Genomic DNA, 56,497 nt, shown 5'->3' with positions numbered 1-56,497 from the left:
ACTGGAAAGTTTCCTAACAGTTCGCTTCGAGCCCACCCGGTGATCACCGTGACGTGTCAGGAGAGGAGGATCCGCGTCGTGAGCAGACCATCCGCCAAGGCCCCCCTCGCCGGCACCCCCAGCCTGCTGCGCGCCATCAACGACCGCGCGGCCCTCGAACTGCTACTGGAGAACGGCCCGCTCTCGCGGACCCAGATCGGCACCCTGACCGGCCTCTCCAAGCCCACCGCGTCCCAGCTGCTGGCCCGCCTGGAGGCGGCCGGGCTCGTCCTGCCGGTGGGCACCACCGCCGGCGGGCCGGGCCCCAACGCGCAGCTGTACCAGGTGAACCCGGCCGCCGGTCACGTCGCCGGCCTGGACGTCACCAACAGCCACGCCCGGATCGCGGTCGCCGACATCACCGGCGTCACGCTGGCCGAGCACGTCGTACCGACCAAGGGCTGGACCGCCGCCGAGACGGTCACCCGGGTCGCCGCGGCCGTCGCCGGGACGGTCCGGGCCGCCGGGCTCGCCGAGGGCGCCCTGCGCACGGTGGCGATCGGCGTCGGCGGCGCGCCCGACCCCGTCACCGGCAAGCTCCGCTACGCCTCCCACCTGCCCGGCTGGCACTCCCCGCGACTGGTGCAGGACCTCTCCGAGGCGATCGGCGCACCGGTGTCGATCGAGAACGACGTGAACCTCGCCGCCGTCGCCGAGCAGGCCTCCGGTGCGGCGCGCGGGTTCGAGGACTTCGTCCTGCTCTGGGCCGGCGAGGGCATCGGTGCGGCGATCGTGATCGCCGGCCGGCTGCACCGCGGCTTCACCGGGGGCGCCGGGGAGGTCGGCTACATGCCCGTCCCCGGCTCGCCGGTGGTGCGGGACGTCCGCCGCCGCAACTCCGGCGGGTTCCAGGAGCTGGCCGGCGCACCCGCCGTCCGGGCCCTGGCCCGGGAGTACGGGCTCGGCGCGCCCAGCGCGGAGGAGTCGCTCGCCAAGGCCCTGGCGACCCCGGGGGCCGGCGACGAGTTCCTCGCCGCGCTGGCCGGCCGGCTCGCCGTCGGACTGGCCGCGATCGTCGCCGTCGTGGACCCCGAGCTCGTGGTGGTCTCCGGCGGCGTGCCGAACGCGGGCGGCGAGCGGCTGCGCGCCCTCGTCGAGGAGGAGCTGGCCCGGATCTCGATCGCCCGGCCGGAGGTCCGCAGCAGCGCCCTGCCCGGCTCACCCGTCCTGCTCGGCGCACTGCAACGCGCCCTGGCAGCCGCTCGCGAGGCGGTCTTCTCCACGCACTGAAGGCCGCCCCACCGCGGCCCCCGCCGCACCGCCCACCGCCGGTTCCCACCGCACCGAAGCCCTGCACCAAAGCCCCTGCACACCTCTCCCCAACCCCCTTACGCGGGACCAGAGGCAATGACGCCTGCCCGCGCGCCCCCAGGAGGATCTCGAAGTGCACTCCACCACCTCTCGCAGAAGCCGCCGGACGATCGCCGCCGTGACCGGCAGCGCCGTACTGGCCCTGCTCGCCACCGCCTGCACCGGGTCCAGCGACGGCGGCGGCAGCGACGACTCCGCCTCCGGCAAGGACGTCACCATCAGCTTCTGGCACGGCTGGAGCCAGGACTCCGAGGTGAAGGCGATCAACGACAACATCGCCGCCTTCGAGAAGGCCCACCCGAACATCCACGTCAAGACGACCGGCAACATCGCCGACGACAAGGTCAACCAGGCGCTGCGGGCCGGCGGCGACGCGGCCCCGGACGTGGTCTCCTCCTTCACCACCAACAACGTCGGCATGTTCTGCTCGACCAAGGCCTTCGCCGACCTCAAGCCCTTCCTCGCCAAGGACAACATCGACGCGGCCAAGACCTTCCCGGCCGCGATGCTCAACTACACGCAGTACCAGGGCAACCAGTGTTCGCTGCCGCTGCTCGGCGACGCCTTCGGCCTGTACTACAACAAGGCCGCCTTCGCCGCCGCCGGCATCACCGCCGCGCCGAAGACCTTCAGCGAGTTCGCCGCCGCCGCGGCCGCGCTGACCGTCCCCGAGGGCGACGGCTACAAGCAGCTCGGCTTCATGCCGCTCTACCACGGCTACGAGTCGACCACCGAGCACTTCCTCGGCCAGTGGGGCCCCAGCTACTTCGACGGCTCCGGCAAGTCGAACCTCGCCACCGACCCCAAGATCGCCTCGATGCTGACCTGGCAGAAGGGCCTGGTCGACAAGCTCGGCGGCTACGACAAGCTGGACAAGTTCCGCGCCACCTTCGGCGAGGAGTTCAGCGCCAAGAACCCCTTCCACACCGGCCAGGTCGCGATGGCCATCGACGGTGAGTGGCGGACCGCCTCGCTCGCCGAGAACAAGCCCGACTTCGAGTGGGCCACCGCGCCGTTCCCGGTGCCGGACGACCAGCTCGACACCTACGGCCGCGGCTACCAGACCGGCACCATCGTCGGCATCGCCAGCACCAGCAAGAAGCAGGCCGCCGCCTGGGAGCTGGTCAAGTTCCTGACCACCGACACCGACGCGGTGGTCAGCTTCGCCAACGCGATCCACAACGTGCCGAGCACCTTCGACGCGCTCAACTCGCCGAAGCTGATCAGCGACGCGAACTTCAAGACCTTCCTGGACATCGCCAAGAACCAGCACTCCGGCACCACGCCGGCGAGCGTCAACGGCGGCGCGTACATCGTGTCGCTGCAGAACCTCGGCTACGCCTACGAGTCCGGTCAGCAGAAGGACCTCCCGGCCGGCCTGACGGCCACCGCCAAGGAGATCGACGCCGCCATCGCCCAGGCCAAGTAGCCAGCGGCCCACGGAGCTCCCATGTCACTCGCGTTCGGCACCCGCAAGGGCACCGGACCGACCGACCCGGCGGCGCCCTCCACGCAGCACCTGCTGCGCCGGAAGCGCCGCCGGGAGGCGGCCCGCACCCTCGCCTTCCTCTCCCCCTGGCTGATCGGCTTCGGCGTCTTCTTCCTGTACCCGCTGATCTCGACGGTCTACTTCTCCTTCACCAAGTACAACGGCTTCGGCTCGCCGGCCTTCACCGGCCTGCAGAACTGGGACTACGTCTTCAACGACCTCCCGGCGTTCTGGCAGGGCCTGCGCAACACCGTCTGGCTGGTCTTCATCATGGTCGGCCTGCGGGTGGCCTTCGGCCTCGGCATCGGCCTGCTGATCACCAAGGTCAAGACCGGCGCCGGCTTCTTCCGCACCGCGTTCTACCTGCCGTACCTGGCACCGCCGGTGGCCGCGACCGTCGCCTTCGCCTTCCTGCTCAACCCCGGCACCGGCCCGGTCAACCACTTCCTCGGCGAGATCGGACTGCCGCAGCCCGGCTGGTTCTCCGACCCGTCCTGGTCCAAGCCCTCGCTCACCATGCTCGCCATGTGGGGGATCGGCGACCTGATGGTCATCTTCATGGCGTCCCTGCTGGACGTCCCGAAGGAGCAGTACGAGGCCGCCGAACTGGACGGCGCCGGCCCGCTCCAGCGGTTCCGGTTCGTCACCCTGCCGAACATCTCGCCGATCATCATGTTCGCGGTGGTCACCGGCGTCATCCAGACCATGCAGTACTACACGCAGGCGATCGTCGCCGGGAAGGTCGCCGGCGGCAACGCGGGCAACTCCGGGCAGCAGTTCGAACCCGGCTACCCGCAGGGCTCCACCTGGACCCTGCCGCAGATGGTCTACAACCTCGGCTTCCAGCGCTTCAACTACGGCGCGGCGTGCGTCGTCGCCCTGGTGCTGTTCGCCATCTCGATGGCGGTCACCTCGATCCTGCTCCGCCGCAAGTCCGGCTTCATGTCGAACGACGACTAGGGCCCAGTGAGGACACGATCATGACTCTCAGCTCCACCCTCACGGCGCAGGCCCCCGCGAAGGGGCCCGCCCGGCGCGGCGCCCCCACCGCCGCCGCCCGCGCCGCCCGCCGCCGCGCGCTGCTCAACTGGGTGGCCGTGCACTCGCTCGCCATCGCCGCCACGCTGTTCTTCCTGCTGCCGTTCGTCTTCGCCTTCCTCACCTCCGTCATGACGGACAACCAGGCGCTCACCACGGACTACTGGCCGACCTCCTGGGAGTGGGGCAACTACGCCAAGGTCTGGAACACGCCCGGCTTCCTCACCTGGTGGCGCAACACCCTGCTGTACGCCGGCCTCGGCACCGCGCTGACCATCGTCTCCAGCCTGCCGGTGGCCTACGCGCTCGCCAAGTTCCGCTTCCGGGGCCGCAATCTGGCGCTGATGGCCGTCATCTCGATGATGATGCTGCCGCCGCAGGTCACCATCATCCCGATGTACCTGTTCTGGGCGAAGGAGCTCGGGCTGAGCGGCTCGCTCTGGCCGCTGATCATCCCGATGGCCTTCGGGGACGCCTTCTCCATCTTCCTGCTGCGGCAGTTCCTGATGACCATCCCCAAGGAGTACATCGAGGCGGCCCGGATCGACGGCTGCGGCGACCTGCGCACCCTGCTCAAGGTCGTGCTGCCGATGGCCAAGCCGGCCATCGCCGCCGTCGCCCTGTTCCAGTTCTTCTACTGCTGGAACGACTACTTCGGCCCGCAGATCTACGCCAGCAACAAGCCCGGCGCCTGGACCCTCTCCTACGGCCTGGAGTCGTTCAAGGGCGCCCACCACACCAACTGGAACCTCACCATGGCCGCCACCCTGCTGGTGATGGCGCCGGTGATCGTCCTCTTCTTCTTCGCACAGAAGGCCTTCATCGAAGGCGTGACACTGACAGGGGTCAAGGGCTGATGTCCGCACTGAAGTTGGCCATCGTGGGTGGCGGTTCGACGTACACCCCCGAACTCATCGACGGTTTCGCCCGGCTGCGCGACACCCTGCCGATCGCCGAACTCGTCCTGATCGACCCGGCCGCCGACCGGCTGGAGCTGATCGGCGGGCTGGCCCGGCGGATCTTCGCCAAGCAGGGGCACGGCGCCGTGGTCACCACGACGACCGACGTCGAGGCGGGCGTCGCCGACGCCGACGCGGTGCTGCTGCAGCTGCGGGTCGGCGGACAGGCGGCCCGCAACCAGGACGAGACCTGGCCGCTGGAGTGCGGCTGCGTCGGCCAGGAGACCACCGGCGCGGGCGGCCTGGCCAAGGCCCTGCGCACGGTGCCGGTGGTGCTGGACATCGCCGAGAAGGTCCGCCGGACCAACCCCGACGCGTGGATCATCGACTTCACCAACCCGGTCGGCATCGTCACCCGGGCGCTGCAGCGCGCCGGGCACAAGGCCGTCGGCCTGTGCAACGTCGCGATCGGCTTCCAGCGGCGGTTCGCCGGGCACCTCGGCGTCGACCCCGAGCTGATCCGCCTCGACCACGTCGGCCTCAACCACCTCACCTGGGAGCGCGGCGTCACCCTGCTCGACGCCCCGGGCGCGACCACCGGGCGCGAGGTGCTGCCGGAACTACTCACCGGCTTCGGCAAGGAGATCGCGGACGACATCCGGCTGCCGCGGCGCGTCGTCGAGCGCCTCGGCGTGGTGCCCTCCTACTACCTGCGGTACTTCTACCAGCACGACCTGGTCGTGGAGGAGCTGAAGGTCAAGGGCTCCCGGGCCGCCGAGGTCGCCGAGATCGAGCGGCAGCTGCTGGAGATGTACGCCGACCCGGCCCTGGACACCAAGCCGGAGCTGCTCGGGCAGCGCGGCGGCGCGTTCTACTCCGAGGCCGCCGTCCAGCTGATCGCCGCCCTGCTGGGCACCGGCGGCGGGACGTCCGTGCAGGTGGTGAACGCCCGCAACGACGGCGTGCTGCCGTTCCTGCCCGACGACGCCGTGATCGAGGTGCCCGCCGAGGTGGACGCCGCCGGGGTGCGCCCGCTGCCGCAGCGCCCGGTCGAGCCGCTGTACGCCGGCCTCATCGCCGCGGTGACCTCGTACGAGCGGCTCGCCCTCGACGCCGCCCTGCACGGCGGCCGCGACCGGGTCTTCGACGCCCTGCTCGCCCACCCGCTGGTCGGCCAGATCGAACTCGCCGACCAGCTGACGGACCGGCTGCTCGCCCACAACCGCGAGCACCTCGCCTGGGCCTGACGTGCCCGTTCCGTCCGGCCCGCGCCCCCGGCCGCCGTCGCCGCCGACCGCGGCGACGGCCCGCCGGGCCGCGAGGAGACCGACCACCCCCGGCCGGGGACAACGGCCGGGCCACGTACGAGCCGCGGGGACCTCATGACCCACCAGCCCGAACCACTACTGCCCGGCGTTCTCGCCATCGACGCGGGCAACTCCAAGACCGACGTCGCCCTGATCGGCGCCGACGGCACCGTGCTCGGCGCCGCCCGGGGCGGCGGCTTCGCACCGCAGAAGATCGGTGGCGCGGCGGCCGTCGCCGGCCTCGCGCCGCTGGTCGAGGAGGCGGCCACCGCTGCCGGGCTGACCTTCCGCAGCGGTGTGCTGACCACCCACGTCAGCGCCTGCCTCGCCAACGCCGACCTCCCGGTGGAGGAGGCCGCCCTGCGCACCGCCCTGGAATCGCACCCCTGGGGCCTCAGCAACACCGTCGTCAACGACACCTTCGGCCTGCTGCGGGCCGGCACCGACGGCCCGCGCGGCGTGGCCGTCGTCTGCGGGGCCGGCATCAACTGCGTCGGCCTGCTGCCCGACGGCCGCACCGCCCGGTTCCCCGCCCTCGGCGAGCTGACCGGCGACTGGGGCGGCGGCAGCGGCCTCGCCGTCAGCAGCATGTGGCACGCCGTCCGCGCCGAGGACGGCCGCGGCGGCCCGACCGGGCTCGCCCGCGCCATCGCCGAGCACTTCGGCCTGCCGGACACCGGCGCCGTCGCCGAGGCGATCCACCTCGGGCACCTGCCCTTCGGGCGGCTGCACGAGATCGTCCGGGTGCTGTTCGCGGTGGCGGAGACCGGCGACCCGGTCGCCCTGGAGCTGATCGACCGGCAGGCCGACGAGATCACCCGGCTCGCCGTCGTCGCGCTGCGCCGCCTGGACCTGCTGGACGAGCCCACCCCGCTGGTGCTCGGCGGCGGGGTGCTCTCCTCCCGGCAGCCGCTGCTGCTCGACAACCTGACGGCGCGCCTGGCCGTGGCGGCGCCGCTGGCCGAGCCGCGGGTCGTCGTGGCGCCGCCGGTGCTGGGCGCCGCGCTGCTCGGCCTCGACCACCTCGCGGCCGGGCCGGCGGCCCAGGCCCGGGTGCGCGAGGCGTACGACCCGGCCCACCCGGTCGCCGCCTGACCCACCGCAGGCCGGCCCCCCGAGACTCCGCCCCCGACAGGTCCGCACACCCGTCGGGGGCGGTCCCCGTGCGGCGGGCGCCGGGGGCGGCGGCGCGGGTGCCGGGCCTTCGCCCGGCGATCGCGGCCGCGCCGCCGTGCCGTCGCCGCCGCGGCCTTTCCGCCACCGTGACCGCGGCCGCGCGAGAAGTCGGACCGGCCGACTTCTCGCGCCGTACGGCCTTGACCTCAACCGCACTTCATGGTGTGGGATGGGCATCGACGGCGGCGCACGCCGCCGGGGATCGTGGCCGGTCGAACGACGCGGTCGATGCCCCGTCCGTAGGGTGACGACCGGCCTCGGGCCAGTGGGCCGCCTCCGCACCCGATCGTGCCGGAGGCGGCCCCGGGCCCCGTCCGGCCGGGTCGGCTCGCCCGATCCGGTCGACAGGGCGGCCGCCGATGGCGCAGAGTCGCGGCATGCCCCGACTCCCGCTGCCGTCCCTCCCGGCCCACTACCGGAGCCGGGCCGCCACCCCGGCCGACGCACCGGCGATCCACCGGCTGGTCGCCGCCCGCGAACGCGAGTTGCCCGGCGGCGCCGGCGAGAACGCGGTCGACGGCGTGGCCGCCGACCTGGCCCTGCCCGGTCTGGACCCGGCCCGCGACACGCTGCTGGTGCTGGACGCGGCGGGCACCGTGGTCGCCCGGGCCTGGGTGCACGGCGGCCGGCGGAGCAAGGTGGACGTCCACCCGGCGCACCGGGGCCAGGGGTTGGGCGGCGCGCTGCTCGACTGGGTCGAGGCGCGGGCCCGGGAGCTGGGCAGCGAGCGGCTCTCGCAGACCGTCCGGGACGGTGACCGCGCCGCCGACGCGCTGCTGCGTTCGCGCGGGTACGGGCCGTTCGTCACGCAGTGGCTGCTGGAGATCGGGCTGCCCGCCGGGCCGGCGGCGCCCGTACCACCGGACGGGATCACCGTCCGGCCGTTCCGCGCCGGCGACGAGCGGGCCGCGTACCGGCTCACCGAGGACGCGTTCGACGAGTGGCAGGTGCGGCGCAAGCCCTACGAGGAGTGGGCGCGGCACACCGTCGAGCGGGACACCTTCGCGCCCGCGCTCTCGCCGGTCGCGTTCGCGGCCGGGGAGATGGTCGGCGCGGTGCTGTCGCTGGACCTGCCGGACACCGGCGAGGGCTACATCGAGCGGGTCGCGGTCCGACGGGACCACCGCGGCCGGGGCGTCGCCCGGGCGCTGCTGCGGGAGGCGTTCGCCGCGTTCCACCGGCGCGGCCGGCGGGCCTGCACGCTGTGGACGCACTCGGAGACCGGCGCGCTCGCGCTGTACCAGCGGGTGGGGATGACCGTCCGGCTCGGCTCGACGGTGTACGGCAAGCCGCTCCACCCGGGCGGGGCCGGCGGGCCGGCCCGATCGGGCGCGTGAGCCGGCCGTTCGGACCCGCCGGGAAGTTACCGTTCGGTAGGCTCCGGACCGGAGTCGTCGATCGACGCAGGAGCAGGGGGCGCACACGATGGAGCAGCGACGGACCGCGGTGGTGTCGGGCGGCGGGACGGGGATCGGCCGGGCGGTCGCCGCCGAACTCGCCGGACGCGGTTACCGGGTGGCGATCGTCGGACGGCGGGCCGAGGTGCTGGCGAAGGCCGCCGCGGAGATCGGGGGCGACGTGGTGCCGGTCGCGGCCGACCTCACGGTGGCCGCCGAGGTCGCGGCGGCGGCCGAGGCGATCGCGGCACTCGGCCCGGTGGACGTGCTGGTCAACAACGCGGGCGCGGTGATCACCCCGCCCGCCGACGCCTCCCTCGAAGCCCTGGCCGAGGCCTGGCGGCGGGACCTGGACACCAACCTCCTGTCCGCCGTCCTGCTCACCGGCGCGCTCGCCGACCGGCTGCGCCGCCCGGGCGGCCGGGTGATCCTGATCAGCTCCGCCGCCGCCCAGCGCGGCGGGGCCGGCCCGCACTCGGCCGGTTCCTACGCCGCCGCCAAGGCCGCCCTGCACGGCTGGGGCTTCGGCCTCGCCCGGCAGTTCGGCCCGGAGGGCATCACCGTCAACATCCTCGCCCCCGGCTACGTCGAGTCCACCGAGATCTTCGGCAGCGGCTGGACGCCGGAGTTCCACGCCGACAAGATCGCCGCCACCCTGGTCGGCCGGGCCGGCACCCCGGAGGACGTGGCGGCGGCCGTCGCCTACCTGGCCTCCCCGGAGGCCGGCTACGTCACCGGCCAGGTCATCGGGGTCAACGGCGGCGCCGTCCTGGGGCGTTGAGGCCGAGCAGCGGACCCGCACCGGGCGGGCCGGTCCCGCCCCGGTGCGGACCCATCGGCGGGCCGGCGGCTCCCGGGCCGGGCGCCTCACCACCGGCTTGCTACGCCAACCTGCGCCAGCTGCGGCCGGGCCAGCGAACCCGCGCGCGGCCGGGCGCCCTCGCGCGGGACCGGGCGACGACTGGCCGGGGCCCGGGCGGGCCCGGGGGTCAGCGGCGGCCGGCCGCCAGGAGGGCGGGGAGGGTGGCGAACTTGACCCGGGGGCGGCCGGCGGCCTCACCGAGGGCGCGTTCGGCGCGGTCGATGGCCCGCAGCTGCTTCAGCCCGACGGCGTCCGGCCGCCGGCTGCGGACCAGCCGGGCCAACTCCCTTCGGGTGCCGGACGAATCGGGCAGCGCACCGGCCGCGGCATCGTCCAGCAGGGCGTCCACGGTCTCCTGCGCGCAGGCCCGGTTGGCCCCGATCCCGCCGGACGGCCCGCGCTTGGCCCAGCCCACGACGTAGGTGCCGGGCAGCGGCCGGCCGGTCTCCGGGTCGATCACGCGGCCGCCCCGGTGCGGCACGGCCGCGGCGGCGGCGTCGAAGGGCAGACCGGGCACGGGGACGCCCCGGTAGCCGATGGACCGCACCACCAGTCCGGCCCGGAGGGTGCCGTGCTCACCGGTGGGTTCGGCACGCGGACCGTCGGGGCCGGCCACGAGCGCCGTCCCGCCGAGCCGGACGCCCTCGACGCGGCTCGTGCCCAGGAGTTCGGTGGGCGCGGCGAAGAAGCGCAGCACGATCCGGCGGCCGGGGCGCGGCGGCTCGCCGCCGTCGACGTGCTCCAGCGGCAGCCCGGCGAGCAGCGCGGCCTTCGAGCCCTCCGGCGCGGCGGCGATCGCGGCGCGGACCTCGGGGTGGTCCTCGACGACGAGTTCGACGCCGGGCAGGTGCTGGAGCGCGAGGAACTCGGACCGCGTCCAGGCCGCCTGCTCGGGCCCCCGGCGGGCGAGCAGCACCACCTCCCGCACCCGGCTGTCCCGCAGGGCGGCGAGGGCGTGGTCGGCGATGTCGGTCGCGGCGAGCCGGTCCGGGTCGAGCAGCAGGATCCGGGCGACGTCCACGGCGACGTTGCCGTTGCCGACGACGACCGCCCGCTCGGCGGAGAGGTCGACGGCCTCGGCCGGGACGGTCGGGTCGGCGTTGTACCAGCCGACGAAGGTGGTGGCGGGCAGGCTGCCGGGGAGGTCCTCACCGGGCAGGCCGAGCCGGCGGTCGGTGGCGGCGCCGACCGCGTACACGACCGCGTGGTGGTGGGCGGCCAGTTCGGCATGGCTGAGGTCCTTGCCGATCTCGACGTTGAGGTGGACCCGCAGCCGGGGGTGGTGGAACACGCTCGCGAAGCTCTCGGCGATCCGCTTGGTCGACTGGTGGTCGGGGGCGACGCCGTGCCGCAGCAGGCCGCCGGCGACCGGCAGCCGGTCGATCATGGTGATCTCCGCGCCGGTGGTGCGCAGCAGCGACTGGGCGGTGTAGCTCGCGGACGGGCCGGTGCCGACGATCGCTATCCGCAGCGGCCCGAGGTCGTCCGGCAGGCTCCGGGGGAAGGTCGGCGCTCCCCAGCTGTGGTCGGCCGGGTGGTCCCGGTAGTAGTCGCGGTTGAGCTCCCCGAAGACGGTGTCGGGGCCGGCGAGCCGGTCGACGGGGTAGACGGCGTCGACCGGGCAGGCGTCCGCGCAGGCGCCGCAGTCGATGCAGGCGACCGGGTCGATGAAGAGCATGTCGGTACGGCCGAACTCCGGCTCGTCCGGGGTGGGGTGGATGCAGTTGACCGGGCAGACGGACACGCACGAGGCGTCGTTGCAGCAGGTCTGGGTGATCGCGTAGGCCATGGCCGGGTGGGGTCCTCGCTGCGTGGGGGAGGCGGTCGGGTCACGCCGGGTCGGGTCGGGCGCAGGCGTCGAGCCGGTCGGCGCGGGCGTCGGCCGGCTCTCGGGGTCGGGACGGGTCGGAGACGGGGCGGGGTTGCGGTCGCGTCGGCGAGCGCCGGCTCGGGTCGGGTCGGGTCAGAGCATGTCGACGCGGCGGTAGACCGCGGCCGCGGAGCTGTTGAGCAGCCCGGCCTCGCCGAGGAAGGCCATCAGGTGGCTGGAGCTGGTGCGCATCATCGCCTTGCGGTGCTGGTTGGCCCGCACCTCGGCCAGCGCCCGTTCGGTGTCCAGCCCGGCGGCCCGGTACACGCCCGGGTGGACCATGCTGCTGACGATGACGTAGGCCGCCACCGCGATGCCGGTCCCGGCGGCCCGCCGACGGGCGCGGCCGGCGCCGCGCAGCCGCTCGCGGATCTCCTGGCGGGCGAACTTCATGTGCCGCGATTCCTCGACGACATGGATCCGGGACGTCCCGCGGACGATGTCCAGGACGTTCTCGCCGCGCATCCAGTCGCGCTGCATGACGTCGAGCACCTCTTCGGCCACCAGGATCCCGCCGTAGGCGAGTTCACCCTTGGCGGTGGCCTTGAAGAGGCGGCCGGCCTGGGCGATCACCCCGGCCGGCCGGTACTGCGGGACGCCCATCTTCTCGCAGGCGCGCGCGAACATGATCGAGTGCCGGCACTCGTCGGCTATCTCGGTGAGGGCGAAGCGGAACTCCGCGCTGGCCGGGTTCTTCAGGTACTGGTCGCGCAGCACCATCTGCTGCAGGATCATCTCGAACCAGATGCCGGTGGTCATGATCGAGCAGACCTCGTGCCGGGTGAGGGTGACCCGCTGCCGCTCGGTCATCTCGTCCCACAGCCGGGTGCCGTAGAGCGTGCTCCACTCGGGGTTGAGCCCGTAGCCGTCCTCGGGGAGCGGCGCGTCCCAGTCGATCTCGGTCGCCGGGTCGTAGGAGAGGGTCGCGGCCGAGTCGAGCAGTCGCTTCGAGACGTCGTCGTCGGCCGAGGTGTGAGCGTGGATCCCTGCTGCCGTGCCGGGGTGAGCCATGGCTGCCTCCAGGTGCGTGCCCTGCGCGGGGTTCCCGCCCGCCCCGCTTATTAGACGGAGAGTACAATAAGAGGCCGGGCGCGAGAAGCCCTCGCGCACCGGCCTCCGGCGGAACCCGGATGGCACGTCAGCGTTCCGGCACGTCAGGCATCGCGAGCCGTCAAGGATGCGGACCGCCAGACACTGCGGCCCGTCAGGCGTCGTGGTCCCTCAGGCATCGCGGCCCGTCACGCCGCCGGGGGTTTCACGCGTTCGGGCTGAGCGCCAGCCGGAGTGCCCCGGCGGCCTCCGCCGTGGCCTCGCGGAACCGCCGGCCTATCCCCAGGTAGTTGATGTAGCCGTGGATCAGGTCGGGCTGGCGGCTGAGCGCGACCACCACGCCCGCCTCGCGCAGCCGCTCGGCGTACGCCTCCCCCTCGTCGCGCAGCGGGTCGAAGCCCGCGGTGGCGATGTACGCGGGCGGCAGGCCGGTCAGGTCGGGGGTGAGCAGCGGGGAGAGCCGGGGGTCCGAGCGGTCCACGCCCTCGGGTGCGTAGTGGTCGGCGAACCAGTCCATGTGCGCGCTGGTGAGGAGGAACCCGTCGGCGAACAGCTCCCGGGACGGCCGGTGCCGGGAGGCGTCGACCGCCGGGTAGAAGAGCAGCTGGAACGCGGGCGCGGGCCCGCCGCGCCGGACCGCCAGCTGGGCGGTGACGGCCGCCAGGTTGCCGCCGGCGCTGTCGCCGCCGACCGCGATCCGGTCCGGGTCCACACCGAGGTCGGCCGCCTCGGCATGGGCGTGGTCGAAGGCGGCCAGCGCGTCGTCCACGGCGGCCGGGAAGACGTGCTCCGGGGCCAGCCGGTACTCGACCGAGAGCACCCGGACACCCGCGTGCCGGGCGAGGAAGCGCGCGGTGTTGTCGTGGCTGGTCCGGGTGCCGAGCACCCAGCCGCCGCCGTGGAAGAAGACCAGCAGCCCGGACGGGGCGGCCAGGCCGTCCGGCGTGTACAGGGTGGCCGGCAGTTCGCCGTACTCGACCGGGATCCGGATCTCGCGGGTGGCCACCGGCTCGATCACCGGGCCGCTCACCAGGTGGCGGCCGTGGTCCAGCCCGACCCGCGACGCGGCCACTCCGGCGGGCCTGACCAGGTGGTTCCCGGAGATCCGCTGGAGGCTCAGCAGCAGTTGGGCGTCGAGGGCCAGCCGCTGGCCGTCCCGTCGGACGGGCGCGCCGGCGATCAGCCGGCGCAGCGGCCGCGGCAGCGCGTAGGCCGCGCGGACGGCGGCGGCCTGGGCACGGACCTGGACCGGGATCGGGGCCGGTGCCGGTGCCCGGGTCGGGATCGTCATGGTGCCTCCTGCGTGGTCGGGGCCCGGGCCGGCCGCTCGCGGTGGACCGGCACGACGGCTCGGGATCGAGGCGGCTCAGCGTAGTGTTACTCGCCGGTTCGGCCCAGCGTGCCCCTTCGCTTGACCGGTCGGTGACGGCCCGGGCCTCGCGCGATGTCCGCGCGGCGGATGCCGGGCGCCCGGCGGTCCTCGACCGGACGGACGCGGGCCGGGCCCCGACCCGGCGCACCGACCACACCCCGAGCCCGTGGGACACCCCGGCAACGCCTGACGGGACACCCCGGCCCGGGCCCCGCGCAGGTCCCGGCCCGGCCGCCGCCGGTAGCCCGCCGTGACTGGCGGCGACGCGCGCCGGAGGGATGATGGAGAAGCCCCGGCCCAGGCAGCGGGGGGTACGGACCGGCGCGCTCGCGGCCGGAGGAGAGGAGCGGATCGGATGAGCACGGTGGGCCTCCTCCCCCTCGGCCCCCGGTCACCGGTGGGCCGCGCACGGCACCCGGTCCCCCCGGCGGACGCCGGCTCTGCCGCCGCCCCTGCCGCTGCCCCTGCCCGGCGGGCGGTGACCCGGCGGCCCGGCGACGGCGGGGCAGCACATCACCCGGATGGGGGCCTGCGGCGGCACGCGGCCCGACGGCCGGACGGAGGGTGACCATCGGACGGACGGACGAACCGCAGACGGCCGAGACCGCACGACACATCCGAGGTGCGCATCATGGACAGCCGACGACCCCCCTTCGTCGACAGCGCGGCCGGTGCCCTGCTGGACGCGGACGGCAGGATCGTCCGCTGGACCCGGGAGGCCGAGCAGCTGCTGTCCCTGCCCGCCTCCGAGGTCTGCGGCCGCCCGGTCCGTGAGCTGCTGGCCGACCCGGCCACCTGGACCGCCCTGCTGGCCGAACGCCGGGCCGAGCGCGCGGCGGCAGCGGAGCGCGCGGCGGCAGCTGAACGGGCGGCCTCCGCCGAGCCGGCGGCGCCGCAGTCCCCGGAGCAGTCCTCCGACACCTGGTCCGGCACCGCGCTGGTGCGCTCCGGCCGGGGCGAGGAGCTGGGGATCGTCTTCCAGGTGCTCCCGCTGGAGGACAGCGACGGCCGGAAGCCGTCCGGCGCGGCCCGGTACTTCCTGCTCGGCGCCCCCGCCGAACTCGTCACCCAGTGGCGGCAGGACCAGGCGTTCACCCGGGAGCTGTTCCTCCAGGACCGGGTCGGCCTCGCCGTGTTCGACACCCAGCTGCGACTGGTCAGGACCAACACCCACCTGCTCCCCTACTCCGGCCTCCCGCCGGACCTGACCGGACGGCGCCTCGGGGACTTCCTGGAGCCCGAGGGCGCCGAGGCGGTAGAAAAGCAACTGCACGAGGTGCTGCGGACGGGCCGGCCGCTGGTGATCTCCGGAGAGCTGGTGCGGACGATCGAGGAGCCGGGCGGCGGGGCGGCGATGGCGATCTCGGCCTTCCGGCTGCAGGCCGCCGACGGTCAGGTGATCGGGGTGACGGCGCTGTTCACCGACGTCACCGCGCTCCACCGCTCCGGCGAGCGGCTCGCCGTGCTGCACCGCGCGACGGCGGCGGTCGGCGGATCGCTCTCGGTCACCGGCACCGCCGGGGACCTCGCCGCCGTCCTGGCGCCCGGGCTGGCCGATCTGGCCGTGGTCGAGATCGCCGAGGCGGTGTTCACCGGCGAGGAGCCGGCGCCCGGCCGGGACGGCCGGCTGCTGCTCCGCCGGACCGCCGTCACCGGGGACGCGGACCTGCTGGAGGACGCGGGGCTCGACCGGGTGGCGGAGACGACTGCGGTCGAGTTCGACACCGAGGGCTCACCGATCGCCCCCGTCGGCCATCCCACCCTGACCACCGCGGACGCCTCCCCGAGCACGGCCGGCACGATGACCGCGCCGCTGCGTGCCCGGGGCAGCCTCCTCGGCCGGGTGACCGTCCACCGCGCCGCCGGCCGCCTCGCCTACGAACCGGCCGATCTGGACCTGCTGCGCGAGATCGCCGCCCGCACCGCCCTCGCGCTGGACAACGCCCGCCGCTACACCCGCGAGCACCGCGCCGCCGTCAGCCTCCAGCGCAGCCTGCTGCCGCCCGCGCACTTCGAGACCGCCGCCGTGACCACCGCCAGCGTCTACCTGCCCACGGACACCGCCAGCGGCGTCGGCGGCGACTGGTTCGACGTGATCCCGCTCTCCTCGGCCCGGGTCGCGCTGGTCGCCGGGGACGTGGTCGGCCACGGGCTGGAGGCCAGCGCCACCATGGGCCGGCTGCGCACCGCCGTCCGGACCCTCGCCGACCTCGACCTGGAACCCGACGAGCTGCTGGTCCATCTCGACGACCTGGTCTGCCAGTTGCTGATCGAGGGCGCGAGGCCGGAGGAGGACGGCGAGTGGCCCGCCGGTCAGCGGACCGGCCCGTTCGGCGCCACCTGCGTCTACGCCGTCTACGACCCGGTCTCGCGGCGGTGCGCGATGGCCTCCGCCGGACACCCGCCGCCCGCCGTCGCGGCGCCGGACGGCACCGTCGAGTACGTGCCGGTGCGCCCGGGCCCGCCGCTGGGCGTCAGCGGTCTGCCGTTCGAGGTGGCGGAGGTCGAGCTGGCGCCGGGCAGCGTACTGGCGCTCTACACCGACGGGCTGATCGTGGGGTACGGGGGCGACCTCGACGAGGGGCTGGCCGAGCTGCGCAGCCGGATGGCCCGCCCCGGCGCCGCCGCCGCACCGCTGCGGGAGCTCGGCCGCGCCATCGTCGACGGTCAGCCGGCGCACCGGCTGGCCGACGACGTCACCCTGCTGCTCGCCCGCACCCGGGCGGTGCCGACCGACGCCACCGCCACCTGGTCGGTGGAGGCCGACCCGGCGGCCGTCGCCCGGGTGCGCGGGAGTGCGACGGCGCGGCTGCGCGCGTGGGGCCTGGAGGAGCTGGTCTTCACCACCGAGCTGGTGCTGAGCGAGCTGGTCACCAACGCCATCCGCTACGCCGGCGGCCCGGTCGAGGTGCGGCTGATCCTGGCGGAGCGGCTGACCTGCGAGGTCTCCGACCCCAGCGCCACCCAGCCGCGGATGCGCCGGGCCCGGCTCACCGACGAGGGCGGCCGGGGCCTGTACCTGGTCGCCCAGCTCACCAGCCGCTGGGGCAGCCGCTACACCCGCAACGGCAAGACCATCTGGGCCGAGCAGGAGCTGCCGTAGCCACCCCGTCCCGGGCCCGGGCCCGCCCAGGACGGCGAAGGGCCGGGACGGCGAAGGGCCGGCACGGGCGCCCTCGCCGTCCCGGGTGTCCAGCAGCCGCACCAGCCGGGCCGCCCGAGACGCGGGTCACATCCGTGCGTGTCACAACCCGGCCGCCCGGTCCGTCTCAAGGGGTGCAGGGACGGACGACAACGGAGGAGCACCCCATGGACGCGCGACTGAGCCTGTTCGCCACCCCGGTTGCCGGGAAGGCCTTCAAGCACCTGATGGCGCTGGGCAGGACGCTCAAGGACGGACCGCTGCCGGCGGCGACGCAGGAGCTGGTGGCGCTGCGGGTGAGCCAGATCAACGGCTGCGCGGTCTGCATCGACATGCACGGCAAGGAGGCCGCGGCCGCCGGCGAGACCGCGGCGCGGCTCAACCTGGTGGCGGCGTGGCGGGAGGCGACGGTCTTCACCGAGGCCGAACGGGCCGCGCTGGAGCTGGCGGAGCAGGGGACGCGGGTCGCGGACGCGGCCGGCGGGGTCGACGACGAGGTGTGGGCGCGGGCCGCCGCGCACTACGACGAGGAGCAGTTGACCGCCCTGACCATGCTGGTCTCGCTCATGAACATGGTGAACCGGCTCAACGTCATCACCCGACAGCCCGCCGGGGACTACGAGGTCGGCCAGTTCCACTGAGTACGCGACGGGCGGGGGCGAGGGGCTCCCGCCCGCGAATGGTTCGGACGATCAGGAGAGGGGATCCGGCGTGAGCAAGGTCGAGGAGTTCGAGGAGTTGCGGTCGCTGCTGTTCTCGATCGCCTACCGCATCCTGGGCAGCGTGAGCGAGGCCGAGGACGCGGTGCAGGAGACGTGGCTGCGCTACGACGGCTCGGCGACCCGGCCCGCGTCGGTCAGGGCCTTCCTGTCGGCGACGGTGACGCGGATCTCGATCGACGTCCTGCGCTCGGCCCGGGTGCGGCGGGAGGCGTACGTGGGCGCGTGGTTCCCCGAGCCGCTGCTGGACGACCCCTACCAGGACCCGGCGCGGTCGGCGGAGCTGGCCGACTCGGTGTCGATGGCGGCGCTGCTGCTGCTGGAGCGGCTCAGCCCGCTGGAGCGGGCGGCGTTCGTGCTGCGGGAGGTGTTCGGCTTCGGGTACGACGAGGTGGCGGCGACGGTCGGCCGGTCCGAGGCCGCCTGCCGGCAGCTGGTGGTGCGGGCCCGCCGGCACATGGAGGCCGGGCGCCCGCGCTTCGAGGCGGTCCGCACGGAGCAGGAGGAGCTGTCGGCGCGGTTCTTCGAGGCCCTGCGCGAGGGTGATGTGGCCGGTCTGCAGGAGCTGCTGGCCGCCGACGTGACGATGGTCGGCGACGGCGGCGGCAAGACCCCGCAGCTGGCCAGGGCCATCGCGGGGGCCGGGAACGTGGCCCGGCTGCTGGCCGCCTTCTTCCCCCGGCTGGCGCTGGTCGACGTGACCTGCGAGCCGCACGAGGTCAACCGCCAGCCGGGCGCGATCCTCCGCGACCGGGACGGCAGGGTGCTCCAGGCGCTGTCGCTCGACGTGCTCGACGGCCGGATCCAGGCCATCCGCCTGGTCCTCAACCCCGACAAGCTCGGCCACCTCGGCCCGGTCGCCGACGCCTGGGCCGTCCACGACGAGGTCCGGAAGGCCCGCCGCCCGAGGCGGTGAACGGGCTGGCTCCCCGGGACAACGAGAAGGCCGGTCGGTCCGACGTGAGTCGGGCCGACCGGCCTTCTGCTGGTCTGACGACCAAGTGTGCGCGAGGGGGGAGTTGAACCCCCACGCCCTTTCGGGCACTGGAACCTGAATCCAGCGCGTCTGCCTATTCCGCCACCCGCGCATCTGGGTGATGAGGTAAATCGTAGCCCATCCGCGCGGGTGCTCCGAACCAGGTCAGTGGGGCCGCCGGGATCAGCCCGCGAGGCGCTCCACGATCCAGTCCAGCAGCACGGGGGACCCGTTGCTGTGCACGGTGTTGTCGTCGTCGAAGGCGACCTCATCCAGGTGGCCCCGGTCGAGGTCCGCGTCGGTGATGGAGAGGTTCACGTCGACGTTCCACCGCACCGGGTCGAAGTCCAGCGCCGCCGCGCTGACGGACGGGACGAAGGCGCCACTGCGGAAGTCCTCGGAGATCTTCGCCTTCAGCGCGTCCGCGACCTTGCCGAAGGAGTCCAGGGTGCCGCCGGGCGCCCCGTCCAGCGCCGGGACCTCGGTGGTGGTGCTGCGACGCACCGCCAGGCCGAGGTGCATGCCGCCGATCGGCTGCTCCTCGCCCCGCTCCGGCTGGAAGCGGGCCGTGGCGCTGGCGATCAGCGCTTGCCAGTCGAAGGCGACCTCGCCCGCCGGCAGCGGGCGGCCGACGCCGTCGCGGCGGCCGTTGGAGACGCCCAGCTTGCGCGGGATCGACGGGAACTCGTCGAAGCGCTTGAGGTCCGCCAGGAACTCCGCACGCAGCGGGCTGGAGGTGGCGACCGGCCCGGAGTACTTGGAGTTCTCCACCCAGGCCCAGAGCAGCTGCTGGGCGGCGGGGCTGCGGATCAGGTCGGCCTGCTTGGCGCCGTCCGGGCCCGCCGGGGTGTAGTCCTCGAAGAAGTAGGCCATCTGCTGAAGCACCAGCGGGATCCACGCGCCGTTGTGGGGCGAGTCGTAGGAGAGGTACGTCTCCGTCTGGTGGTCCATCTTCTGCGTCTCCAGCTTGGCGAGCGCGAAGCGGGTGACGATCCCGCCCATGCTCACCCCGCCGACGGTCAGCCGCTCGTCGCCCACCCGCTCGTCGATCAGCTTCTGGATCGCCGCGATCGCGACCTCGGCGTTGGCCTGGATGTGGGTGTGTCGCTCCTCGAAGCCGAGCAGGACGATGTCGAAGCCCCGGGCGAGCAGCTGGTCGAAGAGCCCCTGCTTGTCGCCGTAGGGCTGGTTGAAGTACGCGAACAGCTCGGGGAGCTTGCTCGGGCCGTAGCTGAAGCCGTCCGCGAAGAGGAAGGGCTTGCGCAGGCCGAGCTTCGGGTTGGCGTAGTAGACGGCCGCCTTGCCCTTCGCGGCCTGCCCCTTGTACTCGGCACCGGTCAGCTCCCAGACCACGTCGGCCTGGCGCCCGCCCGGGGCCGAGCGCTCCAGCGCGGAGGCGAACCACACGTCGGTCGTCAGCGAGGCGGCGAGCTCCGCCACCTCCGCCTGACTGGGCTCCGCCTGGCCCCCCTTGAGGGTCAGGGCTACGTCGATCCGGGGTTCCTGTGTCATGACTACCGCCTCGGTCCAGTCGAACGGGGATCACGTGCGCACAGTCGATGACCGTAATGGTTTGATCACGCACCGCACCAGCGAAACACGCAGAGTGATCGAGATTGTTCGGCCACAGTTGGCGGATGACCGGAGTTGTCCGACCGGTCAGACGGGAAAGTCGCCGGCCCGGACGGCGGCGAGGAAGGAGTCCCAGGCGGAGGCGGGGAAGAGGAGGGCGGGCCCGTCGGGGTCCTTCGAGTCACGCACCGGCACGAGGCCGGGGAATCCGGGGGCCACCTCGACGCACTCGCCGCCGTTGGACGCGCTGTAGCTGCTCTTCAGCCAAGCGGCCGCGCTGAGATCAGTCATGAGCCTCTCCAACGGACGCGTTACACGGAAAAGTCGCCGGCCCGGACTGCGGCGAGGAAGGAGTCCCAGGCGGAGGCGGGGAAGAGGAGCGCGGGCCCGTCGGGGTCCTTCGAGTCACGCACCGGCACGAGGCCGGGGAATCCGGGGGCCACCTCGACGCAGTCGCCGCCGTTGCTTCCGCTGTGGCTGCTCTTGCGCCAGGCGGCTGCGGCGAGCTCGTTCGTCGTCATCTCTGAACCCTTCCAGCGCGTCGGCGATCAGCGCGAGCGAGTCCCCCACTGAAAACGCGTCCCCACGGAGGCGATCATAGCTTTGCTGGTGACCGGACACGATTGCCGCGACGTCGCACGGATGCCCTCGATCAAGGCTCTCCGAGTAAACCCAGTGCTGCCCGCCAGGCATCTCCAACATCACCATGGACTTGTCGACTACGGTCCGGCACTGAGCGAACGGCACGACCTGGATGACGATGTTGGGCAACTCGGCAACGGCCAGCAAGTGCTCCATCTGGCGCCTCATCACACCGGGGCCGCCGACCACGTTCCGGATGGCACTCTCGTCCAGGAGTGCAAGCAAGAGGGGTCCACCGTCGGCGAGAAACCGTCGTTGCCTCCCCAATCGCGCGGCAGTCCGCTCTTCGACCAACTCGGGACTTCCCGCGGCATCCCCCGTCGCGAACAGAGCCCGCGCATACTCCCTGCACTGCAGCAGCCCGTGCATGAAGTTGAATTGGAAGACCCTGATGGCAACTGCCTCGGCCTCCATGTCCGCGTGCTCCTGGAACCAGTCCGGGTGCTCGATCTCCGCGTTCCAGTCCACCCGGTCCCAGAGCCGCTTCAGCAAGCCACCGGTGCTCATCAACTGGTCGGCTTCCTCCACCGACTCAGGAGGCATCCGGCGCTTGCCACTCTCATATCGGGTGATGTTCGTCCGATTGCAGTGCAGGAGCTTGCCAAGCTCCTCCTGGGTGTAGCCGCCCAACTCACGGTAGAACCGCAGCTCTTCGCCGAACATCACGGCGGAGCTGGCCGTCGGCCCCTGCTTCGCCCTCCGGTGTGACATGCCGTCCCCCCTCACGTGCCGCATGTGACCGGTACTCCGGATTGGTCGTCACCGTACCTCCGTCCCCTCGATCATTGATGCCGGAACGCAATCTTCTGCTTGCACCGCGTGACCACGCGCCGTCCCGCGAGCCGCTTCCACTCCCCCATCGCCCCAGGAGGTAGCCACGCCATGTCCAAGAACTGCGTAGACCGCCGGCTGTTCGGCCCCCAGCACCGTCGACCGCGTGAATTCGCGGCGTGGCTGGACTCCCGGCCCGCGTGCACCCCGCTGGCCCGGCTGATGCTGCGGGCCTATCTCGCCGGGATGCCGCAGGGCGAACGCTACTCGGACGTCGGCGAGTTGCTGCTCGGCGAACTCTTCGCCAACGCCGTCCAGCACAGTGACGCGCCGCCGGACCGCATGATCGAGGTCCGGTTCGCGCTGATCACCGACCGGCTCCGGATCGAGGTGCACGACGCGGGCACCGGCCGCCCGACCGCCCGGCTCTCCGCCACCGACGACGAGCACGGGCGGGGCCTCTTCCTCGTCAACGAGCTCGCGGACCGGTGGGGTTGCCGCCCGCGTGCGGGCGGGGTGGGCAAGTTCGTCTGGGCCCTGGTCGCCCCCGGGCCCGAGTACACCGGTCCCGCCTTCGGTCGTGCTCCCGGCGTCATCGCCGTCTGACGGCAGCGCCGCCCCGGCGCATTCACCGTGCGCCCCGCAACGGTTTCCCCCCAACGTGGGGTTTGGCTCAACCCATCGGCCCGTGCGTACCGATGCCCCATGCGGCGCAAGTCCCGGGCGGGGTGGCGGCGCTGAGGGCTGCCACCCCGTTCGCCGCTCCTCCCCCGGTCGACGACTACCGCTGGCCGTTACTTCGCGGCGTCGAGGGTGGCGCGCCAGAGCGGGCTGTCGACGTAGTGGTTGTCGTACTGCTCGGAGGAGTCCTTGATCTCCTGCGGGCTCGCCTCGCCGCGCATCACCCGGCCGAGCAGGCGCAGGTAGTCGAAGCGGGGCATGCCCGGGGTGAAGACGAAGAGCACGTCGGCCTCGGAGCCGGGCGCCGCCGCGAAGGCGTGCGGGGTGTGCGGCGGGACGAGCAGCAGGTCGCCGGCGCCGAGGACCTTGATCTCGTTCTCGACCAGCACCTGCAGCGAGCCGTCGATCACGAAGAACAGCTCCGAGGCCCGGGTGTGGAAGTGGGCCGGGGCGCCGACCGCGCCCTTGGCGAAGGTCGAGCGGTAGCTGGTGATCGAGCTGCCGTCGGTGCCGCAGTCGGCCAGCAGGGTCATCACGCTGCTCGGGTCACTGGTGGTCTCGGCCTCGGCCGCGCGGGTCAGCACGGGCTTGAGGTCGGCGGCGGCCGGGATGAGGTTCGCAGCGGTGTTCACAGTCGTTCTCCGTGTTTCGGGTGGTGGGCCCCGGTCTCTCGCCGTGGCCTTGTGTCTACGACTCTACGCAGTCGAGAGACCCGAGCAAGGGTGCATTTCCAACCCACTTCCGTGGGTCAATTCTCGGACGGTGCCGGACGTGACCCAGCGTCATCCGAGGCCCCGGCACCAGCCTTTCAGACGTCCCGGCGCCGCACGACGACCACCGCGAGCACGACGGCGACCAGCGGCCAGAGCAGGTACACGGCCCACGAGCCGGGGACCGTCGCGGTGTACGCGAGGGAGTCGGGATCCGCCGGCCAGTTCTGGACCAGGCGCCGCCAGGCGGTGGACGGCATCAGGTGGTTGACGTCCGCCGACCAGCGCGTCCCCTCCGAGAACATCGGGGGCAGCAGCACCAGCGTGAAGACCCCGGTGACCACGGTGGTGGCGGTGTGCCGGATCAGCACCCCGAGACCCAGCCCGACCAGGGCGCAGATCGGGGCCACCAGGGTGCACGCCACCAGGGCCCGGGCCAGCCCGTGCTGGGTGGCGGGGGCTCCCCCGCCCAGCACGGCCTGGGAGGCCAGGAAGGAGCCGACGGAGGTCACCGCGCCGACCGCGGTCCACAGCGCGGCGGTGACGGCCGCCTTGGCCAGGACCACCTGGCCACGGGCGGGGACGGCCACCGTGGTGGTGCGGATCAGCCCGCTGCTGTACTCGCTCACCACGGTGATGGCGCCCATCGTGGCGGCGACCAGCATCAGGGTCCAGTACCCGGCCGCCGGAAAGGCGTTGAAGGGGAGGAACTCGCGGGGCGCGCCCGGGACCGCGTCGCCGTCGTGCGCCGCCATCGTCGCCGCGACGGCGGAGCCGATGACGAACACCGTGGTGACCGCGATCGCCCACGGGGTGGAGCGCAGCGACCGCATCTTGATCCACTCGGAGGCGAGCAGATCGCCGAAGCGCACGGGCGAGGCAGCCGCCGGGACGACTGAGGGGGTGACTGCGGGGGCTGCCGCCGGGGCGGCCGTGGACGTCGTCATCGGGGCTCTCCTGCCAGGTATTCGACGCTGTCGGCGGTGAGTTCCATGAAGGCCTCCTCCAAGGAGGCGTTCCGGGTGGTCAGTTCGTCCAGCGGGATCCGGTGCTCCAGGGCGAGCGCGCCGATCCGGTCCGCCGGCAGTCCGGTCACGGTGAGCCTCCCGGTACCGGCCGGGTCCGCCGGTGCGACCGAGCCGCCCGCGGCGGCCAGCACCGCCGCCAGTTCGGCGGCCTGCCGGGTGCCCACCACGACGCCCCGGCCGGTGCTGCGGGCCGCGAACTCCCCGACCGGCTCGGCGGCGATGAGCCGGCCCCGGCCGATCACCACGAGGTCGTCGGCGGTGTGCTCCATCTCCGACATCAGGTGGCTCGACAGCAGCACCGTGCGCCCCTCAGCGGCCAGGCGCCGGAACAGCCGGCGCATCCAGAGCACGCCCTCCGGGTCCATGCCGTTGACCGGTTCGTCGAAGACCAGCACGGGCGGGTCGCCGAGCAGGGCGGTGGCGATCCCGAGCCGCTGCTTCATGCCCAGCGAGAACCCGCCGATCCGGCGGGCCGCCGCCTCGGCCAGCCCCACCTCCCGCAGCACCTCGTCGACCCGGCGCAGCGGGATGCCGTTGCTGCGGGCCAGGGCGGACAGCTGGGCCGCGGCGCTGCGTCCGCCGTGCACCTGGTTGGCGTCGAGGAGCGCGCCGACGTGCCGCAGGCCGCGCGGGTGGGTGCGGAAGGGGAGGCCGCCGACGGTGGCGGTGCCGGCCGTCGGGGCGTCCAGGCCGAGGATCATCCGCAGGGTGGTGGTCTTGCCCGCTCCGTTGGGGCCGAGGAATCCGGTGACCCGGCCCGGCCGCACGGTGAAGGTGAGACGGTCGACGGCGGTCCTGCCGCCGTAGTGCTTGGTGAGTTCCTTGACTTCGATCACGAGGACGACTCTGCCCGGGCGGCCCTCGTCCGGGCATCGGGCCCGGGGCGACACCTCCCCCGGCGGGATCCGCCCACGGGCGTACGCCCCCGGGCCGATGCCGCGCGGGCGGCCGCTGGCTAACCTCGCCGCATGAACGTCGGAACGATCACCCCGCGCACCGCCACGCCCCCGCCCCGGCCCTCGCGGAGAGGCGCCGTGCCGGTGACCGGCACGCGCGTCGCGGCCTGGGTGGGCGGCTCCGTCTACGTGCTCGCGACGGCCCTGCTGGCGGGGGCCACGCCGCGGGCTCCGCACGCGCTGCACGCCGTCGGGTCGCTGCTGGCCGTGAGCCTGCTGGTCGGTGTGGTGCGGAGGATGCCGCTGCTGGCGCTGGCGATGGCCCTCCTCGGCTCCGCCGTCGTGGTGGTGGGCACGGGGAACTCCGGCGATCCGCACCTGGCGTTGACCTACCAGAGCCAGTTCCTGCCCTTCCTGGCGGTGGACGCCCTCCTGGGCTTCGTCGTCGCCACCGGTGCGCGCCGGGCCTGGATCGGCGCCGTGACCGTGTCCACCCTCGTCCAACTGCTGCTGGTCGGCGGCTTCGCCCACGGGGACAACCTGACCGCCAACGCCGTGATCGCCGTCCTGGCGACGGCCGCGGCCTGCACCGTCGGCCTGCTGGTCCGCGAGCGCCGCGAGCACGCGGTGGCGCTGCGCTCGCAGGAGGTGGCCGAGGCGGTGACCGCCGAACGGCTGCGGATCGCCCGGGAGTTGCACGACATGGTCGCGCACAGCATCGGCATCATCGCCATCCAGGCCGGGGTCGGGAGCCGGGTGATCGAGACCCAGCCCGCGGAGGCCCGGGAGGCACTGCGCGCCATCGAGGCCACCAGCCGCGAGACGCTGGCGGGTCTGCGCCGCACGCTGGTGGCGCTGCGGCGGAGCGACCCGGGCCCCGCGGAGTCGAGGCGGGCGCCGCTCGCGCCCTCGCCCGGACTGGCGGACATCGACGGGCTGGTGGCGGCGACGGCCGACGCGGGGGTGCGGGTCGACCTGCGCCAGCGGGGGGAGCGGCGCCCGCTGCCGGCCGAGATCGAGCTGTCCGCCTACCGTATCGTCCAGGAGGCGCTGACCAACGTGGTCCGCCACGCGGCCACCGGGCACTGCCGGGTGACCATCGATCACGGGGACGGGGAGCTGTCGGTGGAGATCGTCGACGACGGGCGCGGCGCCGCCACGAGCGGGCCGGACCACGGCTTCGGGCTGGTGGGCATGCGGGAGCGGGTCGCCCTGCTGCACGGCCGGCTGAGCGCCGGGCCGCGCCCCGGGGGCGGCTTCCGGGTGGCCGCCCGGCTGCCGCTGCCCGCCGGAGTCACGGCGGTGGCCCGATGAGCGTCCGCGTCCTGCTCGTCGACGACCAGCCGCTGGTGCGATCCGGACTGCGCGTGATCATGGCCGACCACCCCGACCTGCTGGTGGTCGGCGAGGCCGCCGACGGCGCCGAGGCCGTCCGACTGGTCGGCGAGCTGGGTCCCGACGTCGTGGTGATGGACATCCGGATGCCCGGCATGGACGGGATCGAGGCCACCCGACTGATCACGGCCGGACCGGCGACGGCCCGCGTCCTCGTGCTGACCACTTTCGACGAGGACGACCACGTCTACGACGCGCTGCGGGCCGGGGCGAGCGGCTTCGTGGTCAAGGACATGGCGCTGGACGACATCCTCGCGGCGGTCCGGGTGGTCGCCGACGGCGACGCGCTGATCGCGCCGGGCGTGACGCGCCGGCTGATCGCGGACTTCGTCGGGCGCCCGGGGGCCGCCCGCCCCGGGGCCGCCCCGGAGGGCCCGCCCCCGACGGTCGAGGGCATCACCGAGCGGGAGCGGGAGGTGCTGACCCTGGTCGGGCGCGGCCGGTCGAACGCCGAGATCGCCGAGGACCTCTTCATCACGGTGGCCACCGCCAAGTCGCACGTGTCGCGGCTGCTCGCCAAGCTGGGCGCCCGGGACCGGGTCCAGCTCGTGATCACCGCCTACGAGGCCGGGCTGGTCACGCCGTCCCGGTGACCGCCCGGCCCAGCCCCGGCAGACCGGCCCGCCGTGGTGTACTGGGTCAAGTCGGCCCGTGCAGCACACACTTGGGGGAGCCGTGTTCCACAGCGACGACCGGCGCCCGCCCGGCATCCGGACGCCCGACCGGGAGACCGCCGAGGAGTTCGGCGAGCCGGTCGCCGTGCTCCGCGACGCCCCGGCCGGGTGGTTCACCCTGCTGGGGCGGCAGAGCTCGGACGGGTTCCTCCACTGCCTCGACGTCGGCTACCACCGCGGCACCGACCTGATGGCGACCGTCCAGACCTCCCGGCCGCTGCCGGTGAGCCACCGGGTCCGGCCGTTCAGCACGCCCGAGTCCGAGCTCTGGGTCTTCCTCGCCGACTCCGGGCGGATCGACCACGGGACGTTCCCGGAGGACCTCGGGCCCGTCCGCCACGAGGTCGTCCTCCGCCTGGACGGGGTCGCCACCCGGGTGGCGGGGTCCCGGTCCCACGGCTGCACCAGCGCCTCGCTGCCGTGCGGCGCCGGGCACCTCGTGGTGACCGCGCCGGACGCCCACTGGGAGGCCGTCGCCGACCTCGTCCTGCGCCGGGCGGGCGACTTCTAGGGGCGCCCTCGGCCCTAAGCCCCTGCCCCTGCCCCTGCGTCTGCGTCTGCGTCTGCCCCCTGCCCCCGCCCCTGCGCCGGCTCGGCGCCTGAGCCGCTCAGCGGTCGAGGGCGATGGCGTGCTTGGCCCGCTCGACCGACTCCTCGGCCGGCGGGCCGCCGGGGTTCTCGGTGGCCAGCGCCTGGTTGAGGGCCACGAAGGGGCGCATCCGCTCCTCGTAGCGGGTGAAGGCGGCCCGGTGGTCCCCGCCCGCCGCCCTTTCCCGCCCGAGCTCGTCGGCGAGCACATGGGCGCCGACCAGCGCCAGGCTGGTGCCCTGACCGGAGAGCAGCGAGGCGCAGTACCCGGCGTCGCCGACCAGGGCGGTCCGGCCGACGGACCAGCGGTCGAGGTGCACCTGCGCCATCACGTCGGCGTAGAAGTCGGGCGCCCGCTCCAGCGCGGCCAGCAGCCGGGGCGTCTCCCAGCGCAGCGCGCCCATCCGCTCGGCGACCTGCCGCCTGGCCAGCACCATGTCGCGCACGGCCGGTTCGTCGCTCCCGTAGCCGAAGGTGATCCGCAGCTCGCGGTTGCCGCGCACCGGGTAGATGCCGTAGCCGGCGTGGCCGTCGCGCTGCCAGACCTGCCAGTCCTCCAGGCCGAGGAAGTTGTCCGCGCCGAAGATGGCGACGTGGGAGCCGAGGTGGCGCAGGAACCGCTCCTCGGGGCCGAAGGCCAGCCTGCGGACCCCGGAGTGCAGGCCGTCCGCACCGACCACCAGGTCGAAGGTGCGGGGCGCGCCGTGCGCGAAGGTGACGTGCACGCCGTGCTCGTCCTCCCGGAGCCCGGTGATGCTGTCGCCGCCCACGAACTCGACGCCGTCGGAGGCGTGTTCGTGCAGCAGGGCGACGAGGTCCTCGCGCAGCAGCTCGACGTCGTCGCTGTCGAGCCGGCCGCTGCTGTAGGTGGCCTCGGTGGAGCGGTGCACCTCGTTGCCGTCGGCGTCGAGGACGGACATGCCGCGCATCCGGGTCCGGGCGGCCCGGATCGGCCCGGTCAGACCCATCCGGTCGACGACGTCGAGTGCGACGCCCCGGATGTCGACGGCCTGGCCGCCACGGCGCGGGGCGGCGGCGAGCTCCACCACCGTCGGGGCGAAGCCGTTGCGGCGCAGCCAGTGGGCGAGGGTGAGGCCGGCGATGCCGCCACCGGAGACGAGGACGGTCTGCATGAGGAACTCCCCCTGTTCGCGGCCGGTTACCCGGACGCCTGTGTCTGTACGCTGTAAGCGAGCTGCTCGTGCGCAGCTCGCGCTCTGAATGTACGACGTAAATTCAGAGGCACGCAAGGAGCTGACCAGCAGGTTCGGGCGCATCTGTGCTAGTACAGCGGGCCTTTCGGTGGGCATCTCGGCCGGTCGGCCCTGAGCTAGTACAGGGCGGACGACCGCGAAAAGATCTTCCGAGGAGTCGACAGCATGGCCACGGACCCGGACCCGCCCTACCGGCGCATCGCCGCCGACCTCCGACGGCGGATCGCCACCGGCGCGCTCGCCCCGGGCGAGCGGGTGCCCTCGAACCGCCGGCTCGCCCAGGAGTGGGGCGTCGCCCTCGCCACCGCCACCAAGGCGCTGACCGTGCTGCGGCTGGAGGGGCTGGTGGAGGCCCGGGCCCGGGTCGGCACCGTGGTGGCCGGCGGCCCGACCCGCCCGACCGGACCGGGCGTGGCGGTTCCGGCGGTCGCACCGGCCGCAGCTGCCGTCGCGCCCGTGCCCGCGCCGCCCACCGCAGCCGACGCCCACCCCGCACCGGACCGCGCGCCCGCCGGGGACGGCGAGCTGAGCCGGGAGCGGATCGTCCGGGCCGCGCTGGAGCTGGCCGACGCCGAAGGGCTCGGCTCGCTCTCGATGCGCGCCGTCGCCGGGCGGCTCGGGGTGTCCGCGATGTCGCCGTACCGCTACGTCACCAGCAAGGAGGAGCTGGTCATGCTGGCCGCCGACGCGGCCTTCGGCGAGGCCCGCTACCCGGCCGACCCGCCCGCCGGCTGGCGGCCCCGCCTGGAGCTGGGCGCCCGCACCCTCTGGGCCCTGTTCCGCCGCCACCCCTGGCTCGCGCAGCTCAGCCCGGTCACCCGGCCGCTGCTGCTGCCCAACCTGCTGGTGCACGCCGAATGGGCGCTCGCCGCGCTCGACGGCCACGGCCTCTCCGCGCCGGCCATGCTCGACATCCACGTGCTGCTGTACAGCTACATCGAGGGCATCGCCGTCAACCTGGAGCGCGAGGACCAGGCCCGGGCCGCCACCGGCGTCACCGAGGACCAGTGGATGGACCGCCAGCTCCCCGTCATCGGCGCGCTCGCCGACTCCGGCCGCTTCCCGGTGTTCGGCCGGCTGATGGCCGACCTCCCGAACGGCTACGACCTGGACCTGGACACCCTGTTCGAGTTCGGCCTGGCCAACCTGCTGGACGGACTGGCCTCCCGCGTCGGCCCGACGGCGCCCGCCGGTCCCTGATCCCCCTCGCGCCCCCGGAAGGCCCGGCGGTACTCGCGCGGGGCGACCCCGACCCGGGCGACGAAGACGGGCCGCAGCGAGACCGCCGCACCGAAGCCGCAGCGGACCGCGACGGCGTCCACCGGCAGGTCCGTCTCCTCCAGCAACCGCTGGGCCAGGAGCACGCGTTGCTCCAGCAGCCAGCGCAGCGGCGTGGTGCCCGTCGCGCCGACGAAGCGGCGGGCGAACGAGCGCTCCGACATCAGCGCCAGCCCGGCCATGCCGCGGACCGTCCACGGGGTGTCGAGGGCGGCCAGGACCTCGGCGCGGACCCGGGCCAGGACGTCGTCACCGCCGGCGTCCTCGGGGACCGGCGACGGGATGAACTGCGCCTGCCCACCAGCCCGGAAGGGCGCGGTGACCATCGTCCGGGCGATCGTGGCGGCGGCCTGCTGGCCGTGCGCGGCGCGCACCAGGTGCAGACACAGGTCGATGCCGGCCGCCACCCCGGCGGAGGTCCAGAGCCCGCCCTCACCGGTGAAGAGCACCTCCGGGCGGACGTCCACCGCCGGGAAGCGCCGGGCCAGTTCGCCGGCGAGCGCCCAGTGGGTGGTGGCGGTCCGGCCGTCCAGCAGCCCGGCCTCGGCGAGGACGAAGGCGCCCGCGCAGAGCGAGGCGATGGCGACACCGCCCTCGTGGGCGGCGCGCAGGGCGGCCAGCACGGCCGGGTCGCGCGGCTCGTTCAGCCGCTCCATCCCCGGGACGACGACCAGATCGCACTCCCGCAGCGTCTCCAGGCCGAAGTCCGGCACCCGCTCCAGCCCGCCGCCGAGCCGCACCCGGGCGCCCTGCGGCCCGCAGACCCGCAGGTCGAAGGCGGGCAGCCCGGGCCGGGTCAGCCGGTTCGACCACACCTCGCCGATCACCGCGTAGTCGAACGCCCGCACGCCCTCGAAGATCAGGCAACCCACAGTCCGCATGGCAGAAATCTAGCGACGAAGGGCGCCCGGGCGCCCGGGGCACGGTGGCAGGAATCGATCGATGGGTGGCGCCGGCGCCCCTCACCCGGGGTGCCCGGGCGCCGACACGATGGACGCATGACGAACACCGACGCATTCGACGCCCCGCTCACCATCGACTCCGACGCCGTACTCGTCGTCATCGACGTCCAGAAGGGCTTCGACGACCACGCGTTCTGGGGCGAGCGGGACAACCCGGAGGCCGAGCAGCGGATCGGCGAACTGATCGGCACCTGGCAGGAGACCGGGCGCCCGGTCGTGGTGGTGCAGCACGCCTCGCAGACCGGGCCGCTGGCCCCGGGCACCCCGGGGTACGAGCTGAAGGACGTGGTGGCGGACGTCAAGGCGGACCTGCACATCACCAAGCCGGTGAACAGCGCCTTCTACGGCACCCCGGACCTGCACGCCTGGCTCCGGCAGCGGGGCGCCCGCCAGGTCGTCATCGTCGGGATCATGACGAACGTGTGCAACGAGACCACGGCGCGGATGGCGGGCAACCTCGGGTACGACACGGTCTTCCCGACCGACGCCATGCACACCTTCGACATGGCCGGGCCGGATGGCGTGACCGTGCCGGCCGCCGAACTCGCCCGGGCCACCGCGACGGTGCTGCACGCGATGCGCTTCGCCAAGGTGGTCACCACCGGCGCCGTCCTGGCGGCGGCGGTCAGCTGACTGACTGACCAGCAGTCAGCTGATCAGCGCCTCATAGGCCGCCCCCGCACACCGGGGTGCGGGGGCGGCCGCCGGGGGCTCAGCCCTTCTTGGAGAGGAAGTCGTACGCCCCCGCGGCGACGTCGTCCAGGTACGGGCCGGCCTGGTACATCGGGTCGCCGGTGTGCTTCCCGACCGAGACGTTGCTGACCAGCGCCGGCTTGCCGTCCTTGACCGCCAGCCAGCCGCCCCCGCTGGAGCCGCCGGTCATGGTGCAGCCGATGACCAGCATCGGCGGGCGGGTCGGCTCGTAGGACAGCCGGCCCGGCTTGCCGCTCTCGCAGCGGTTCAGCTCCATGCCGTCGAACGGCGGGGCGGCCGGGTAGCCGTACTCGGTGACGCTCAGCTGGTCGCGCGGCGCGTTGAACCAGACCGGCACCGCACCGCCGACCGTCTCCTCCAGCGACTTCGCGCCGTCCGCGGGCTTCACCCGGATGACCGCGAAGTCGTAGTGGGTGGCCGCGTCACCGGTCTTGCCGCCCTCGGCCTTCCACTGCGGGGACGTCACCGCCTGGGTCGCGCCCCAGATGCCGAACGGCGCGTACTGGGACTCGTCCGCCTGCTTGCCACCGCTCATCGCGGCATTGCTGTTGAAGGCCGGGATGAAGGAGATGTTGCTGTAGAACGAACCGCCCTTGCCCTGGTGGACGCAGTGGCCCGCCGTCCAGACCAGGTTGCTCTTGCCGGGGTGGGCCGGGTCGGCCACCACGGTCGCCGAGCACTGCGAACGGCCCAGACCGCCGCCGGCCGCGCCGGCGCCCGGCTCGTCCGCGAACAGCTTCCCGTGCACGGCGAGCTTGGTGTACGGGTGCTGCAGGGGCTGGGCGTTGACGGTCTTCGGCAGCGGGTCGTTGCCGTTGTCGGCGGGCTGCGCGGGCGGCTGCCCGGGCTGGGCCGGCGGCTGCGCGGGCTGGGAAGGCTGGGCCGGGGCCTGGGTCGGCTGGGCCGGGGCCTGGGAGGGCTGCTGCGCCGGCTGCTTGGGCGGCGCCGGGGCCTGCGAGGCCGGCTGCTGGGTGTTGGACGGCTTCGGCGCCGCCGGGGTGGTCGCGGCGGCCGGCGTGGTCGGGTGCCCCGGCTGGGTGGGCTGGCCGGCCGGCGGCTTGCTGCCCGCCGCCGGGGTGCTCGGTCCCGGGGCCGACGGCTGGGCGGGCGCCTGGGTGCCCGCGGGCTGCGGCGCCGGCGGCTCGATCGGCTCGTTCGGCTTGGCCTGGAGCAGCTTCTCCAGGGTCCAGAACCCCTTGGTGGCGGCCGGGAGGGCGTAGTCCTTCGCCCACTTCTCCCAGTCCTCGAACTTCCACTTCTTCAGGTCGTCGAGGTTGGCGGGGAGGCCGAGGGCCGGCGCGCCCGCCGCGGCGGCGGTGTCCGCCGAGCTGTTGTCCGGCCCGCACGCCGAGGTGCCGAGCAGGGTGAGTGCGAGGACCGACGCCCCGAGGACGGCCCGGGCGGAACGCGTGGATCTGACTGACGATGACATGAACTTCCGAATCCCCCATGTGTGAAAGCGCGCGGCGCCGTCGAGACGGCGCCGCGGTGCGCGGGGGAGTATTCCACTGACCGTCAGATGCGGGCCAACCCGCCCCCGGCGTCGCGCCGCGGGCGGGTGCCCGGCAACGGGGTCCGGGGGCGGGGCGGGGTCCGGGCAGGGCCCTACCGGCCGACCGAACCGTCCAGTTGCTCGCGAATGATGTCGGCGTGGCCGGCGTGCCGACCGGTCTCCTCGATCATGTGGACCAGCAGCCAGCGCATCGACGGCGCTTCGGCGCCGGGCCGCAGCGACCGGACCCCGGGGCGGTCGAGCCGGTCGGAGGCGGCGGCGATCACCTCGTTGGCGCGGGCGATCGCGGCCCGGTAGGCGGCGACCGACCCGGCCACCGTCTCGTCGCCGGGCGAGGCGGCCTCGTCGTCCCACGGTTCGTCGCCCTCGCCCCGGTAGGCCCAGAGGAACCAGTTGAGCTCGACGGCGGTGAGGTGCCGGACCAGCCAGAGCAGGCTGGTGCCGGAGCCGACGCCGGGGCGCCGGGCGTCCTCGTCGGTGAGGCCGTCGGTCTTGCCGATGACGGCCTCGCGCAGGTAGTCCAGGAAGGTCAGCAGGGTGGTCGGTTCGTCGGCGTCGAGGCCCGGCGGGCGGACGTCACGGTGCTCGTTCGCGGCGGTGTTGTCGGTCACGCCCACCAGGCTAACGAGCCCTCCCGTCACCAGCCCTGGTGGTGGACCCAGTCCCCGAGGTGGCGGGCGCAGTCGTCGACGGACTCCCGCCAGGAGTGGACGGCGCCCTCGCCGGCCTCGTCGCTGACGTGCTTCACCAGCCGCACGGGGAGCCCGGCCCGGTGGGCGACGGTGGCGACGGCGTAGCCCTCCATGTCGACGAGGTCCGCGTGCTCGGCGAGCCGGTCACGGGCGGCCGCGCCGGAGACGAACTGGTCGCCGGTGGCCAGCACCGGGCCGTCCCCCTTGCCGACCATCAGCGGAGCGCCGTAGGTACGGCCGGTCAGCTCCAGCAGCGCGGGGCTGTCGAGGTCGTGCTGGATCACCTGGACGACCGTGTGGGTGCCCGCCCAGCCGGAGCGCAGCGCGCCCGCGGTACCGAGGTTGACCACCTCGGAGGGGTGCTCGCCACGGGCGAGGACGGTCGCCAGTGCGGCGGTCGCGTTGACCTTGCCGATGCCCGTCAGCAGGACCGGGAGCCGGTCACCCAGGTACGCGGCCTCCTCCCGGACGGCGACGACGAGCAGCGGACGGTCGGCGGAGATCGTTCCCAGAAGTCGCATGCCGCCATGGTACGGACGGCCCTTCCGGAGACCGGGGCGGCACAACCGGACCCCTCCCCTCCGACTGTCCGGGGAACCGCATAGGGTGCATCCCGCGTCGACCCGATCACCGACCCGCCCCGCGCACCGGGGCGACGGACCCCGGCGAGCCCTGGCGGCCGCCGGCAGGGCTCGACCCCGTGGTCGGCCGCACTCGTACCAGTGATCGCAGCAGTGCCCGCGGAGCGGGGCCCGGGACCGGGCCCCCGCGATGCTCAAGATCGGCGCAAGTCGGGTGTGGCCGCGGGGAGTGACGGCCATACTGCTGGCAACGGCCGGGCCCCGGATGACGGAGCCGGCCACAGGGGAGGGTGAGGCCGGTGGCGACACCAGTACGTACGGAGCGGCCCCGCACGGTGGCGCCGGCGCGGCCCGGCGGCACGGCCGCGGCCCGGGAGACCGGCCCGCTCGGCCGGCTGCGCCGCGCCACCCGGACGGCACCGGGCCGGCTGCGGCTGGCCGGAGCGCTGCTGGCGGTGCTCACCGTGGCCTTCGGCGCGCTCACCGCCTGGCAGGTCAACTCCCGCGCACAGGCGGCGGAACGGGTGGTCTCGTACAGCCAGCCGCTGAGCCAGGCGGCCGCCGACATCCACCGTTCACTGGCCGACGCGGACACCACGGCGGCCACCGGCTTCCTGCTGGCCGGCGCCGAGCCGAAGGCCGTCCGGGACCGCTACGAACAGGACCTCGCGACGGCGTCCCGGCTGATCGCCGAGGCCGCGGCGCGCACCACCACCTCCTCCCCCGCCCAGGGCTGGCTCGCCACGCTCAACCAGCAGGTCCCGGTGTACGCCGGCCTGGTGGAGACGGCGCGGGCCGACAACCGCCAGGGCTTCCCGCTCGGCGGCGCCTACCTGCGCCACGCCTCGGACCAGATGCGCACCGTGCTGCTGCCCGCCGCGGCCCAGCTCAGCGCCGCCGAGAACCAGGCGCTGGCGGACGACTACGCCGAGGCGCAGTCCATCCCCTGGGCCGCGTACGGGCTGGGCGTGGTGACGCTCACCGCGCTGGTCTGGGTGCAGACGACGCTGTACCGGCGGACCAACCGGGTCTTCAACATCGGGCTGCTCGGCTCGACCGCCGCCGTACTGGCCGCGGTGCTCTGGCTGACGGTGGCCGGGACGGGCGCCAACTCCACGCTGCGCAAGAGCCAGATCGACGGCGCCAACCCGCTGAAGGCCCTCAACGCCGCCCGGGTCGACGTGCTGACCGCCCGGCTGGCGGAGAACCTCCACCTGGTGGCCCGCGGCTCCAGCACGCAGTACGCGGACCTCTGGACGAAGACCACCGAGCACCTCTTCAGCTCCGGCACCGGTCGCCCCGGGACGGCCGGCACCCTGGCCGAGGCCCGGCGGCTGGCGCCCGAGGACGCCGGCGCGGCCATCCTCGACGCCATGCGGCAGTACGACCAGTGGCGCGAGCGGCACCAGGCGGCGAGCAACCTGGAGAACGTCGAGGCGGACTACCAGGGCGCGCTGGACGCCACGGTGACCGTCAAGGAGGCGGACGTGCCGAAGACCTCCGACGCCGCGTTCAACGCCACCGACCAGCGGCTGGCGCAGGCCGCCGCGACCGAGCTCCAGGAGTTCAAGCGGGCCGCCGAGGGCACCGACGAGGACTTGCGCACCGCCGCCGCGGCGGTCGCGGTGCTGGCCCTGGTGGCCGCCGCCGCGGCCCTGCGCGGCCTCGGCCGGCGACTGGCCGAGTACCGGTAGAAGGGGGACGGACACGATGGGCAGGACAACGGTACGGGCCGGATCGGCCACCGCGGTGGCGCTGCTCGCCTGCTGCGCGGCGGTGCTCGGCGCGGGCGGCCCGCAGGGCGCGGTGCTGTCGGCGGGCGCCGCCGCGCCGGCCACGGCGCCCCGGCAGGAGCAGGCCGGCAACGACTGCGACGTCTACCAGAGCGTGCCGCCGAGCAGCGAGGACGGCCCGGCGGTGAAGGCCGTCAAGGCCAAGCGCAGCCTGGTGATCGGCGTCGACCAGAACAGCTTCCGCTGGGGCTCCCGCAACCCCAACACGGGCCAGATCGAGGGCTTCGACATCGACCTCGCCCGGGCGATCGGCGCCGCGATCATGGGTGATCCGGACAAGGTGACCCTCAAGGCCGTCCCGACCGCCGAGCGGGTCAAGTTCGTCCAGGAGGGCCGGGTCGACCTGATCGTCCGGACCATGACCATCACCTGCGACCGGCTCCAGCAGATCGCCTTCTCCAAGCCGTACTTCAACACCAGCCAGCGCGTGGTGGTCCCCAAGGCGTCCGCCGCGAGGACGATCGACGAGGCGGTGGACGGCAAGACCGTCTGCGCGGCGACCAGTTCCTCCGCCGAGGACGAGCTGAAGTCCCGTCCGAAGGTCGCGAAGATCGTCTCGGTGGAGAACCACCTGGACTGCCTGGTGCTGATGCAGCTCGGCAAGGTCGACGCGACCATGACCGACGACGGCCTCGCGGCCAGCCAGGCCGCCCAGGACCAGACCGTCCGGCTGGTCGACGGCGAGGTCCGGCCGGCCGTGATGGGCGTCGCGATGCTCAAGACCAGCACCGACCTGACCGCCCGGGTGAACCAGGTGCTCGCCGACTACCACGCGAGCGGCGCGTGGCGGGCGGCGTACGACCGCTGGCTCAAGCCGTACATGCTGAACGACGCCGAGCACTACTGGCCGGCGCAGCGTTGACCGGCCCGGCACGACCCCGGCACCCCCTGAGGAACCGATGACGGCCCGGTGACGGCCCGTCGGCGCCCGGCCCCGGTCCGGCCCCGCGGCCACAGGCTAGGGTCGGGGCGGATCGGTCCGGGGCAGCGAGAACGATCCAGGACAGAGAAGGAGAGAGGGCGTTGGCAGCTTCCGCTGGCCCGGTACTGAGCCGGGAGGAGGTCGACCGTGCGCTGGCACGCCTCGGCGCGGACCGCGACGCGGTCGAGTCGGCGCTGCTCTCGCTCCAGGACCACGCGGGCCTGCGGCTGCTCGACGGCGCCGCGCTGACCGGGCGGACGCAGGAGCGCTGGTCCGTCGCCGGGCAGGGCCTGCCGCTGCTCTGGTCGCTGTTCGACCGCTACTCGGAGGCGCTGGCCTCGGCCCGCGCGGTGCGCGCCCGCCGGTCGAGACCGGGCGCGGCCGAACTCGCCGAGCTGAGCGAACTGCTCACCGGCGAGGCGGTCACCGTACCCGGCGGCGCGGTGCCGGACGGCCCGCAGCTGCTCGGCGCACCCGCCAAGCTGGTCGAGCGGGTCAGCCTGGACTCCCTGATGACCAGGATGAACTCCTGGTACGCCACCGTGCTGGAGGTGGTGAGCGCCGCCGACGCCGTCTGGTCGGCGCTGCCCGCCCGGATCGACCTGCTGCTGGCCGAACTGCGCCGGGTGCAGACGCTGGCGGCCTCGCTCGGCGTGCACACCGGCAACCACCCGCTCGGCGACGACCTGGCCGGGCTCGAAGCCGATCTGACGGAGCTGCGCACCGAGGTGCGCGGCGACCCGCTGGCGCTCTGGCGCCCGGCCCGGGTACCGGCCCAGCGCGGCACCCGCCCGGACGGCACCGCGCTCGCCACGCCGTCCGGCGTGGTGGACACCGAGCGCTTCGACCGGGCCGGCCGGGCGCTGGACGGCGTCCGGGTCGAGCTGGAGGACCTGCTGCGGCTGCGCGACGACGCGGAGGAACGGCTGCAGGGCGTCGGCGACCTGCTGCAACGGGCCGACGCCACGCTGGCGCAGGCCCGCCGGGCGCGCGGCGAGGTGCTGGCGAAGATAGCCGCCACCGAGGTGCCGGCCGTGCCGGGACCGGCCTCGGCGCTGCGCGAACAGATCGTGCTGGCCCTGGAGTTGCGCCAGAGCGGCCAGTGGCACCGGCTGGCGCCGCTGCTGGACGCGCTGGAGGACGCGGCCGCCAAGGAGCTGGGCCGGGCCCGGCAGTCGCTGACCGAGGTGACCCAGCCGCTGGCCGTCCGCTCCGAGCTGCGGGGGCGCCTGGACGCGTACAAGGCGATGGCGGCCCGGCTGCGGGTGGCCGAGGACCCGGTCGTGATCGAGCGCTACGAGAAGGCCCGCTGGCTGCTCTGGAGCGCGCCCTGCGACCTGCGGGCGGCGGCCGGCGCGGTGGCCCGCTTCCAGCAGTCGCTGCGGCCGGCGCAGGCCGAGCCGCCCGGGGCCGGGCCGGTCGACGGACAGACACAGCAACACGGACTGGGGGGCTGAGGTTCATGGCGCAGGCGTGCGTACGGCCGGAGTGCACCGGCGACGGGACGATCGACGCGGACGGCTACTGCGACGAGTGCGGGCTCGCCCCGGCGGGCGCCGCCCCGACGGGCTCCCCCTCGACGGGCTCCGCCGCCCCGGTGGGCACCGCCGCGGCGGGCCCCGGCTCGCCCTGCCCCCGGGAGTGCGCCGGCACCATCGACGACGACGGGTACTGCGACGAGTGCGGCCTGACCGCCCCCGGCGGTGACACCGGACTGACCCAGCCGTACGTGCCGTCCGCGCGGGTCGACCCCGACTCGGCGCGCTCCTCCCGGACCGGCTCGTCCCGCTCGCTGTCCGGCCGCTCCCGCTCGCACCGCTCCACCCGGACCGGCAGCGGCCGTTCGGTCTCGGTGCGCAGCAGCCGGGGCAGCGTCAGCGCGGGCACCCGCCACCGGCTCGGCGCCGGTCTGGTGACGGTGCCGACCGTGCCGGCGGCCGATCCGACGGCGGCGGTGCTGGCCGACCCGGAGGTGCCGGAGCGCAAGCGGTTCTGCTCCAAGTGCGAGACCCCGGTGGGCCGGGAGAAGAACGGCCGGCCGGGGCGCCCCGACGGCTTCTGCACCAAGTGCGGCACGCCGTACTCGTTCACGCCCAAGCTCCGCCGGGGGGACCTGGTCGGCGGGCAGTACGAGGTGGTCGGCTGCCTGGCGCACGGCGGGCTCGGCTGGATCTACCTCGCCATCGACCGGCGGGTCAACGACAAGTGGGTGGTCCTCAAGGGCCTGCTGGACACCGGGGACGAGGACGCGCTCGCGGTGGCCGTGGCCGAGCGGCGCTTCCTCGCCGAGGTGGACCACCCCAACATCGTCCGCATCATCAACTTCGCCGAGCACCCGGACCTGCGCACCGGCTCCACCGACGGCTACATCGTGATGGAGTACGTCGGCGGCAAGTCGCTCAAGGACATCGCCAACGAGCGCCGGGCGCCGGACGGCCGGCGGCTGCCGCTGCCGGTGGAACAGGGCATCGCGTACGCGCTGGAGGCGCTGCCGGCGCTCGGGTACCTGCACAGCCGGGGCCTGGTCTACTGCGACTTCAAGATCGACAACGTGATCCAGAGCGGCGACGCGCTCAAGATCATCGACATGGGCGCCGTCCGCCGCCTCGACGACGACGGCCCGATCTACGGCACCATCGGCTACCAGGCCCCGGAGATCGCCACCGACGGCCCCTCCCCCGCCTCCGACCTCTACACGGTGGCCCGCACGCTGGCCGTGCTCACCTTCGACTTCCAGGGCTACAGCACCACCTACCGGGAGAGCCTGCCCGGGCCGGAGTCGGTGCCGGCCTTCGCCGAGTACGAGTCCTACTACCGCTTCCTGGTCCGCGCCACCGACCCGGACCCGGCCCGCCGCTTCGGCTCCGCCGAGGAGATGGCCGACCAGCTCACCGGCGTGCTCCGCGAGGTGCTGGCGCTCCAGGACCAGCGGCCCCGCCCCGCCCTCTCCACCCTCTTCGGCCCGGAACTGCGGGTGGTCGACACCGATCTGGTGCTCCCCGCGGTGCGCCGCGGCGAGCTGCGGGTGACCGCGCTGGACCCGGCCGCCGCCGCCCTGGCGCTGCCCGTCCCCCGGGTCGACCCGAACGACCCGAACGCGGGCTTCCTGGCCGCCCTGCTGGCCGCCGACCCGGCGGAGGCGCTCGCCGCGCTGGCCGGCGCCCCCGCCGTCTCCACCGAGCGCCGGCTGCGCGAACTGCGCGCCCACCTGGAACTGCGCAGCCGCGCCGACGCCGACCGGATGCTCGCCGCCCTGGAGAAGGACCACCCGGACGACTGGCGGGTGGTCTGGTACCGCGGCCTCGTCGCCCTGGTCGACTCCGTCAGCGGCTCCTCCGGTCCCGGGTCCCCCGGCGAACCCGACGAGGCGAGGCTGCGGGCCGCCGCCGAGGCCTTCGACGCCGTCTACGACGCCTTCCCCGGCGAGTCCGCCCCGAAGCTCGCCCTCGCCATCTGCGCCGAACTGCTCGGCGACGGCGGCGACGCGGCCGAGTTCTACCGCCTGGTGTGGACGACCGACCAGGCCTACCTCAGCGCCGCCTTCGGCCTGGCCCGGGTCCGCCTCGCCGACGGGGACCGCCCCGGCGCCGTCCGGGCGCTGGAGTCGGTACCGGCCACCTCCAGCCAGTTCACCGCCGCCCGGATCGCCGCCGTCCGGGCCCGGCTGCGCGGACGGCCCGCCACCGACCCGCTCGGCGCCGACCTCGGCGCGTGCTCCGAGCAGTTGACCGCCCTGCGGCTCGACGACCGGACCCGCGAGGAGCTCTCCGTCGAGGTGCTCGACAGCGCGCTCGGCTGGGTGTCCGCCGGCTCGCCCGGCGGCGCCGGGCAGGCGGGCGTGACGGCCGGGGCGAGCGGGGCGGACGGGACCGGTGGGACCGCGACGACCGGCGAGGTCACCGTCCTCGGACGGCCGGCCGCCGACCGGGAACTGCGGCTCGCACTGGAACAGTCCTACCGGGTACTCGCCCGGTTGGCCGACCGGGCCGAGATCAGGATCGAGATGGTGGAGCGGGCCAACCGCGCCCGCCCCAGAACGTGGGTGTAGCAATGCCGCAGCAGACCGTGTGCCAGAGCTGTTCCGAGCCGCTGGACCAGGAGGACGCGTACTGCGGCTCCTGCGGGGCGAGCCGGAACGGCCGTCCGGCTCCGGGCGCGATGCCCGCGAGCTGGTCCGCCGCCCAGGGCGCCGGCGGGGCGGACCACGCGCCGACCGTGCCGGTGCCGGTGGTCCCCGCCGCCGCGCCCGGAGCGGCGGTGCCCGCCCAGGGCGGCCCCGGCTGCGTGCACTGCGGCCTGCCGCAGGTCACCTCCGACGGCTACTGCGAGGCCTGCGGGGGCGCCCAGCCGCGCCCGCGCGACCACATGGAGAAGGCTCTCGGGGGCGTCGCCGGGGTCAGCGACCGCGGTCTGCGCCACCACCGCAACGAGGACTCCTTCACCGTCGCCGCCACCTCGCTGCCCGGTGGCGAGCCGGTCGTGGTGGCCGTGGTCTGCGACGGGGTCTCCTCCTCCGACCGGCCCGACCAGGCCTCCGAGACCGCCGTCGACGCGGCGTCGGAATCCCTGCTGACCGCGCTGGAGGCCGGCCGCGACCCCGAGGCCGCGATGCGCGACGCGATCGCCGACGCGGCCGCCGCCGTCGCCGCGCTCGCCGAGGACGGCGGCGCACCCGCCCGGCCCGACGTCAACGCACCGGCCTGCACCTACGTCAGCGCCATAGCCTCCGGCGGCCGGGTCACCATCGGCTGGGTCGGCGACACCCGGGCGTACTGGATCCCGGACGACCGGGTCGCCGCCGAGCCGTTCCGGCTCACCCAGGACGACTCCTGGGCCGCCCGGATGGTCGAGGCCGGGCTGATGGGCGAGGCCGAGGCCTACGCGGACCCGCGCGCCCACGCCATCACCGGCTGGCTCGGCGCGGACGCCGAGGAGGTCGTCCCGCACACCCTGGACTTCACCCCGCACGTCCCCGGCGTGCTGCTGATCTGCACCGACGGCCTCTGGAACTACGCCGAGGCCGCCACCGACCTCGCGTTCTACGTGCGCCAGGACGCCCGGACCGAGCCGCTCGCCGCCGCCCGGACGCTGGTGAAGTTCGCGGTCGCGGCCGGCGGGCACGACAACATCACCGTCGCCGTGCTGCCGATCGACCCGCCGACCGGTCTGGCCGGTGCGGCGTGGCCGGACGCCGAGGACGAGCGCACCGCCACCGCCCTGGACCTGCCGGTGCTCCGCCCGGCCGCCGCCCCCGTCGGCGGACCGGCGGACGACGAGGAGGACCACGACCCGACGCTGCCGGACCTGCCGGTGATCGGCTCGCCCGCCGCGCCCCTGCCGCCGGCCCCGCCGGCTCCCCCCGCGCGGCCCGGCGTCCCGCCGCAGCCGCCGCTGGGCTGACGCCCTGCCGCGGCCCACCCCACCGACCGTTCGCACCATCCAACCACCCGACGGGAGCCACCGGCCCATGGCAACACTGGCTAAGCCGAACCTGCCCAGGTTCGACGTGGAGATCTTCCAGAACGCGTTCCTCGCCGACGGCGCCCGCGAGGTGAACGCCATCGTCACCGTCACCGCGACCGGCGGCGGCACCTCCGGCGGCCGGCCGCTCGGGGTGACCGACAGCGGGCCGCTGGACGCGGGAGCGCACTCCGCCGCCGTGGTGATCATGGTGGACTGCTCCGGCTCGATGGACTACCCGGCCAGCAAGATGCGCGGCGCCCGGGAGGCCACCGCCGCCGCCATCGACACCGTCCGCGACGGCGTCGCCTTCGCCGTGGTGGCCGGCACCCACGAGGCCCGGGAGATCTTCCCCGGCGACGGCGGCCTCGCGACCGCCTCGCCGGCCACCCGGGCCCAGGCCAAGGAGGCGCTGCGCCGGCTCAGCGCGGCCGGGGGCACCGCCATGAGCACCTGGCTCGCCAAGGCCGACGCGCTCTTCCTGACCCGCCGTGACATCGCCATCCGGCACGCCATCCTGCTCACCGACGGCAAGAACGAGCACGAGTCGGCGGCCGACCTGGAGCGCGTGATCGAGCGCGTCACCGGCCACTTCACCGCCGACTGCCGCGGCGTCGGCACCGACTGGCGGGTGGACGAACTGCGCCGGATCTCCTCCGCGCTGCTCGGCACCGTCGACATCGTCGCCGAACCGTCCGGCCTCGCCGAGGACTTCCGCTCCATGATGGAGGGCGCCATGGGCAAGCAGGTCGCCGACGTCGCGCTGCGGATCTGGACGCCGGCCAACGCCGTGGTGACCTTCGTCAAGCAGGTCGCCCCCACCGTGGAGGACCTCACCGGCCGCCGCACCGAGGCCGGGCCGCGGGCCGGCGACTACCCGACCGGCTCCTGGGGGGACGAGAGCCGCGACTACCACGTCTGCGTGGAGGTCCCGGCCGCCGCCGTCGGCAACGAGATGCTCGCCGCCCGGATCAGCCTCGTCCTGCCGCCGCAGACCGGGAGCACCCCCGAGGTGCTGTCGCAGGGCCTGGTCAAGGCGGTCTGGACGGACGACCTGGCCTCGTCCACCCGGATCAGCCCGCAGGTCGCCCACTACACCGGGCAGGCCGAGCTGGCCTCCTCGATCCAGGAGGGCCTGGAGGCGCACCGCGCCGGGGACGTCGACCGCGCCACCGCCAAGCTCGGCGCCGCCGTCCGGATCGCCCACGCGACCGGGAACGAGGGCACCTTCAAGCTGCTGCAGAAGGTGGTGGACGTGGTCGACCCGAAGGAGGGTACGGTTCGGTTCCGTAAGAATGTGAGTGAGGCCGACTCGATGACCCTTGAGACCCGGTCGACCAAAACCGTCCGTGTGAAGAAATGACCGCTGAAGTACCGGTGGGGCCGCGGCCCGGCCGGACGCTGCCCCAGCTGGCTGGAAATCGAGGGGGGACCTGATGCCGATCTGCCCGAGGGGGCACGAGTCGCAGGCCGAGGACTGGTGCGACTTCTGCGGCTTTCCGATGACACCGCCACCGCCGATCCCGCCGCCGCCCGGCACCCACCCGGGCGCGCCCGGGGCACCGGCGGCGCACGGTGGTCACGGCGGGCACGACGGTTTCGGCGGGCAGGGGGCGCACGGCGGGCAGGGGTACCCCGGCCACGGCGGCGCGCCGTTCGGCGGGCCGGTGCAGCCGCGCCCCGAGCAGCCGGGCCCGGGCGCCGTCCCGCCGGGCGCGCAGGGCTTCCCGGACCTCACCGAGGGCCTGGTGGTCTGCCCGATCTGCCGCAGCCCGCAGACCGGCCGGTTCTGCGAGGAGTGCGGGTACGACTACGACCTCTCCTCGCCCTCGCGGCGCCAGCCCCCGCCGACCGGCGGGGCACCGGCGGGCGGGCCCGGACCCGACCCGCTGAACATCCCGGCGGCGTACGGCGGCCCCCAGCCGCCGGCCCAGCAACCGCAGCCGCCGCACGCCCAGCAGCAGCGGCCCGCCTACGGCTACCCGCAGCTCGGCGGCGAGCCGTACCAGGAGGCACGGCACCAGGAGCCGGCGTACCAGGAGCAGCCCTACCAGGAGGCCGCGCACCAGGAGCAGCCCTACCAGGAGGCCCCGTACCAGGAGTCCGGCTACCAGGAGCAGCAGCCCTACCAGGAGCGGCCGCGCGAGGACTCCGGTCCGGTCTACGCCCAGCCCGGTCCGAACGGGCGCGGCGCCGAGTTCGGCACCTCGTTCAACCTGGCCCCGCCGGTCCTGCCGCAGCCGCCGCAGGCCCCGCAGCCGCAGCAGGTCCAGCAGCAGGCTCCGCAGCAGCACCCGCACGGCCAGCAGGTCCCGCAGCCGCCCCAGCCCGCCCCGCAGCCGGAGCAGGCCCAGCAGCAGGCGCACCAGCCGCCGTACCAGGGCGCGCAGCCCGAGCCGGTCCGGACCAACTGGATCGCCGTGGTCTCGGCCGACCGCGACTACTTCACCGACATGATGGCCCGCAGCGGTCCGGAGGCCGCGGGTCTCTTCTTCCCCCCGTACTGCCCCGAGCGGCGCATCCCGCTGACCGGCCGCGGCCAGCTGCGGATCGGCCGGCGCAGCCAGCACCGCGGCACCGTGCCGGAGATCGACCTCTCCGTCCCGCCGGAGGACCCGGGCGCCTCGCACCAGCACGCGCTGCTCGCCGAACAGTCGGACGGCAGCTGGGTGCTGGTCGACCAGGACTCCACCAACGGCACCACGATGAACGGCGGCACCGAGTCGCTCACCCCGCACACCGCCGTCCCGCTGAACGACGGCGACCGGATCCACATCGGGGCGTGGACCACCATCACCCTGCACCGCGCCTGACCCCGGGGTCGGGTCCCTGACGCCCGGGCCCGGGCGGGAGTCTGCTCCCGCCCGGGCCCCTCGGCGTCCGCCACCGCGCGCAGTGGCCCGTCACCCCGTACACGCACGGTCCGAACCCCTGGTCGGGGGTCCGGCGGCCCGGCAAAATGATCTTCAAATCACGTCCGCCCGGTCTCCCCAGCACCCCCCGTGTACCCCTACGCTCAGGCCACATGACTGCAGCTATATCCGCCGACGGAATCCGTCAGCGGTACGGGGATGTGCAGGCCGTCGACGGGGTGTCCCTCACCGTCGAGGTCGGCGAGTTCTACGGGATCCTTGGCCCGAACGGCGCCGGGAAGACGACCACACTGGAGATTCTGGAGGGAATCCGGAAGCCCGACGAGGGCCGGATCGAACTGCTGGGGATGGCGCCCTGGCCGCGCAACGCGAAACTGCTGCCGCGGATCGGCGTGCAGTTCCAGGCCTCGGCCTTCTTCAACAAACTGACGGCGCGGGAGACGATCCGCACCTTCGCCTCGTTCTACGGCGTCGGCCCCAAGCGGGCCGACGCGATGCTGGAGCGGGTGGGCCTCACCGAGTCGGCCGGGGTGATGACCGACAAGATGTCCGGCGGCCAGGCCCAGCGCCTCTCGATCGCCTGCGCGCTGGCCCACGACCCGGAGCTGGTCTTCCTGGACGAGCCGACCACCGGTCTCGACCCGCAGGCCCGCCGCAACCTCTGGGACCTCCTGCGGGACATCAACGCCGAGGGCCGCACGGTCGTGCTGACCACCCACTACCTGGACGAGGCCGAGGTGCTCTGCGACCGCGTCTCGGTGATGGACCACGGCAAGGTCCTGCGCACCGGCGCCCCGGCCGCGCTGGTCCGCGAGATCGACGACACCGTGCGGATCAGCGTGGAGTCGGGGCTGCTGACCGTCGAGCGGGTGCGTGACCTGCTCGACGCGACCGGCGCCGAGATCGCCTCGGTCGAGGACGACGGCGTCTCGCTCTCGGTCTCGACCCGCCTCCCGGCCCCGGTGCTCGCCGTGCTGGCCGAGCAGAACGCGCTGCGCGGACTCGAAGTCCGCGGCGCCACCCTGGAGGACGTCTTCCTCCAGCTCACCGGACGGGAGTACCGCGCATGAGCGCCGAACGCACGCGGGACGCGGCCGTTCCGGCCCAGCGCACGCCCGAACCCGCCGGCGCGCCCGCCGGGCAGCCGGAGCGCGAGCGGGTGAGCGCGTTCGCCAGCCTCTCGCGGGTGATGGTGGTCGCCTTCCTCCGGGACCGCACCGCCGTCTTCTTCGTGATCCTCTTCCCCCTGATGTTCCTGCTGCTGTTCGGCACCCTGCTCAAGGGCGCGACCAGCCCGCACGCCAAGGTGGCGCAGGTCGGCGCGGTCCAGGTGCTGGACTCGGTGCAGGGCGACGGCCGGGCCGCGCTGGAGAAGGTCCTCACGATCAGCCGCGGCGACGACGAGGCCGCCGCGCTGGAGAAGGTCCGCAAGGGCGACCTGGACGCGATGATCAAGGAGGGCCCGGACGGCAAGGTGGTGCTGCGCTTCAGCGCCGCCGACCAGGTCCGCGCCGGCTCCGTCCAGGGCATCGTCAACTCGGTCGTCCAGCAGGCCAACCAGGCCGCCAGCGGCAAGCCCGCCGCCTTCGTCCTGGACTCCGGCCAGGTCGAGGACAACTCGCTGAAGCCGATCCAGTTCCTCACCCCCGGCCTGCTCGGCTGGGCGGTGGCCACCGGCGCGGTGTTCGGAGCCTCGCTGACCCTGGTGTCCTGGCGGAAGAAGCAGGTGCTGCGGCGGCTGCGGCTGGCCCCGGTGAGCGCCGGGTCGATCGTGGCCTCCCGGATCGCCGTCTCGGTGCTGACGGCCCTGGTCCAGACCGCCGTCTTCCTGGTCGTCGCCACCATGCCGTTCTTCGGGCTGAAGCTCACCGGCGACTGGTGGCTGATCATCCCGCTGGTGGTCTGCGCCACGATCGCCTTCATGTCGATCGGCCTGCTGGCCGGGTCGCTGGCGAAGACCGAGGAGGCGGCCAACGGCATCTCGCAGATCATCGTGCTGCCGATGTCGTTCCTGTCCGGCTCGTTCTTCCCGACCGATGACATGCCGACCTGGCTGACGGCCGTCTCCGAGGCGCTGCCGCTCAAGCACCTGGTCACCGCGGCGCAGTCGGTGCTCTCCCGGGGCGGCGGCGTGATGGACGCGCTGCCGACCATGGGCGGGCTGCTGGCGTTCGCCGCCGTGCTCACCGCGATCGCCTGGCGGTTCTTCCGCTGGGAGGACGCCTGAGCCGAACGCTGACGGCGGCGGGGTCGTACGCCCCCGGTCCTGGTCCCCAGGTCCCGGTGTACGGCCCCGCCGCCGTCTGCGACCATGGTCGGGTGAAAGAGATCCGGCGTGGCACGCTCAGCGAGGAGACCTTCTTCGAACAGGTCGGCGGCGAGCCGACCTTCCGGCGACTGGTGCACCGGTTCTACCAGGGCGTCGCGGGGGACGAGTTGCTGCGGCCGATGTACCCCGAGGAGGACCTCGGCCCGGCCGAGGAGCGCCTCACGCTCTTCCTGATGCAGTACTGGGGCGGTCCGCGCACCTACAGCGAGCAGCGCGGGCACCCGCGGCTGCGGATGCGGCACGTGCCCTTCCGGGTCGACCGCGCGGCGCACGACACCTGGCTGAAGCACATGCGGGCCGCGGTGGACGAGCTGGCGCTGCCGGCCGACGCCGAGCGGCAGCTGTGGGACTACCTCACCTACGCCGCCGCCTCGATGGTCAACACCGAGGGCTGACCCGGGCCCCTTCGCCCGGGGCCCCGCGCCCTGGGCCCCGCACATCGGGGTCTAGCGCATCGGGGTCTAGCGCATCGGGCTGAGCCCGAGCCCGGCCCCGGGCGCCGCCGCGGTCCGCACCGCCACCGACCCCGCCGGGGCGCTCAACCGCAGCCAGCCACCGGCGCGGTGCACGGTCAGCGGCGCACCCGGCTTGAGGAACCCGATCACATAGGCCGCGTGCGCGGCGCGCAGCGGAAGTTCGGGCAGGGCGCCCACCGGCCGGGACCAGATCTCGTCGGCCAGCCCGTCCAGCACCGCACGGGTCCGGTGGTGCGCCGGGACGGCCTCGCTGCGCTCACGGAACTCCCGCACCCCGGCCATCAGTTCGGGGTACACCTCGGCCACCGGCGGCTCGCCGACCAGGCGCCAGCCGGAGCGCGGCGGCAACAGGCCGGCCCAGGCCGGACCGGTCACGGGCGCGGGCAGCTCCACGGTGTTCCCGGCACTGTCCAGGCCGTCCAGCAACTGCCCCGCCGAGACCGTGCGGTCGGCCGGCCCGACCGGCCCGGCGAGCCGCGCGGTCCGGACCGCCAGCGCGCCGGAGCTCCCCAGCGGCAGCCGGCCGAAGACGGCCAGCACGCCGTCGCCGCCGGCCTGCTTCGCCACCGCCTGCAGGCGCACCGCCGCCGCCCGGTCGAAGCGCAGCAGACGGACCAGGAAGGCGCCCAGGTCGGCGGCCTCCCCGGCGTCGGCGAGGGCGAGGGCGGCGGTGGGGGTCAACGCGCTTCAGCTCGAATCCGTGTATCGGTGATGGGTGGTGGTCCGGGCCGGGGGCTCAGGCCGCCGCGGCGTCCAGGCTGCGTCCGTCCCGGCTGTGCCCGTCCGCGCCGCGGTCGTCGTCCGTGAAGCGGCCCAGGAACTCCCGCTCCACCGGGCTGATCCGGCGCGGGCGGCCCTCGGCCAGGTCGTAGGGGACGACCACGGTGGACGCCCGGACGTACACCGTCTCGGTGCCGTCCTCGGCGGTGTCCTTGATCTCGTACGACACGGTCAGCGAGGCGCCGCCGATCTTGGTGACCCAGGTCTCGATGGTGACCGGCTCGGGCCGGTGCACCAGCGGGCGCTTGTAGTCGATCTCGTGGCGGGCCACCACCGAGCCGCCCGCGAACTCCCCCGCACCGGCCGCGGCGGCCTGGGTGAACATGAAGTCGATCCGGGCCTCCTCCAGGTAGCGCAGGAAGACCACGTTGTTGACGTGCCCGAAGGCGTCCATGTCGGACCAACGCAGCGGACAGGCGTAGATGTGGCGTGCCACGGGTGTTCTCCTCGATGTCCGGTGACCCGCCGGCGGGTGACGGCCGGTGGGCCGCGGCCCGGCAGGCCGCCCCCCCGGGGGGCAGTCTGCCGGGCCGTTGTGACAGCTGGGTGTCAGCCTCGGGTCAGCTTCTTGTAGGTGGCCCGGTGCGGACGGGCCGCGTCGGCGCCCAGCCGCTCGATCTTGTTCTTCTCGTACGACTCGAAGTTGCCCTCGAACCAGAACCACTTGCTCTCGCCCTCGTAGGCGAGGATGTGGGTGGCCACCCGGTCCAGGAACCAGCGGTCGTGGGAGATGACCACGGCGCAGCCGGGGAACTCCAGCAGCGCGTTCTCCAGCGAGGAGAGGGTCTCGACGTCCAGGTCGTTGGTGGGCTCGTCGAGGAGCAGCAGGTTGCCGCCCTGCTTGAGGGTGAGCGCCAGGTTCAGGCGGTTGCGCTCACCGCCGGAGAGCACGCCGGCCGGCTTCTGCTGGTCCGGGCCCTTGAAGCCGAACGCCGAGACGTAGGCGCGGGACGGCATCTCGACCTGGCCGACGTTGATCCAGTCCAGGCCGTCGGAGACGACCTCCCAGAGCGTCTTCTTCGGGTCGATGTTGGCGCGGCTCTGGTCGACGTAGCTGATCTTGACGGTCTCGCCGACCTTGACGGTGCCGGAGTCCGGGGTCTCCATGTCCTGCAGCATCTTGAACAGCGTCGTCTTGCCGGCGCCGTTGGGGCCGATGATGCCGACGATGCCGTTGCGCGGCAGGGTGAAGCTCAGGTCGTCGATCAGGACCTTCTCGCCGAAGGCCTTGTTGAGGTTCTCGACCTCGATGACGATGCTGCCCAGACGCGGGCCCGGCGGGATCTGGATCTCCTCGAAGTCCAGCTTCCGCATCTTGTCGGCCTCGGCCGCCATCTCCTCGTAGCGGGCCAGACGCGCCTTGGACTTCGCCTGACGGCCCTTGGCGTTGGAGCGGACCCACTCCAGCTCCTCGCGGAGCCGCTTGGCGCGCTTGGCGTCCTTCTGGCCCTCGACCTTGAGGCGCGACTGCTTGCTCTCCAGGTAGGTGGAGTAGTTGCCCTCGTAGCCGATCGCGCGGCCGCGGTCGAGCTCCAGGATCCAGCCGGCCACGTTGTCCAGGAAGTACCGGTCGTGGGTGACGGCGACGACGGTGCCGGCGTACTTGGCCAGGTGCTGCTCCAGCCAGTTCACCGACTCGGCGTCCAGGTGGTTGGTGGGCTCGTCGAGCAGCAGCAGGTCGGGGGCCTCCAGCAGCAGCTTGCAGAGCGCCACGCGGCGCTTCTCGCCACCGGAGAGCTTGGTGACCGGCCAGTCGCCGGGCGGGCAGCCCAGCGCGTCCATGGCCTGCTCCAGCTGGGCTTCGAGGTCCCAGGCGTTGGCGTGGTCCAGGTCCTCCTGGAGCTTGCCCATCTCGTCGAGCAGCGCGTCCGAGTAGTCGGTGGCCATCAGCTCGGCGATCTCGTTGAAGCGGTTGAGCTTCCCCTTGATCTCCTTGACGCCGTCCTCGACGTTCTCCAGAACGGTCTTGGTCTCGTCGAGCGGCGGCTCCTGGAGCAACATGCCGACGGTGAACCCGGGCGAGAGGAAGGCGTCGCCGTTGGACGGCTGCTCCAGGCCGGCCATCATCTTCAGCACGGTGGACTTACCCGCGCCGTTGGGGCCCACGACGCCGATCTTCGCCCCGGGGAGGAAGCTGAGCGTCACGTCGTCAAGGATGACCTTGTCTCCGTGCGCCTTGCGTACCTTGCGCATCGTGTAGATGTATTCCGCCACGTGAGATCGCTCCGGCGTCGTCGGGAGTAATTCGGCTTGCAGCCTTCCATTGTGCCGCACCCGGCCGAGAGCCCGAACCGCCAGCCTTGCCCCACTGGGGTATCCCGTCCCGGACGCCCGCGCCGGCCCCGGCCACCACCGCTCGGCGCGGCCCCGCCGGACGCACCGCGGCCCGGCTCCCCGCAGCGAGTGCGGGGGACCGGGCCGGGTGGTGGGCGCCCGCCCTGCCGGAGCAGGTCGGGCGCCCTTCACTGCGTTCAGTACTACTTCAGTACCGGTGCGGCGCTGCCTCAGGCGGCGCTGCGACCGTGGCGACCGCGACGGCGCAGGACGAAGACCGCGGCACCGCCGGCCACGACCAGGCCACCGGCGACGGCGGCGAGGATCGGGGTGGCGTCGTTACCACCGGTGGCGGCCAGGCCGCCAGTGGTGCCGGGAGCCGGGCTGCTGGCGGCCGGGGCCGGGTGCGCCGAGGAGCTGGACGGAGCGGCGGTCGGCGTACCGGTACCGCTCGGGGTCGGCGTGGCCGTGGGCGTGGCGCTGGTGCCGGCCGACGGGGTGGCGGTCGGCGTGGTCACGCTGGTGACCTTGCAGTCCAGGATGCCCTTGAACTCCTTGGTGAAGCCGTTCGGGCCGGTCACCTTGATGTCGTAGGCGGTGTCCTCGTTGACCGGGACCAGCACGCTCTCCATCTTGCCGGGCTGAACGGTGACCGTCTTGCCCGGTGCGACGGTCACGGAGGCCGCCTCGTCGCCGCCGTTGGCGACGTTGACGCGGACGCCGTTGGAGTCGCACTCGACCTGGGCGTTGCTGTCCAGCAGCGGGCCCTTGCCGGCCTTCCACGCGGCCTTGGCCGCGTCCACCACGCTGAGCTTGGTGGAGCCGGCCAGGATCATGGTCTGGCTGTGCTTCTCGGGGGTGTAGCCCTTGCTCAGGAAGACCCGGCCGTTGGGCACGACGGTCTCGGCCGAGGCCGTCACCGTGGCCGTGCCGTCCGGGGTGCCGGCCGGCACGTCCAGGAACAGCTGGGTGTCCTTGGCGACCGGGCCGGTCAGGCCGGTGACCGGCTTGCCGTCCTTGTCGACCAGCTTCGCCTTGTCCGCGGCGTCGCCGGAGAGCGCGAGCTTCACCTCGGAGGCGCTGGTGTTGACGGTGAACGGACCGAGCTTGTTGCCCGGCTTGCCCGACACCGAGTCCGGCGTGAGGCTCAGCGAGGGCTTGGGCTCGGCCGCGATGCCCTTGTTGGCGTCGCTGACCAGGTAGTCGCGCAGCTTCTTGGCCTGCGCGTCGACCGGGGTGGCGTTCTTGCCGTCGGAGAACTTCCAGATCGCGGCCTGGGTGCCCGCGGCGGCGTCGTCGGCGGTGAGCTGACCGTCCTTGATGCCGGCCGCGTCGGCCAGCTTCTTGAGGTCGGTGACCTGCGGGTAGGAGTTCTCCAGGATCCAACGGATCTTGGCGGCGTCCTGAGCCTTCTCCTTGCGGCCGAGCGAGCTCGACTTCCAGTCCGACTCCTGGTACTCGACCTTGCTCTCGATGTTGACCGGGTGGTCGATGTCGATGCAGTACGTACGAAGCTCGCCGTTGGCCGTCTTGAGGGTGAACAGACCGCCCTGAACGGAGTGACCGCCCTCGATGGCGATCTCCTCGCTCTGCATGGTCGGCTGGATCACCGCCGTGACGCCCGCACCCGGTGCGTCGGCCGCAGCCGCCGCACCGGCTGCGAGCAGGCTCCCACCCAGCGCTACGCTGGTCGTGAGCATGACAGTGGTTATGCGCGGAAGACTCCGCCCCTGCCTCTGGAACATCTGGGATCCCTCCGGGCCGGGCCATGCCGATGGGCTGCCCGCCTTGCATTGCCGCGCCCCCTGTGGCGCCGCTGCACGTGTGTGAACCAGACGAATCCTATTGAGCCAGGGAGGCGCGCAAACCCCCATGCGAAATCAGGACGATTCCGTATCTGTATCGTTATCAATGCTCCCATCATCCACACAAGCTGACGATCAGCCAGAAACTCCCGATCTTTCACTTAACCGGTCCGGTGTTTGCACGCGCGGGCACAACAACCGTCTCGATCAACATATTTGTCGACAGTTGAGACCGGTCGGCGGTCAGACCGAAGAAGCCAGGGCGTCACTCTCCGTTCCCCCGCCGTCCACCCGCGCCCCGACCCCGGCGACCGCCAACAGGGGTGCCACCGGCGGGCCGACCGCCGCCCTCCGCGCCTGCAGTGCGTCCGCGATCCAGCCCGGTACCGCCTCGCCCACGGACACCTCCCGACCCTCGGCCGGCTCCGCCCGCGAGGCCGCACCCCACGTGAAGACGGCGGTGCCACGACTGAGGTCGTGCCCGACCGACCGGGCGTCGATCTCGACTCTGCTGCGCCGCGCCTCACCGTCCATCCACTCCCGGACCCTCAACCGCCCGCTCACCACCACCGGATCACCCTTCGACAGCGAGCCGATCAGATGAGCCGCCAGCGCCCGCCAGGCCGTCACCGTCACCCACTGCGTCTCGCCGTCCACCCAGGCCTCCCGCAGCCGGTCGTACCGGCGCTCCGTCGACGCCAGCCGGAAGTTGGCCACCGCCACCCCGTCCGCCGTCCGCGTGCAGCTCACCTCGGTCGCGACATTGCCGATGACCGTCACCTGGGTCTCGTTCACAGAACACGCTCCGTTCTCCCGGATGCACCGTACGGAATCGACCGGCGCGAGTTGAGAGTGCGCTTCCCGGGAAATCCGCACCAGGCAGATCGGAAATCCTGTGGACAAGTCGGCCCTGTGGAAAACCGGTGTCACTCACAGGGGTGAATTTCGGCCCTTCCGGTCCTACTTTCGGCCTGACCTCTACGCGGCCATGACAACAAACGCCCCGCTTCCCGCCGCACCCGCGCACCCCCAGGGGTGGCCTGCCCGGCCGTCCGCCCACGTCATCCGACCGAACGAACCCGAATACGGCCCCCCACCCGCGCCGAGACCGGTAGTTTCTCCGTGCCGAATCCATAACGGGTGGGGCGGCAGCCCCGTAACGACTGCACAACGTCCGGCGCCGAAGCGGGCCAGACCGCTGCACGCACGGCCGTCACCTGCGATTATCGGACCGCTCCACCGAAGCCGACACACCCGCGACGGTGTTGTTACACCCGGCCGAGGTTCTGGACACCCTTATCCTGTCCCCGACAGGGCAAGGCCCCGCCAACCCCCACCCCACCCTCAGGCAGGGGCCGGACAGCGGGCGCCCCGCGCGCTCGTCGCCCGATCCCGGCAACGGTCACGCCCATCAGGGCGCCGTCCGTCCCGCCCCCATAGCTCAGCGGATAGAGCACCCGCCTTCTAAGCGGTAGGTCGCAGGTTCGAATCCTGCTGGGGGCACCGCACCGAATTCCCGCAGGCCACGCCCTCGGCGAGGGCTTTGCCCGGCCGGGCCGCCGGATAATCCCGTGCACCGAACGCGCATAGCCCGTGACAATGCGTGTCGTGGCGGGGGCGGAAACGACACCGGGGGAAACACCGGTACGAACCGGTCGTACGGCCCGGACGGAAACAACGGGCGAATCAGACAACACCCCCCGGGGCCGCCACGCCGCTCGCCTCCGGTGCCGATCCGGACGGCGGCCGCGGGCCGTCCCCGGCGCCGCGAAGCCCCGCTCGGCGCCGCGAGGTCCCGCTCGGCTTCGCGAGGTCCCGCTCGGCTTCGCTCAACCCCGACCGGCGGCCGCTCCGGGCAGCCCCGCCAGATAGGCGTCCAGCAGCGCCACCTGCCGCTCGGGCGGGAACTCCGCCGGGGCGAACAGCGCCTGCACCACCAGCCCCAGCGCGAAGGCCTGCGCCCCCGCGGCGAGCTGCCCGGCGTCCACGCCGTCCGGCAGCTCCCCCAGCCGCTGCGCGGCGGCCACCGACTCGGCCAGCAGCGCCCGCGCCCGCCCGTAGCGGGCCGCGTGCGCGGCGGCCAGCTCCGGGTCGGCCAGCGCGACGTCCCAGGAGCCGACCCAGATCCGGTTGCCGGCCGTGCCGGCCCCGTCCAGCGGGAGGATGTCGAGCAGCGCCGCCCGCAGCCTGGGCAGTCCGGCGGGCGGCGGCGGGCTGCCGTCCGCCGGCGCGGTCCGGCGCGGCCGCTGCTGGGAACGCCGGTCCAGTACGTCGAGGGCGTGTGCCACGAGCGCCCGCTTGTTGGGGAAGTAGTGCGTCAACAAACCGGTGGAGGCGCCCATTTCGGCGGCCACCGCACGCAGCGTCAGCCCCTCGAAGCCGCGTGAGGAGAGCACCCGCCAGACCGCCTCGGAGACGTCCTCGCGGCGGGCTTCATGGTCTCCCCGGGCTGGTGTCATAGGCGGTATGGTACCTACCAAACGTTTGTTATGTATGCCGGAACGGCCGGGCCGCGCCCCGCCCCCACACCCGGCCCCGCCCGAAAGGCCCGCCGATGTTCGCCGTCCCGCTCGCCGACCGTGCCGAACTGCGCCCCCTGGAACCGTGGCAGGCCGCCGAGTTCCTGACCCACATGGACCGCGCCCGCGACCACATGAACCCGTGGATCACCTGGGCCCACCGCTCCACCGACCTGGCGTCGGCCCGCGCCACCCTGCAGGGCTACGCCGACCGGCAGGCCGCCGACGCCGGCCGGCTCTACGGCATCTGGCTGGACGGCACGCTGGTCGGCGGCACGATGTTCGTCTCCTTCGACGCCGTCGCCGGGGTCGCCGAGATCGGCGTCTGGACGGAGCCCGCCGGCGAGGGCCGGGGCCTGGTCGGCGCCGCCGTCCGCCACCTGGTCGACTACGCGTTCACCACCCGCGGCCTGCACCGCCTGGAGTGGCACACCAGCCCGACCAACCTCCGCAGCCGCTCGCTCGCGCAGCGGCTGGGCATGCGGCTGGACGGTGTCATGCGGGAGTCGTACCTGGTCAACGGCGTCCACCAGGACTCCGAGATCTGGTCGCTGCTCGCCCACGAGTGGCAGCCGACCGGCTGACGGCCGTGCACGGCGCGGGGCCCGGTGGACGGTCGTCCACCGGGCCCCCCCCCCCACCCCAACCCCGCCCCACCCCACCCCGCCCCCACCCCTCCCCCCCCCAACCGCGCCACCTCGGGAGAGC

Annotated in this window: 49 protein-coding genes and 2 tRNA genes; 29 read left to right on the top strand and 22 right to left on the bottom strand. The window is 73.8% G+C overall.

Going from position 1 to position 56,497, the window contains the following annotated elements:
* Positions 1-78 precede the first annotated feature (78 nt).
* The 8 genes from ABT263_RS26255 (at position 79) to ABT263_RS26220 (ending at position 9,437) form a co-directional block, all read left to right on the top strand.
* A complete protein-coding gene (locus ABT263_RS26255; RefSeq protein WP_329489969.1) occupies positions 79-1,269 on the top strand; it encodes an ROK family transcriptional regulator in 1,191 nt (396 codons plus the stop codon).
* A gap of 199 nt (positions 1,270-1,468) precedes the next feature.
* Positions 1,469-2,779, top strand: coding sequence for an extracellular solute-binding protein (locus ABT263_RS26250; RefSeq protein WP_380391974.1), 1,311 nt, complete (start codon positions 1,469-1,471; stop codon positions 2,777-2,779).
* Positions 2,780-2,800: 21 nt separating this feature from the next.
* The gene (locus tag ABT263_RS26245) at positions 2,801-3,799 is read left to right on the top strand and encodes a carbohydrate ABC transporter permease (RefSeq protein ID WP_352293906.1); all 999 of its coding nucleotides are present in this window, start codon (positions 2,801-2,803) and stop codon (positions 3,797-3,799) included.
* A gap of 20 nt (positions 3,800-3,819) precedes the next feature.
* Positions 3,820-4,734 (top strand): carbohydrate ABC transporter permease, encoded by a 915-nt coding sequence (locus ABT263_RS26240; protein WP_329489966.1) that lies wholly within the window; start codon positions 3,820-3,822, stop codon positions 4,732-4,734.
* Positions 4,735-4,742: 8 nt separating this feature from the next.
* Positions 4,743-6,023, top strand: coding sequence for a 6-phospho-beta-glucosidase (locus ABT263_RS26235; RefSeq protein ID WP_352293912.1), 1,281 nt, complete (start codon positions 4,743-4,745; stop codon positions 6,021-6,023).
* 135 nt (positions 6,024-6,158) lie between these two features.
* Positions 6,159-7,178, top strand: coding sequence for an N-acetylglucosamine kinase (locus ABT263_RS26230; RefSeq protein WP_352293904.1), 1,020 nt, complete (start codon positions 6,159-6,161; stop codon positions 7,176-7,178).
* Between the two features lie 458 nt (positions 7,179-7,636).
* Complete coding sequence (locus ABT263_RS26225; protein WP_352293902.1) at positions 7,637-8,596, top strand: GNAT family N-acetyltransferase; 960 nt, start codon at positions 7,637-7,639, stop codon at positions 8,594-8,596.
* 88 nt (positions 8,597-8,684) lie between these two features.
* On the top strand, positions 8,685-9,437 hold the full coding sequence (locus ABT263_RS26220) for an SDR family NAD(P)-dependent oxidoreductase (RefSeq protein ID WP_352293900.1): 753 nt from the start codon (positions 8,685-8,687) through the stop codon (positions 9,435-9,437).
* A 208-nt stretch (positions 9,438-9,645) separates the two neighbouring features.
* Here the strand turns inward: ABT263_RS26220 and ABT263_RS26215 are convergent, their stop codons facing one another.
* From ABT263_RS26215 to ABT263_RS26205, 3 genes are all read right to left on the bottom strand, one after another.
* On the bottom strand, positions 9,646-11,307 hold the full coding sequence (locus ABT263_RS26215; protein WP_352293898.1) for an FAD-dependent oxidoreductase: 1,662 nt from the start codon (positions 11,305-11,307) through the stop codon (positions 9,646-9,648).
* Between the two features lie 174 nt (positions 11,308-11,481).
* Positions 11,482-12,399, bottom strand: a complete 918-nt coding sequence (locus ABT263_RS26210) for an AurF N-oxygenase family protein (RefSeq protein WP_352293896.1) — start codon at positions 12,397-12,399, stop codon at positions 11,482-11,484.
* A gap of 244 nt (positions 12,400-12,643) precedes the next feature.
* Positions 12,644-13,729, bottom strand: a complete 1,086-nt coding sequence (locus ABT263_RS26205) for an alpha/beta hydrolase (protein WP_352293894.1) — start codon at positions 13,727-13,729, stop codon at positions 12,644-12,646.
* 712 nt (positions 13,730-14,441) lie between these two features.
* Here ABT263_RS26205 and ABT263_RS26200 point away from each other — a divergent pair.
* The 3 genes from ABT263_RS26200 to ABT263_RS26190 all read left to right on the top strand — a co-directional run bounded on the left by ABT263_RS26200 (position 14,442) and on the right by ABT263_RS26190 (position 18,587).
* Positions 14,442-16,913: a SpoIIE family protein phosphatase gene (locus ABT263_RS26200; RefSeq protein WP_352293892.1), complete on the top strand. Its 2,472-nt coding sequence runs from the start codon at positions 14,442-14,444 to the stop codon at positions 16,911-16,913.
* A gap of 206 nt (positions 16,914-17,119) precedes the next feature.
* A complete protein-coding gene (locus ABT263_RS26195) occupies positions 17,120-17,593 on the top strand; it encodes a carboxymuconolactone decarboxylase family protein (RefSeq protein ID WP_352293890.1) in 474 nt (157 codons plus the stop codon).
* Positions 17,594-17,663: 70 nt separating this feature from the next.
* Positions 17,664-18,587: an RNA polymerase sigma-70 factor gene (locus ABT263_RS26190; RefSeq protein WP_352293888.1), complete on the top strand. Its 924-nt coding sequence runs from the start codon at positions 17,664-17,666 to the stop codon at positions 18,585-18,587.
* An 88-nt stretch (positions 18,588-18,675) separates the two neighbouring features.
* On the opposite strand, the gene ABT263_RS26185 is transcribed toward ABT263_RS26190, so the two are convergent.
* The 5 genes from ABT263_RS26185 to ABT263_RS26165 all read right to left on the bottom strand — a co-directional run bounded on the left by ABT263_RS26185 (position 18,676) and on the right by ABT263_RS26165 (position 21,524).
* Positions 18,676-18,759, bottom strand: a tRNA-Leu gene (locus tag ABT263_RS26185).
* A gap of 71 nt (positions 18,760-18,830) precedes the next feature.
* Positions 18,831-20,159 carry a lipase family protein gene (locus ABT263_RS26180; RefSeq protein ID WP_352293886.1) on the bottom strand — a complete coding sequence of 443 codons (1,329 nt, stop codon included), beginning with the start codon at positions 20,157-20,159 and terminating at the stop codon, positions 18,831-18,833.
* Between the two features lie 147 nt (positions 20,160-20,306).
* Complete coding sequence (locus ABT263_RS26175) at positions 20,307-20,510, bottom strand: DUF397 domain-containing protein (RefSeq protein WP_352293884.1); 204 nt, start codon at positions 20,508-20,510, stop codon at positions 20,307-20,309.
* Positions 20,511-20,530: 20 nt separating this feature from the next.
* Entirely contained in the window at positions 20,531-20,662 is a 132-nt protein-coding gene (locus tag ABT263_RS26170; protein WP_352293882.1) for a DUF397 domain-containing protein, read from the bottom strand.
* A complete protein-coding gene (locus ABT263_RS26165; protein ID WP_352293880.1) occupies positions 20,625-21,524 on the bottom strand; it encodes a helix-turn-helix domain-containing protein in 900 nt (299 codons plus the stop codon). Before ABT263_RS26165 ends, ABT263_RS26170 begins: the two co-directional genes overlap by 38 nt.
* A gap of 219 nt (positions 21,525-21,743) precedes the next feature.
* Here ABT263_RS26165 and ABT263_RS26160 point away from each other — a divergent pair, with 219 nt between their 5' ends.
* Entirely contained in the window at positions 21,744-22,238 is a 495-nt protein-coding gene (locus ABT263_RS26160; RefSeq protein WP_352293878.1) for an ATP-binding protein, read from the top strand.
* 188 nt (positions 22,239-22,426) lie between these two features.
* Here the strand turns inward: ABT263_RS26160 and ABT263_RS26155 are convergent, their stop codons facing one another.
* From ABT263_RS26155 to ABT263_RS26145, 3 genes are all read right to left on the bottom strand, one after another.
* On the bottom strand, positions 22,427-22,945 hold the full coding sequence (locus ABT263_RS26155; protein ID WP_329489950.1) for a cupin domain-containing protein: 519 nt from the start codon (positions 22,943-22,945) through the stop codon (positions 22,427-22,429).
* Between the two features lie 176 nt (positions 22,946-23,121).
* A complete protein-coding gene (locus ABT263_RS26150; protein ID WP_352293876.1) occupies positions 23,122-23,970 on the bottom strand; it encodes an ABC transporter permease in 849 nt (282 codons plus the stop codon).
* Positions 23,967-24,887, bottom strand: a complete 921-nt coding sequence (locus ABT263_RS26145; RefSeq protein WP_352293874.1) for an ABC transporter ATP-binding protein — start codon at positions 24,885-24,887, stop codon at positions 23,967-23,969. Before ABT263_RS26145 ends, ABT263_RS26150 begins: the two co-directional genes overlap by 4 nt.
* 132 nt (positions 24,888-25,019) lie before the next feature.
* Here ABT263_RS26145 and ABT263_RS26140 point away from each other — a divergent pair, with 132 nt between their 5' ends.
* The 3 genes from ABT263_RS26140 to ABT263_RS26130 are packed head-to-tail and all read left to right on the top strand — an operon-like array spanning position 25,020 to position 27,527.
* Positions 25,020-26,261, top strand: a complete 1,242-nt coding sequence (locus ABT263_RS26140) for a sensor histidine kinase (protein ID WP_352293872.1) — start codon at positions 25,020-25,022, stop codon at positions 26,259-26,261.
* Positions 26,258-26,935: a response regulator gene (locus tag ABT263_RS26135; RefSeq protein ID WP_329489946.1), complete on the top strand. Its 678-nt coding sequence runs from the start codon at positions 26,258-26,260 to the stop codon at positions 26,933-26,935. Before ABT263_RS26140 ends, ABT263_RS26135 begins: the two co-directional genes overlap by 4 nt.
* A gap of 58 nt (positions 26,936-26,993) precedes the next feature.
* A complete protein-coding gene (locus ABT263_RS26130; protein WP_352293870.1) occupies positions 26,994-27,527 on the top strand; it encodes a hypothetical protein in 534 nt (177 codons plus the stop codon).
* Positions 27,528-27,624: 97 nt separating this feature from the next.
* On the opposite strand, the gene ABT263_RS26125 is transcribed toward ABT263_RS26130, so the two are convergent.
* Positions 27,625-28,737, bottom strand: a complete 1,113-nt coding sequence (locus ABT263_RS26125; RefSeq protein WP_352293868.1) for an FAD-dependent monooxygenase — start codon at positions 28,735-28,737, stop codon at positions 27,625-27,627.
* Between the two features lie 246 nt (positions 28,738-28,983).
* Between ABT263_RS26125 and ABT263_RS26120 the strand changes: the two genes are divergently transcribed.
* Positions 28,984-30,018, top strand: coding sequence for a TetR/AcrR family transcriptional regulator C-terminal domain-containing protein (locus ABT263_RS26120; protein ID WP_352293866.1), 1,035 nt, complete (start codon positions 28,984-28,986; stop codon positions 30,016-30,018).
* Here ABT263_RS26120 and ABT263_RS26115 read toward each other — a convergent pair.
* Positions 29,919-30,977 (bottom strand): GlxA family transcriptional regulator, encoded by a 1,059-nt coding sequence (locus tag ABT263_RS26115; protein WP_352293864.1) that lies wholly within the window; start codon positions 30,975-30,977, stop codon positions 29,919-29,921. The two genes, ABT263_RS26120 and ABT263_RS26115, sit on opposite strands and share 100 nt — an antisense overlap.
* Positions 30,978-31,094: 117 nt before the next feature.
* Here ABT263_RS26115 and ABT263_RS26110 point away from each other — a divergent pair, with 117 nt between their 5' ends.
* On the top strand, positions 31,095-31,691 hold the full coding sequence (locus tag ABT263_RS26110; protein WP_352293862.1) for a cysteine hydrolase family protein: 597 nt from the start codon (positions 31,095-31,097) through the stop codon (positions 31,689-31,691).
* Between the two features lie 79 nt (positions 31,692-31,770).
* On the opposite strand, the gene ABT263_RS26105 is transcribed toward ABT263_RS26110, so the two are convergent.
* The 3 genes from ABT263_RS26105 to ABT263_RS26095 form a co-directional block, all read right to left on the bottom strand.
* Positions 31,771-33,204: a trypsin-like serine peptidase gene (locus ABT263_RS26105; RefSeq protein WP_352293860.1), complete on the bottom strand. Its 1,434-nt coding sequence runs from the start codon at positions 33,202-33,204 to the stop codon at positions 31,771-31,773.
* 173 nt (positions 33,205-33,377) lie between these two features.
* Positions 33,378-33,896, bottom strand: coding sequence for a DinB family protein (locus tag ABT263_RS26100; RefSeq protein WP_352293858.1), 519 nt, complete (start codon positions 33,894-33,896; stop codon positions 33,378-33,380).
* Positions 33,897-33,922: 26 nt separating this feature from the next.
* Complete coding sequence (locus ABT263_RS26095) at positions 33,923-34,498, bottom strand: nucleosidase (RefSeq protein WP_352293856.1); 576 nt, start codon at positions 34,496-34,498, stop codon at positions 33,923-33,925.
* 359 nt (positions 34,499-34,857) lie between these two features.
* Between ABT263_RS26095 and ABT263_RS26090 the strand changes: the two genes are divergently transcribed.
* The 10 genes from ABT263_RS26090 to ABT263_RS26045 all read left to right on the top strand — a co-directional run bounded on the left by ABT263_RS26090 (position 34,858) and on the right by ABT263_RS26045 (position 48,330).
* Positions 34,858-36,252, top strand: coding sequence for a GlnX family signal transduction membrane protein (locus ABT263_RS26090; protein ID WP_352293854.1), 1,395 nt, complete (start codon positions 34,858-34,860; stop codon positions 36,250-36,252).
* Positions 36,253-36,268: 16 nt separating this feature from the next.
* Positions 36,269-37,213, top strand: coding sequence for a glutamate ABC transporter substrate-binding protein (locus ABT263_RS26085; protein WP_352293852.1), 945 nt, complete (start codon positions 36,269-36,271; stop codon positions 37,211-37,213).
* Between the two features lie 161 nt (positions 37,214-37,374).
* Complete coding sequence (locus ABT263_RS26080) at positions 37,375-38,730, top strand: hypothetical protein (protein ID WP_352293850.1); 1,356 nt, start codon at positions 37,375-37,377, stop codon at positions 38,728-38,730.
* 5 nt (positions 38,731-38,735) lie between these two features.
* Positions 38,736-41,321, top strand: a complete 2,586-nt coding sequence (locus tag ABT263_RS26075) for a serine/threonine-protein kinase (protein ID WP_352293848.1) — start codon at positions 38,736-38,738, stop codon at positions 41,319-41,321.
* A gap of 2 nt (positions 41,322-41,323) precedes the next feature.
* Positions 41,324-42,673: a PP2C family protein-serine/threonine phosphatase gene (locus tag ABT263_RS26070; protein WP_352293846.1), complete on the top strand. Its 1,350-nt coding sequence runs from the start codon at positions 41,324-41,326 to the stop codon at positions 42,671-42,673.
* Between the two features lie 67 nt (positions 42,674-42,740).
* Positions 42,741-44,096: a vWA domain-containing protein gene (locus ABT263_RS26065; protein ID WP_352293844.1), complete on the top strand. Its 1,356-nt coding sequence runs from the start codon at positions 42,741-42,743 to the stop codon at positions 44,094-44,096.
* A 73-nt stretch (positions 44,097-44,169) separates the two neighbouring features.
* Positions 44,170-45,546 (top strand): FHA domain-containing protein, encoded by a 1,377-nt coding sequence (locus ABT263_RS26060; protein WP_352293842.1) that lies wholly within the window; start codon positions 44,170-44,172, stop codon positions 45,544-45,546.
* 212 nt (positions 45,547-45,758) lie between these two features.
* The gene (locus ABT263_RS26055) at positions 45,759-46,676 is read left to right on the top strand and encodes an ABC transporter ATP-binding protein (protein WP_352293840.1); all 918 of its coding nucleotides are present in this window, start codon (positions 45,759-45,761) and stop codon (positions 46,674-46,676) included.
* Positions 46,673-47,833: an ABC transporter permease gene (locus tag ABT263_RS26050; RefSeq protein ID WP_352293838.1), complete on the top strand. Its 1,161-nt coding sequence runs from the start codon at positions 46,673-46,675 to the stop codon at positions 47,831-47,833. Before ABT263_RS26055 ends, ABT263_RS26050 begins: the two co-directional genes overlap by 4 nt.
* Before the next feature lie 92 nt (positions 47,834-47,925).
* On the top strand, positions 47,926-48,330 hold the full coding sequence (locus ABT263_RS26045; protein ID WP_352293836.1) for a globin: 405 nt from the start codon (positions 47,926-47,928) through the stop codon (positions 48,328-48,330).
* Positions 48,331-48,396: 66 nt separating this feature from the next.
* On the opposite strand, the gene ABT263_RS26040 is transcribed toward ABT263_RS26045, so the two are convergent.
* From ABT263_RS26040 to ABT263_RS26020, 5 genes are all read right to left on the bottom strand, one after another.
* Positions 48,397-49,092, bottom strand: coding sequence for a DUF8185 domain-containing protein (locus ABT263_RS26040; protein WP_352293834.1), 696 nt, complete (start codon positions 49,090-49,092; stop codon positions 48,397-48,399).
* 55 nt (positions 49,093-49,147) lie between these two features.
* A complete protein-coding gene (locus tag ABT263_RS26035) occupies positions 49,148-49,627 on the bottom strand; it encodes an acyl-CoA thioesterase (protein ID WP_329489926.1) in 480 nt (159 codons plus the stop codon).
* Between the two features lie 113 nt (positions 49,628-49,740).
* On the bottom strand, positions 49,741-51,405 hold the full coding sequence (gene ettA, locus ABT263_RS26030) for an energy-dependent translational throttle protein EttA (protein ID WP_352293832.1): 1,665 nt from the start codon (positions 51,403-51,405) through the stop codon (positions 49,741-49,743).
* A gap of 290 nt (positions 51,406-51,695) precedes the next feature.
* Positions 51,696-53,165 (bottom strand): Cys-Gln thioester bond-forming surface protein, encoded by a 1,470-nt coding sequence (locus ABT263_RS26025; protein WP_352293830.1) that lies wholly within the window; start codon positions 53,163-53,165, stop codon positions 51,696-51,698.
* Positions 53,166-53,513: 348 nt separating this feature from the next.
* On the bottom strand, positions 53,514-54,065 hold the full coding sequence (locus ABT263_RS26020) for a single-stranded DNA-binding protein (protein WP_352293828.1): 552 nt from the start codon (positions 54,063-54,065) through the stop codon (positions 53,514-53,516).
* 635 nt (positions 54,066-54,700) lie between these two features.
* Between ABT263_RS26020 and ABT263_RS26015 the strand changes: the two genes are divergently transcribed.
* Positions 54,701-54,773: transfer RNA gene (locus ABT263_RS26015), tRNA-Arg, on the top strand.
* 326 nt (positions 54,774-55,099) lie between these two features.
* Here the strand turns inward: ABT263_RS26015 and ABT263_RS26010 are convergent.
* Entirely contained in the window at positions 55,100-55,729 is a 630-nt protein-coding gene (locus ABT263_RS26010; protein WP_352293826.1) for a TetR/AcrR family transcriptional regulator, read from the bottom strand.
* A gap of 95 nt (positions 55,730-55,824) precedes the next feature.
* Between ABT263_RS26010 and ABT263_RS26005 the strand changes: the two genes are divergently transcribed.
* The gene (locus ABT263_RS26005) at positions 55,825-56,373 is read left to right on the top strand and encodes a GNAT family N-acetyltransferase (protein ID WP_352293824.1); all 549 of its coding nucleotides are present in this window, start codon (positions 55,825-55,827) and stop codon (positions 56,371-56,373) included.
* Positions 56,374-56,497 lie beyond the last annotated feature (124 nt).

The organism is Kitasatospora sp. NPDC001603 (assembly GCF_040298365.1).
Lineage (GTDB): Bacteria > Actinomycetota > Actinomycetes > Streptomycetales > Streptomycetaceae > Kitasatospora.
This window is presented reverse-complemented; position numbering and strand designations above follow the sequence as displayed.

What these genes read in the sequence shown, in the direction of transcription:
- ABT263_RS26175 (WP_352293884.1), bottom strand. Translation starts at nt 20,510, where the DNA reads ATGACTGATCTCAGCGCGGCCGCTTGGCTGAAGAGCAGCTACAGCGCG.
- ABT263_RS26150 (WP_352293876.1), bottom strand. Translation starts at nt 23,970, where the DNA reads ATGACGACGTCCACGGCCGCCCCGGCGGCAGCCCCCGCAGTCACCCCC.
- ABT263_RS26060 (WP_352293842.1), top strand. Translation starts at nt 44,170, where the DNA reads ATGCCGATCTGCCCGAGGGGGCACGAGTCGCAGGCCGAGGACTGGTGC.
- ABT263_RS26075 (WP_352293848.1), top strand. Translation starts at nt 38,736, where the DNA reads ATGGCGCAGGCGTGCGTACGGCCGGAGTGCACCGGCGACGGGACGATC.
- ABT263_RS26070 (WP_352293846.1), top strand. Translation starts at nt 41,324, where the DNA reads ATGCCGCAGCAGACCGTGTGCCAGAGCTGTTCCGAGCCGCTGGACCAG.
- ABT263_RS26010 (WP_352293826.1), bottom strand. Translation starts at nt 55,729, where the DNA reads ATGACACCAGCCCGGGGAGACCATGAAGCCCGCCGCGAGGACGTCTCC.
- ABT263_RS26105 (WP_352293860.1), bottom strand. Translation starts at nt 33,204, where the DNA reads ATGTCATCGTCAGTCAGATCCACGCGTTCCGCCCGGGCCGTCCTCGGG.
- ABT263_RS26220 (WP_352293900.1), top strand. Translation starts at nt 8,685, where the DNA reads ATGGAGCAGCGACGGACCGCGGTGGTGTCGGGCGGCGGGACGGGGATC.
- ABT263_RS26140 (WP_352293872.1), top strand. Translation starts at nt 25,020, where the DNA reads ATGAACGTCGGAACGATCACCCCGCGCACCGCCACGCCCCCGCCCCGG.
- ABT263_RS26025 (WP_352293830.1), bottom strand. Translation starts at nt 53,165, where the DNA reads ATGCTCACGACCAGCGTAGCGCTGGGTGGGAGCCTGCTCGCAGCCGGT.
- ABT263_RS26085 (WP_352293852.1), top strand. Translation starts at nt 36,269, where the DNA reads ATGGGCAGGACAACGGTACGGGCCGGATCGGCCACCGCGGTGGCGCTG.
- ABT263_RS26200 (WP_352293892.1), top strand. Translation starts at nt 14,442, where the DNA reads ATGGACAGCCGACGACCCCCCTTCGTCGACAGCGCGGCCGGTGCCCTG.
- ABT263_RS26065 (WP_352293844.1), top strand. Translation starts at nt 42,741, where the DNA reads ATGGCAACACTGGCTAAGCCGAACCTGCCCAGGTTCGACGTGGAGATC.
- ABT263_RS26005 (WP_352293824.1), top strand. Translation starts at nt 55,825, where the DNA reads ATGTTCGCCGTCCCGCTCGCCGACCGTGCCGAACTGCGCCCCCTGGAA.
- ABT263_RS26120 (WP_352293866.1), top strand. Translation starts at nt 28,984, where the DNA reads ATGGCCACGGACCCGGACCCGCCCTACCGGCGCATCGCCGCCGACCTC.
- ABT263_RS26135 (WP_329489946.1), top strand. Translation starts at nt 26,258, where the DNA reads ATGAGCGTCCGCGTCCTGCTCGTCGACGACCAGCCGCTGGTGCGATCC.
- ABT263_RS26110 (WP_352293862.1), top strand. Translation starts at nt 31,095, where the DNA reads ATGACGAACACCGACGCATTCGACGCCCCGCTCACCATCGACTCCGAC.
- ABT263_RS26230 (WP_352293904.1), top strand. Translation starts at nt 6,159, where the DNA reads ATGACCCACCAGCCCGAACCACTACTGCCCGGCGTTCTCGCCATCGAC.
- ABT263_RS26095 (WP_352293856.1), bottom strand. Translation starts at nt 34,498, where the DNA reads ATGCGACTTCTGGGAACGATCTCCGCCGACCGTCCGCTGCTCGTCGTC.
- ABT263_RS26245 (WP_352293906.1), top strand. Translation starts at nt 2,801, where the DNA reads ATGTCACTCGCGTTCGGCACCCGCAAGGGCACCGGACCGACCGACCCG.
- ABT263_RS26205 (WP_352293894.1), bottom strand. Translation starts at nt 13,729, where the DNA reads ATGACGATCCCGACCCGGGCACCGGCACCGGCCCCGATCCCGGTCCAG.
- ABT263_RS26215 (WP_352293898.1), bottom strand. Translation starts at nt 11,307, where the DNA reads ATGGCCTACGCGATCACCCAGACCTGCTGCAACGACGCCTCGTGCGTG.
- ABT263_RS26050 (WP_352293838.1), top strand. Translation starts at nt 46,673, where the DNA reads ATGAGCGCCGAACGCACGCGGGACGCGGCCGTTCCGGCCCAGCGCACG.
- ABT263_RS26180 (WP_352293886.1), bottom strand. Translation starts at nt 20,159, where the DNA reads ATGACACAGGAACCCCGGATCGACGTAGCCCTGACCCTCAAGGGGGGC.
- ABT263_RS26115 (WP_352293864.1), bottom strand. Translation starts at nt 30,977, where the DNA reads ATGCGGACTGTGGGTTGCCTGATCTTCGAGGGCGTGCGGGCGTTCGAC.
- ABT263_RS26210 (WP_352293896.1), bottom strand. Translation starts at nt 12,399, where the DNA reads ATGGCTCACCCCGGCACGGCAGCAGGGATCCACGCTCACACCTCGGCC.
- ABT263_RS26055 (WP_352293840.1), top strand. Translation starts at nt 45,759, where the DNA reads ATGACTGCAGCTATATCCGCCGACGGAATCCGTCAGCGGTACGGGGAT.
- ABT263_RS26160 (WP_352293878.1), top strand. Translation starts at nt 21,744, where the DNA reads ATGTCCAAGAACTGCGTAGACCGCCGGCTGTTCGGCCCCCAGCACCGT.
- ABT263_RS26240 (WP_329489966.1), top strand. Translation starts at nt 3,820, where the DNA reads ATGACTCTCAGCTCCACCCTCACGGCGCAGGCCCCCGCGAAGGGGCCC.
- ABT263_RS26225 (WP_352293902.1), top strand. Translation starts at nt 7,637, where the DNA reads ATGCCCCGACTCCCGCTGCCGTCCCTCCCGGCCCACTACCGGAGCCGG.
- ABT263_RS26125 (WP_352293868.1), bottom strand. Translation starts at nt 28,737, where the DNA reads ATGCAGACCGTCCTCGTCTCCGGTGGCGGCATCGCCGGCCTCACCCTC.
- ABT263_RS26195 (WP_352293890.1), top strand. Translation starts at nt 17,120, where the DNA reads ATGGACGCGCGACTGAGCCTGTTCGCCACCCCGGTTGCCGGGAAGGCC.
- ABT263_RS26165 (WP_352293880.1), bottom strand. Translation starts at nt 21,524, where the DNA reads ATGTTCGGCGAAGAGCTGCGGTTCTACCGTGAGTTGGGCGGCTACACC.